At 55.3% G+C, this 45,650-nt stretch carries 33 protein-coding genes and 1 pseudogene (1 of these 34 cut by a window edge); 16 read left to right on the top strand and 18 right to left on the bottom strand.

What is annotated here, in order from left to right:
• Nucleotides 1-419: 419 nt before the first annotated feature.
• Nucleotides 420-923 carry a hypothetical protein gene (locus tag OSO_RS0104915; RefSeq protein ID WP_193378327.1) on the bottom strand — a complete coding sequence of 168 codons (504 nt, stop codon included), beginning with the start codon at nt 921-923 and terminating at the stop codon, nt 420-422.
• Between the two features lie 407 nt (nt 924-1,330).
• Nucleotides 1,331-1,426, bottom strand: a pseudogene (locus tag OSO_RS50600) (integrase core domain-containing protein); the annotation flags it as partial.
• Nucleotides 1,427-1,556: 130 nt separating this feature from the next.
• Between OSO_RS50600 and OSO_RS0104905 the strand changes: the two are divergent.
• Nucleotides 1,557-2,117: a GNAT family N-acetyltransferase gene (locus OSO_RS0104905; RefSeq protein ID WP_010582379.1), complete on the top strand. Its 561-nt coding sequence runs from the start codon at nt 1,557-1,559 to the stop codon at nt 2,115-2,117.
• A gap of 130 nt (nt 2,118-2,247) precedes the next feature.
• Here OSO_RS0104905 and OSO_RS49655 read toward each other — a convergent pair whose 3' ends face one another.
• From OSO_RS49655 to OSO_RS42160, 3 genes are all read right to left on the bottom strand, one after another.
• Nucleotides 2,248-3,111, bottom strand: a complete 864-nt coding sequence (locus tag OSO_RS49655) for a DinB family protein (protein WP_157605032.1) — start codon at nt 3,109-3,111, stop codon at nt 2,248-2,250.
• 96 nt (nt 3,112-3,207) lie between these two features.
• The gene (locus OSO_RS0104890; protein ID WP_010582377.1) at nt 3,208-4,158 is read right to left on the bottom strand and encodes an ATP-binding response regulator; all 951 of its coding nucleotides are present in this window, start codon (nt 4,156-4,158) and stop codon (nt 3,208-3,210) included.
• A gap of 42 nt (nt 4,159-4,200) precedes the next feature.
• Nucleotides 4,201-7,536 carry a response regulator gene (locus OSO_RS42160; RefSeq protein ID WP_162130510.1) on the bottom strand — a complete coding sequence of 1,112 codons (3,336 nt, stop codon included), beginning with the start codon at nt 7,534-7,536 and terminating at the stop codon, nt 4,201-4,203.
• A 388-nt stretch (nt 7,537-7,924) separates the two neighbouring features.
• On the opposite strand from OSO_RS42160, the gene OSO_RS0104875 reads away from it, so the two are divergent.
• Nucleotides 7,925-8,341 carry a hypothetical protein gene (locus tag OSO_RS0104875; protein WP_010582374.1) on the top strand — a complete coding sequence of 139 codons (417 nt, stop codon included), beginning with the start codon at nt 7,925-7,927 and terminating at the stop codon, nt 8,339-8,341.
• A gap of 146 nt (nt 8,342-8,487) precedes the next feature.
• Here OSO_RS0104875 and OSO_RS0104870 read toward each other — a convergent pair whose 3' ends face one another.
• Entirely contained in the window at nt 8,488-9,963 is a 1,476-nt protein-coding gene (locus tag OSO_RS0104870; RefSeq protein ID WP_010582373.1) for a DUF1501 domain-containing protein, read from the bottom strand.
• 287 nt (nt 9,964-10,250) lie between these two features.
• Here OSO_RS0104870 and OSO_RS0104865 point away from each other — a divergent pair, with 287 nt between their 5' ends.
• Nucleotides 10,251-10,586 carry a hypothetical protein gene (locus OSO_RS0104865; RefSeq protein WP_010582372.1) on the top strand — a complete coding sequence of 112 codons (336 nt, stop codon included), beginning with the start codon at nt 10,251-10,253 and terminating at the stop codon, nt 10,584-10,586.
• Nucleotides 10,587-10,838: 252 nt separating this feature from the next.
• Here the strand turns inward: OSO_RS0104865 and OSO_RS0104860 are convergent, their stop codons facing one another.
• On the bottom strand, nt 10,839-11,753 hold the full coding sequence (locus OSO_RS0104860) for a leucine-rich repeat domain-containing protein (RefSeq protein WP_010582371.1): 915 nt from the start codon (nt 11,751-11,753) through the stop codon (nt 10,839-10,841).
• A 390-nt stretch (nt 11,754-12,143) separates the two neighbouring features.
• On the opposite strand from OSO_RS0104860, the gene OSO_RS0104855 reads away from it, so the two are divergent.
• The 5 genes from OSO_RS0104855 to OSO_RS0104830 all read left to right on the top strand — a co-directional run bounded on the left by OSO_RS0104855 (nt 12,144) and on the right by OSO_RS0104830 (nt 15,780).
• Nucleotides 12,144-12,926 (top strand): DUF4114 domain-containing protein, encoded by a 783-nt coding sequence (locus OSO_RS0104855; RefSeq protein WP_010582370.1) that lies wholly within the window; start codon nt 12,144-12,146, stop codon nt 12,924-12,926.
• A 171-nt stretch (nt 12,927-13,097) separates the two neighbouring features.
• Nucleotides 13,098-13,532, top strand: a complete 435-nt coding sequence (locus OSO_RS0104850; RefSeq protein WP_010582369.1) for a TadE/TadG family type IV pilus assembly protein — start codon at nt 13,098-13,100, stop codon at nt 13,530-13,532.
• Between the two features lie 41 nt (nt 13,533-13,573).
• Entirely contained in the window at nt 13,574-14,704 is a 1,131-nt protein-coding gene (locus OSO_RS0104845; protein ID WP_029246651.1) for a vWA domain-containing protein, read from the top strand.
• 11 nt (nt 14,705-14,715) lie between these two features.
• The gene (locus OSO_RS47460; protein WP_010582367.1) at nt 14,716-15,153 is read left to right on the top strand and encodes a TadE/TadG family type IV pilus assembly protein; all 438 of its coding nucleotides are present in this window, start codon (nt 14,716-14,718) and stop codon (nt 15,151-15,153) included.
• Between the two features lie 294 nt (nt 15,154-15,447).
• The gene (locus OSO_RS0104830) at nt 15,448-15,780 is read left to right on the top strand and encodes a HesB/IscA family protein (RefSeq protein ID WP_010582366.1); all 333 of its coding nucleotides are present in this window, start codon (nt 15,448-15,450) and stop codon (nt 15,778-15,780) included.
• Nucleotides 15,781-15,999: 219 nt separating this feature from the next.
• On the opposite strand, the gene OSO_RS0104825 is transcribed toward OSO_RS0104830, so the two are convergent.
• Both OSO_RS0104825 and OSO_RS0104815 read right to left on the bottom strand, forming a co-directional pair.
• Nucleotides 16,000-17,571: a hypothetical protein gene (locus OSO_RS0104825; RefSeq protein WP_010582365.1), complete on the bottom strand. Its 1,572-nt coding sequence runs from the start codon at nt 17,569-17,571 to the stop codon at nt 16,000-16,002.
• A 173-nt stretch (nt 17,572-17,744) separates the two neighbouring features.
• The gene (locus OSO_RS0104815) at nt 17,745-18,134 is read right to left on the bottom strand and encodes an ArsR/SmtB family transcription factor (RefSeq protein ID WP_010582364.1); all 390 of its coding nucleotides are present in this window, start codon (nt 18,132-18,134) and stop codon (nt 17,745-17,747) included.
• A gap of 833 nt (nt 18,135-18,967) precedes the next feature.
• Here OSO_RS0104815 and OSO_RS0104805 point away from each other — a divergent pair.
• From OSO_RS0104805 to OSO_RS0104795, 3 genes are all read left to right on the top strand, one after another.
• Entirely contained in the window at nt 18,968-19,732 is a 765-nt protein-coding gene (locus OSO_RS0104805) for an SDR family NAD(P)-dependent oxidoreductase (RefSeq protein WP_010582363.1), read from the top strand.
• A 138-nt stretch (nt 19,733-19,870) separates the two neighbouring features.
• Complete coding sequence (locus tag OSO_RS0104800; protein ID WP_010582362.1) at nt 19,871-21,103, top strand: LL-diaminopimelate aminotransferase; 1,233 nt, start codon at nt 19,871-19,873, stop codon at nt 21,101-21,103.
• 66 nt (nt 21,104-21,169) lie between these two features.
• Nucleotides 21,170-22,351: an N-acetylglucosamine-6-phosphate deacetylase gene (locus OSO_RS0104795; RefSeq protein WP_010582361.1), complete on the top strand. Its 1,182-nt coding sequence runs from the start codon at nt 21,170-21,172 to the stop codon at nt 22,349-22,351.
• Nucleotides 22,352-22,474: 123 nt separating this feature from the next.
• Here OSO_RS0104795 and zwf read toward each other — a convergent pair whose 3' ends face one another.
• Nucleotides 22,475-24,058 carry a glucose-6-phosphate dehydrogenase gene (zwf, locus tag OSO_RS0104790; RefSeq protein ID WP_010582360.1) on the bottom strand — a complete coding sequence of 528 codons (1,584 nt, stop codon included), beginning with the start codon at nt 24,056-24,058 and terminating at the stop codon, nt 22,475-22,477.
• A gap of 355 nt (nt 24,059-24,413) precedes the next feature.
• Between zwf and OSO_RS0104780 the strand changes: the two genes are divergently transcribed.
• The 3 genes from OSO_RS0104780 (at nt 24,414) to OSO_RS0104770 (ending at nt 28,722) form a co-directional block, all read left to right on the top strand.
• Nucleotides 24,414-25,379, top strand: a complete 966-nt coding sequence (locus OSO_RS0104780) for an efflux RND transporter periplasmic adaptor subunit (protein ID WP_010582359.1) — start codon at nt 24,414-24,416, stop codon at nt 25,377-25,379.
• A 116-nt stretch (nt 25,380-25,495) separates the two neighbouring features.
• The gene (locus OSO_RS0104775; protein ID WP_010582358.1) at nt 25,496-27,721 is read left to right on the top strand and encodes a PqqD family peptide modification chaperone; all 2,226 of its coding nucleotides are present in this window, start codon (nt 25,496-25,498) and stop codon (nt 27,719-27,721) included.
• A 206-nt stretch (nt 27,722-27,927) separates the two neighbouring features.
• On the top strand, nt 27,928-28,722 hold the full coding sequence (locus OSO_RS0104770; protein WP_010582357.1) for an HpcH/HpaI aldolase family protein: 795 nt from the start codon (nt 27,928-27,930) through the stop codon (nt 28,720-28,722).
• A 161-nt stretch (nt 28,723-28,883) separates the two neighbouring features.
• On the opposite strand, the gene OSO_RS0104765 is transcribed toward OSO_RS0104770, so the two are convergent.
• Nucleotides 28,884-32,804: an FHA domain-containing protein gene (locus OSO_RS0104765; protein WP_010582356.1), complete on the bottom strand. Its 3,921-nt coding sequence runs from the start codon at nt 32,802-32,804 to the stop codon at nt 28,884-28,886.
• 654 nt (nt 32,805-33,458) lie between these two features.
• On the opposite strand from OSO_RS0104765, the gene OSO_RS42150 reads away from it, so the two are divergent.
• Together OSO_RS42150 and OSO_RS0104750 are read left to right on the top strand one after the other, a co-directional pair.
• Nucleotides 33,459-34,547: a dienelactone hydrolase family protein gene (locus OSO_RS42150; protein ID WP_010582354.1), complete on the top strand. Its 1,089-nt coding sequence runs from the start codon at nt 33,459-33,461 to the stop codon at nt 34,545-34,547.
• Nucleotides 34,548-34,606: 59 nt separating this feature from the next.
• Nucleotides 34,607-35,932 (top strand): sulfatase family protein, encoded by a 1,326-nt coding sequence (locus OSO_RS0104750; protein WP_050986001.1) that lies wholly within the window; start codon nt 34,607-34,609, stop codon nt 35,930-35,932.
• Between the two features lie 101 nt (nt 35,933-36,033).
• Here OSO_RS0104750 and OSO_RS0104745 read toward each other — a convergent pair whose 3' ends face one another.
• From OSO_RS0104745 to gltB, 7 genes are all read right to left on the bottom strand, one after another.
• Nucleotides 36,034-36,975 carry a cysteine hydrolase family protein gene (locus OSO_RS0104745; protein ID WP_010582352.1) on the bottom strand — a complete coding sequence of 314 codons (942 nt, stop codon included), beginning with the start codon at nt 36,973-36,975 and terminating at the stop codon, nt 36,034-36,036.
• Between the two features lie 92 nt (nt 36,976-37,067).
• A complete protein-coding gene (locus OSO_RS0104740) occupies nt 37,068-37,901 on the bottom strand; it encodes an alpha/beta hydrolase family protein (protein ID WP_010582351.1) in 834 nt (277 codons plus the stop codon).
• A 256-nt stretch (nt 37,902-38,157) separates the two neighbouring features.
• Nucleotides 38,158-38,949, bottom strand: coding sequence for a type II toxin-antitoxin system RelE family toxin (locus OSO_RS0104735; RefSeq protein ID WP_010582350.1), 792 nt, complete (start codon nt 38,947-38,949; stop codon nt 38,158-38,160).
• Nucleotides 38,950-39,101: 152 nt separating this feature from the next.
• Nucleotides 39,102-39,707: a GNAT family N-acetyltransferase gene (locus OSO_RS0104730; RefSeq protein WP_010582349.1), complete on the bottom strand. Its 606-nt coding sequence runs from the start codon at nt 39,705-39,707 to the stop codon at nt 39,102-39,104.
• An 11-nt stretch (nt 39,708-39,718) separates the two neighbouring features.
• Nucleotides 39,719-40,210 (bottom strand): ribose 5-phosphate isomerase B, encoded by a 492-nt coding sequence (rpiB, locus tag OSO_RS42145; protein WP_010582348.1) that lies wholly within the window; start codon nt 40,208-40,210, stop codon nt 39,719-39,721.
• A gap of 266 nt (nt 40,211-40,476) precedes the next feature.
• The gene (locus tag OSO_RS0104715) at nt 40,477-41,943 is read right to left on the bottom strand and encodes a glutamate synthase subunit beta (RefSeq protein ID WP_010582347.1); all 1,467 of its coding nucleotides are present in this window, start codon (nt 41,941-41,943) and stop codon (nt 40,477-40,479) included.
• A 171-nt stretch (nt 41,944-42,114) separates the two neighbouring features.
• Nucleotides 42,115-45,650: the 3' portion of a glutamate synthase large subunit gene (gltB, locus tag OSO_RS0104710; RefSeq protein ID WP_010582346.1), read on the bottom strand. 1,039 nt of this gene lie beyond the right edge of the window; only the last 3,536 of its 4,575 coding nucleotides appear in the window; its start codon lies beyond the right edge, outside the window — the gene reads right to left on this strand; it ends in the stop codon at nt 42,115-42,117.

Genomic DNA, 45,650 nt, shown 5'->3' with positions numbered 1-45,650 from the left:
CCGGAATGCGAAGCTGGTATACGCGACTCCACTGCCGCCTGAGAATGATGCCGGATTGACATATCCCTGGCTGTAGACGACTCCATTGCTCTAGGTGAACGACGACTGACTGTGAGAGTCTGAGGTGCTTTGGGTGTCACAGCACCGCAATTACACAAGATCAAATCTAGCCAACCCGGCCGAGTGAGGGCTTCTCGAAAAGTGGAATGCCTCCTTTGCCATTGCCTGTATCATCTTCAATGTACATCGTAACTGTTTCAACAAATAATGAGGACACGAGTTGACTCCGCTGGAAGAGATCAGAGAAATCAAAGCCCCAAATCCGAGGGCTTTCCTGACCGCTTCCTCATGCAATAATCAATCCTTGACTTCGACGCTCGATTGCCCTGCGAGTTGAAAGGGTAACAACGCGGTGTCAGTTATGAAGTCCGAGCTTCATACCATTTCTCGTATTCTCGGATAATTTCAATCGGCGATGATCGCACAATGTCAAGATACTGTCGAAGCTTCTCACCTAGCAAAGCCATCTTGCTTGAGATGCCATCTCTGAAGGCCTCGTTTCGTTGCCGCATCACGGACTCGATTGCCTTCATGGACATCCGAGGAAACAGTTGAGGCGCGATTGGCAATAATTCATCTTTCGACAAGAACTCAACGAACGGCTCGAAGTATACGTAGCGCTCCTTTCGTCCTAACTCATTGTTAGATAGGCGAATGAGAATGCTCAACGACTTCGCCATTTCATTCCAAGCAATGTCAATTCTCTCATCATCTCTTGAGAATCGAGCAAGTAGGTATGCATCACGAGGATCATCATTGATGTTTTGAATTTCACGTCTATCAAAGCCATATTTCGTTTTCAGAAAGCCAAAGTTATTCTCGATCGACGCTTCGAATTCACTTATTGTCATTTCTATCATCACTATCTACTCCAAGTCCTAAAACGGCGTATAAATATGCCAGTAGCGGAGCGAGCGATTCTCCATGCCGCAGAACGGACTTGGACCATCAGGGCGAATCGTTGGCTGGCGCCCGATATCAATAGTTGGACTTTCTTTCGACTTAGCCTAATATCGAATCTAGCTACGATTTGCTTCCATTGTATTCTTGCTTAACCCGTTAAAGCTCCGTGGCGCGTACGTGATAGCTTTTCCGCCTGTCCTTTCAACGATCCTCGCAACGGCCTGAACTCTCGCCATTTTCTCACTGACATTCAGGATTTGCTCGCCGTTCGCAATCGACTTCATGATCCTGGCCTGCTGGTGGTTTCTGTACCAGTTGGAATAAGAGTCACGATTGTAGGGGGAACGTGTGGGTCTGGAGCCGGAGCGGAAGGACCACACGTTCGCGCGAATTCCGCCGGGGTTCGATACCCAAGCGAGCTATGAGGACGGACCTCGTTGTATTCCCATCCTCTTGACTTGAGAGAATACAAAAGTTGAAATTGCCATTCGATCCCGACACGGTTTCCATGATCCAGTCTGGGGCTTCCGATTTCAAACGCGGTCTTCGATAGGCCAAGTGGAAACAGGGATTTCGACTATGGTCAGGCTCATATGATGGCCGCGCAAATCGAACTTCACACCGAACGGCTGGTACTTCGGCCATTCCAGGCGGGCGATGTCGCTGACGCAAATGCGTATCGAAATGATGAGGAGTTCGCTCGCTTTCTGCCGCATATTCCGCTGCCATTCACCATGCAGGACTCGGAGGTGTTTGTCAGGCGAAACATGTCCCTTTCGTGGGACAAGTCTCCGACGTTCGCGGTGGTGCTCGATGACAATCTTATTGGAACGGTGAACCTGGAAGTTAACGCCGGGACGCGGACCGCGATGCTAGGTTATGCGATCGGACGCGTATGGTGGGGCCGAGGCATTGCGACTGAAGCGGCCCGAGCGGCGTTGACGTGGGGTATCCAGGCATTCGGCCTCTCGCGAATCTGGGCGTCAACGGACGTTCGGAATGTCAACTCGCAACGGGTGATGGTCAAGCTGGGAATGAAACGCGAATCGTTCTATGTTGCTTGCCAAAAGGGGCGTTACGGAGAATCGATCCATGAAGTTGTTTACGGTCTCGACCTCCATCATCCCTCAGCACATCCCCTACCGGCCTGTTGAAGTCAGGGGGACGCGCACTTTGGCATTCACTTGGTCATGGCGTTGTTTAATCCGATCGGAGCCAGTCCCGCTACTTCAACAGCCTTCGTGGTGCGCAGCTTCTTTGCCATTTCTCGTTATGAAATGGGCGCTAATTCGATTGACGGCTCGTGAAGGTTTGGCGCTTTCCTTCGATTAGTTTTAAATGATGGGGAATATGGCCCGCAATGCGGCCCAGCAGAACCTGAAGTGTCAATGGACCGTCGACGGAATGGATTCCCGTGCGTTCAAAGTCATGGGCAACTAGCGTTTTCAAGAACCTTGACGTCTGACGTCGCACCGCCGTGATGACGTCGAGTTCTTCCTCAAGGTGACGCTGTGCATAAGCGAGTTTCTCGGCGAAGACATCCGGATCACCTCCGAACATCGTCGGCTGGTCTTCTGCCACGACGCGTTTCATCCGATCGGCGTACACCAACTCAAAATCGGCAATATGACACACGATTTGATGCACGCTCCAAACGCCTGGCGGCGCCGGTGTCCGCAATTCGATCGCGGAAAATCCCTTCAGTGCTTGTCGCAGTTCCTCGGGCCCTCGCTCGTATTTTGTCAGAGATTCCTGCAGCTCTGTGGGCCAGCTAGCAACATTGGGGCCAGACCCCAACATGGCAAGCGCCTCGGCACGCGTTTCGAGCAACGGCCAGATCAGATGAAATTTGGCGATCTCGAGAATCTCGCGGCCGAACGGCGAGGGGTTGCAAAGGACGAGTTTTCCTTTCAGGGCCGTCAAATCGTTCCAAACGACACGAATCAATTCGAGCAGCGTGGAACCGAAATACTGGGCCTTTCCAAGGTCGAAGATCAGTTTCGTGGCACCAATCTCACGCCGCTGACGTCGAATCTCTTCGAGTTCGTTCAGAATCGTATGGTCGGGCATATTGCTGATATTGTCTTGCAGTTCCAGCACCATGACATCGTCAATGGCGTCGGCGCTGAGGAAGTGATGAGTCGTCATCTTCAATTGTCCTCGATCTAGATCAATCGCGATTAATGAAAGAATGAGATCCAGACGATCCGCCACCGATTTCGGTTCGGACGCCGTGATCAGAAATCAATTTGGGGACGAATCGGGCAAGCCGCCTGGGAACGGTTCGTCGACGAGCGTGAGATCGCTGGTCTCTTTTCGTCGCTTCACCAATGTCACTTCATTCCCCAGCTCATTGTGTCGCACTTCATCCATGAAGTTGTGAATGAGCAGCAGTCCGCGTCCACAAGGACGTTCGAGATTGGCTGAATCCGTCGGATCTGGCAAACAGGTCGGATCAAATCCCGGCCCTTCGTCGCGAATCGTAAATTCGACCTGTTCTGCCGTGAATCGAGCAATCACATGGATTCGTCGATTCGACCAGGGTGGAAGCCGGGCACGTTGAGCGGCCAAGTCATAATACGTTCGGTGATCGCCTTCACGCAGTGACGAACTCAGTTCCAGGTTTCCATGAAAGCTGGCATTCGTGAGCGCCTCTTGCAACGCGACACCGATTCGAACTCGATCCGACTCATCGACGATTCCCATGGCGTACGACGTATCTTGCAAATACTGAACGAGCGACATCAGCAATTCTTCGTCATTTTCGAGCACGAACTCAAGTTCTTGACGAATCAATCGTCGCATCAGTCGAAGATGGGCTCGGTCCACTCGGGCGGCCTGAAGCACCTGCTGAACGGTTTGACTCAAATGATGATGAAGCTGTCGCTTGGGAACATAGCTTGATGCCCCCGCTTTCAGGGCCTTAACAGCGATTTCTTCGCTGCCTTGTGCCGTCATCAGGATCACAGGCGTCACGGGATAGGCCTTGCGAATCACATTGACCAATTCGAGTCCGTTGATGGAAGGCATGTCGAGGTCGGTAATGACCACATCGGGAACATGGAGTTCCATTTTGATCAGGGCATCGCCGCCGTCAATCGCATATTCGACGGTCGCATCGCCGATGGAACCAACCAAGCCGCCAGCGAGCCGCCGGTCGGTTGCGGAATCGTCAACGATCAAGATCGTGGGCATGCAATTAACCTGACTGATGCATCAAGAAAAACGTTCTTCACATCATCCGATACTGGCATTGCCGCTTGCCGACTGCAAGTATGTCGACATTTCCTCCAGAATTCCTCGTACGCGTTGAACGACGACACTTAAGACGGTTCCGAGATCCTCTTGAAGCTGTCCCGTTTTCGCCGCAAGTTCCAAGCGTTCGACGTCATCGGCCAAGTTCGACACGCCAAACATTCGAAGCGCGCTTTTCATGGTATGGGCGGCGCGCTGAAAGCGTTTCCAATCCTGGGCCGGCACGGACTCGTCCAATGTGACAATCAGTTGCGGACACTCTTCAAGAAACGCTTCAATCACATGGTTCAGTAACGACACATCGTGATTGACGGCCTGATGGGCCAAATCCCAGTCGACATGATCCAATCCCATCGGTGTCGATTCCATTGTCGGGCCACCAGGGAGCTCGCCCTGGCCTTTCGATTCCGTCGCGACGCCAACTCGTTCGATCGCCTGGAAAAGTTGCTCTGCACGAATCGGCTTCATTAAATAGTCGTCCATCCCCGCTGCCAGGCATCGTTCGCGGTCACCCTTCATCGCATGGGCTGTCATGGCGAGAATCGGAAGGTGTACTCCCGTCAAGATCTCGCGTCGGCGAATGGCACGTGTCGCATCCAATCCATCCATCTCTGGCATTTGAACATCCATCAGGGCGAGATCGAATATGTATTGCCCAGACAAGTTCACCGCCTCTTGTCCGTCGTTCGCCACTGTCACGCGATGCCCCCATTTTTCCAGCAGCCCAATCGCCAGCTTTTGATTAATCAAACTGTCTTCGGCCAGGAGGACGGATTTGGACTGCGTCGCCTTGCGTGCAGAGCTGAGCGACTTGTCGAGACAGCCGGTGAGCGAAGACTGGCCGCCCACCGCGACAAGAATGGCATCGAGCAGTTCCGATTGCTTGATCGGTTTGACCAGATAGGCTGACACTCCCAATTGCCCGCATCGGCTGATGTCGCCCGGTCGATCGCCCGAAGTCAGCATCATGACCATCGAGCGACAGAGAATCGGATTTTCGTGGATCTGCCGTGCCAGTTCGAATCCGTCGACATCGGGCATGTTCGCATCTGTCAGCACCATGGCGTACGGCTGCCCGTCCGTCGACATCGTTCGCAACTCGGAAATGGCATCTGTCACGCATGAAACGGCGACGGGATTCATCTGCCAGTTCGTCAAGATTTCGATCAGAATTCGACGGTTTGTGGCGTTGTCGTCCACAATCAGAACGCGCAGCCCATGCAGCATCGGCGGATAGATCGTTGATTCCCGGGCTTCGGCTTCGGGCGAGGACATCGAGAACTTCGCGAGAAAATGAAACGTGCTTCCGCAGTTCAGTTCGCTTTCAACCCAAATCCGCCCTTGCATCAATTCGACGAGCCGAGACGAGATGGCCAATCCGAGTCCGGTCCCGCCATACCGGCGTGTTGTCGAGGTGTCAGCCTGTTCGAATGCCTCGAAAATTGTGTGCAACTGATCGGCGGAAATGCCGATTCCGGTATCCGTCACGCGGAAATGCAGGATTAACTCGTCACCTGACGTGTATTCGGCTTCGACATCCAGCACAACTTCACCGCGTTCGGTGAATTTGATGGCGTTTCCGACCAGGTTGACAACAATTTGCCGAAGGCGGTGCGGATCGCCTTCAACGGCGGCCGGCACACCATGGGCCACGTGACACGCCAGTTCTAAACGCTTGCGGTGCGCGCGGAGTGCCAGCGATTTCATCGTATCGCCCAGCATCTCGCGAAGATTGAAGCTCACCCGTTCCAGGCTGAGCTTTCCGGCTTCGATCTTCGAGAAATCAAGAATGTCGTTAATCACAGATAACAGGGACTCACCAGATTCCTGCACCATGGCGAGATATTCGCGCTGTGTTGTATTGAGATCTGTATCCCGGACCAGTTCCGTCATCCCGATGATCGCATTGAGCGGGGTGCGGATTTCATGACTCATATTGGCCAGAAAGTCGCTCTTCGCGCGGTTCGCTGCTTCGGCCGCTTCTTTGGCCTTAAGAAGTTCGGCTTCGGCACGATGGCGGGCCGAGATGTCGGTCGCGATCCCCAGGAAGCCGTTCGCGTGCCCGTCAGCGTCACGTTTTGAAGTGACAGACAACATCACGCGGATATGGCTGCCATCCTTGCGAACATACGTCCATTCGCGTTCATCATGATCGCCGCGGCGGGCGTACGCCACGAACACATCGAATCCGCGGATCTGATGTCCAAATTCACGCGAAAGCTCGTCACTGCGGGCCTGGATTTCCTCTGGTAAATGGAAGACTTCCGGGCTGCGGCCCAGCATTTCTTCGGTGGTGTACCCCAACATCCGTTCGGCACCGGTATTGAATAGACTGATCGCGCCGTCCACGTCCGTCGAAATGATGGCAACCTGTGTTGCCGCATCGAGGACGGCCTGCAATCGGGCTTTCGTTTGCACCAGTTCTCGTTCCGCGCGCTCTTTCTCGGTGACGTCGGAAAAAATTCCCTGAATACCGACCAGGTTTCCGGCCGTGTCGTAAACCGGACTCTTGACGACATGGGTGTATCGCTGTTCGCCCGTCGGTGTTTGAAATTCTTCAGTGGTTTCGAAATTGCAGCGAGTCTCGATGACTCGACGATCGTCGGCGCGATACTTTTCCGCCAATTCTCGAGGAAAGAAATCGTGATCACTTTTCCCCATGATTTCTTCGGCCGGCCGCTTGAAGGCATCGGACAGCAGTCGATTAGCGAACGTAAACCGGCCGTCGAGATCCTTGCGAAGCATCGCCAGTGGCAGTGTCTCCACCAGTGATTGATAAAACGCTTCCGACTCCATCAAGGCTTGTTCGACCTTGCGGCGATGGCTTAGTTCAAGCTCATACTGTTCCTGAAGTCGAACAATGTCCTCGCACCCGGCATCGAGTGCCGCGATTAGATCCGCCTGTCGATATTCCGTCTCGTGATTTCGCTCGGGATAGCCCGTACAGCATTCCTGGTTCGACGCTGCATTACCCAGAACGGGTTGAACCAGTGATCTGACTTTGTCCACGATTTCGAGACTGGTTCGCTGCCGTGAAAAGACGCCGGCTACCCCCGCGGCCAGACATGCGAGAATTCCCTCGCAATTACCGGGATTAATCAGAGCCAGGATCGGGATCGTCAACTTCCCGTTCACTCGCGGCACTTCTTCGAGCAGCGACAAGTCACCATCGCCGATGATCAGCAGATCAGAGTCTGCTGCAAATTCGATCACATCGCCCTTTGAGGCGCTGCGTACGTCGTTGCCAGCCTGCGAAAGAACGTAGATGAGTGAATCGCGTCTGGCCGCGTCGCGTTCCACCACCAACAGTCGTGGCATCTCAACGCCCTTCGTCATCGGTTGAACATCAATGAACCTGTTTCGGAAACACGAACAAATTGGGGATCAAATGTCGACTACGAGTGAGCCATCAACACAAGCTGGGGTGCTTGAGTAAGAGCGGAGACACGAACGTCAGTTGATGGGGCGGTGACCAGTCTACGGCATCTCACGAATTTCGACCATCCTTTCTCGTGCATTTCGTCGGGTTCGTACTGACTGACGTCTGCGCTCGCCACCGCCCTTCGATCTGCGCCGAAATCCGCCAATCTTGTACGAGCAAAATGGGATTCGGAATTCGGCAATTTGACCTCCAGTGGACGGCTCCGAACAATCCCACTGTCGGGCATCGCAGAAACGCTCCAAGTCCCCCGCGCAGGAGACCGCTATGACTTCCTCATCAAATGATCGAACGATTGCAGACAACGAACAAGACGATCGGTTTCCGTCTGGCCCTTGGGAAGGTTATTTTCTGCAACCGGGCGCAAAAAATCGGAACAACATGGAACTCGTTTTGACGTTCCGCGATGGGGCGTTTTCTGGCGAAGGCCGAGATTTTGTCGGTGCGTTTGCGATCACGGGACACTATGACTGCGAATCGGGGCGCTGCTCGTGGACGAAGCAGTACCTGGGGATGCATGCCGTCGCGTATCAGGGCTACAACGAAGGTCGTGGGATCTGGGGTGTGTGGGAAGTGAACTCCGCCTGGAAAGGGGGATTCCACATCTGGCCACAAGGGCAGGGATATGGCGAAGCAGATATGGCGCGCGAGAGCGTCGATGTTCCAGCGACGGCGGGCACGTAGTCCCCGAGTACGAGATTGATGCCCGACCAGGCAACGCCGTGAAGGATGTTGGGGTTCGTAATTTTGTGCCCCTGGCGATCGCGGAATCGCCAGGGGCACAAAACGGATCTTGAAAGCGGCGCCCCATCAAACCGACGCGCTCGCGGTCAACTGAGAATTTCATTCACAACGCGGCCATGGACATCCGTCAGGCGGAAATCGCGTCCCTGAAATCGATAGGTGAGCCGTGTGTGATCAATGCCTAACTGGTGCAGAATTGTCGCCTGCAGATCATGAACGTGTACGGGATCGCGGACGATGTTGTACGAGTAATCGTCGGTCTCGCCGAATGTCAGACCGCCTTTGACGCCCCCGCCCGCCATCCAGAGCGAGAAGCAACGCGGATGATGGTCGCGACCGTAAGTGGTATCGGTGATGGCCCCCTGGCAGTACACCGTGCGTCCGAACTCGCCCGACCAAATCACAAGCGTTTCATCGAGCAACCCGCGCTGTTTCAAATCCTGAACGAGTGCCGCCGAGGCTTGATCGGTCTCCTTGCATTGCTGAACCATGCGTTCTGGCAGTCCGCCATGGTGGTCCCAATCGCGGTGATAGAGCTGAATGAAGCGAACTCCGCGTTCAACAAGTCGCCGGGCCAAAAGGCAATTGGCGGCGTATGATCCCGGCTTACGGGCGTCCTCGCCATACATTTCAAACGTCTTTTCAGATTCTTGCGACAGGTCCATCAGTTCTGGTACAGATGACTGCATCCGGAACGCCAGTTCATACTGGGCGATGCGGGCCTTGATTTCGGGATCACCGACGTCCGCGAACTCCAGTTGATTCAGTTCCGCCAAGCCATCCAGCATTTGACGGCGACCTTCGCGGTCCATTCCCTGAGGATCAGACAAATACAGTACGGGGTCGCCCACGCCGCGCAGTTTCACACCCTGATGTTCCGATGGAAGGAATCCGCTGCCCCACAATCGGGCCAACAGCCCCTGCCCTTTGGTTCCGGACTTGGAGATCATGACGACGAACGCCGGCAAATTTTCATTCATGGTCCCCAACCCGTAGTCGACCCACGATCCAAAACTGGGCCGGCCCGGAAGTTGGCTGCCGGTTTGTATAAATGTGATCGCCGGATCGTGATTGATCGCCTCGGTGTGCATCGATCGAATCAGACAAAGGTCGTCGACAATTTTGGAGGTGTAAGGCAGCAGTTCGCTCATCCACATTCCGGATTGTCCGTGCTGTGCGAACTGGAACTTCGACGCGACCACCGGAAAACTCGACTGCCCCGATGTCATGCCCGTCAAACGCTGGCCCATTCGGATCGATGCGGGCAGTTCTTGCTTGTGGAATTCGGCCAAGCGCGGTTTGTGATCAAATAATTCCATTTGGGACGGAGCCCCCGACTGGAACATCCAGATCACACGTTTGACCTTCGCAGGAAAGTGATCGCGACCTGCTGGGCCAGCGACTGCATCGCGTTGCAACAGCGAAGCCAGCGCGGTCGCGCCGAGTCCGGTTCCCACTCTGCCCAGGAAATGACGACGAGTCAATTCGTTCAATCGATCAAACACGCTCTTCTCCGCTTGGCAATGTCGCTCTTCGAAGCCGAAAATGGTTGGCGTCACCATTCACGCGCCAGAGTTTAGTGGTAGATCCATTTTCATTGGCAACGAGTGACTGGCTCGCAAATGCCTCGCACTCTGTCTCACGTATTCTGCAAAGAAAATGCGTCCGTCTCCAACTCAATGAACACGTTACATCATGGGCGTCAGTGTGCCCAATTGTAGTCAGTTCCACAGCATGTTGCAGCGATATCTTATTGCTGGTCGCCAAATTCACTTGTACGATACCGAACCTATTTCCGAAACTGTCGGGTGTCGTTGCGGCCCGCTTCCTCAAGAAATGGCCCCGATCCATGCCACGTGTCGTCATTGCGGCCTTTAAACCGAAGCTCGGGAAACGCAACGAGTTGGCCGCGGTCATCAAAAAGCACTGGGGAATTCTTTCTGACCAGGGGCTCGTCACAGACCGGCAATGCTACGTGATGGAAGCGGCCGATGGGACAATTCTGGAAGTCTTCGAATGGAAGTCGTCGGAGGCGATCGAGCAGGCACACCACAATCCTGTCATTCTTGCGCTTTGGCAGGAATTCGAGGCAGCGTGCGAGTACGTACCTCTTTCGTCGCTGAAGGAGTCGCAACATCTCTTTTCTGAATTTCAGCCAATCACGTTCCCACAAGACGCCACATGAGGGGGCAATCCCGCTCACGGCGGGTACCGCTTTAAACCGTCGTGCCAATGTTGAGTTCGTATTTGCGTGAGACGGCCTTGCCAGAGTGGCAACCGTTCACAGCGCGAAGAGAGAGGGGCAGGCACATGTTCCCGGTTCAATTGGAATCCACAGTGCATCGACGAAGATCATCCTGCCCTTTATCGCGGGAAAATGAGCCAGTCCCCGCCGTGTGAACGATTGCCAGCGAGTGACGGAAATCAGACCTGAATCTCAATTTCGAGGAATCGAATCGTAGGCGATCTTGCAGTTTGGAAGAGCACGTTCAAGCTGTCCGATGCCGGCTTTCGACAGTTTGGCATCGGCGATATCGAGACGTTTCAGTTCCGACAATTCGGAGAGAAACGGGACTGCCTCGTCAGTCACCTTCGCGGCGCTCACCAGTCGTAGGCCTTTCAAACCTTTGAATTTTCGTAAAGACTTCAGCTCTTTGTCGGTGACGTTCAAATAGGTGATATCAAGATCTGCCAGATCCAGCTCCGATAAATGCCGGACACCTTCTTCCGTCACCTTGGGGCCCAGCAAAATCCGCAGATTTCGCAAGCTTTTGACCTGTCGCAATGAAGCCAGTCCCGCGTCGGACACAAAGACACTGCGAACGGTCAGCGTCTTCAGGTAGGGCATTCTGCGCAGCTCTTCCATGGCAGGGTCGTCCGCGAGACGATCCGACAATGTCAATTCTTTCAAACTAGTGAGATTAAAGACCTCGCCCAAGACCTTTGGGTGGATCTCAACCTGTGCTCGAAGCTCCAACACCTCGAGACTTCTGAGTGTGCCGAGTAGCTTAGCGCTGTCGTCGCTGATTTTTGCGAACGAAATTGAGAGGCGTTTCAGGGAGCGCTTGCCTTGTAGGGCGCGCAGGGTGGCTGGTTGAAGCTCGGTGTCACCTGTTCCCAGGAATTCGATGGCCGGAAGCTCGAACAGTTCTTTCAGTGCCCGATTTCCTTCGTCCGTCACTTGCCGCAAATTGTACGTCACGACCGAGACTGGCCCATCCGGCAGCGAATCCACGCGCTGCACAATGGCCCCTTCCCGTTCGAGAATTTCGATCGCGGGACCGTCTTGTCCAACGGCAACCGTCACCGTGGACAGACATAAGATCGTTGCCAGCACGCGTGGGAAATACATCTTCTGCCTCCTGCAACAGCCGAATCCGTTCAATTCCGTTTCGGGCCAACTGCAGAGAACGCATCTGTTCAGGCGAACTTGGCCACGCACCGTCTAATATCGCTCCCACGACCAAGTCCGTCAATTCGCCTCTGGCAAGGGTGCCACAACGTCGAAAGGTTGCGAATCCATTCCGGACGCACGTCTTTTCCGATTCTGCGGAAAAACCTTCGCTCACAATTTGACAGTGGTCAAACGTGACCTAGGTTGCATGGCATCGAGTCATTTTTTAATTCCTCGAATTCTCGACCCCAACACAAACGGTCTGTCGTCCGCGAGTGCGAGAGTGATCAATAGCCGCTTGATGGATTTGCGGCAGGTCGGACGATCTCAACGTTTTAGGGCACAAACATGAAATCGAAACACTGGAGATTGCTGTTAGGACTTTTCGCGGTCGTCGGATTCTCGGCCACCGTGATCGCGGGGACTTATACTTCGATCCAGTCGACCTACCGACCATTGGGTCTCTCTGTGATCGATCGGGCGCAGACCTACGGAAGTGATTCGACGGCGCAAAGCTTCGAGGCAAAAAAGTCCACCTACACCAACTACTGCAATCAGATGCTACCGGAAGGTGTCGCCTTCACGGGAGCCGGACTGTACCAGTTGGACCCTCAGCGACTGTATTTCTTGTTTGACTACGCCCCACGCGTCTACTTCCTGAAAGATGGGGCCTGTTACAAGAACGGCCTCGGAGCAACGATTGCCACGTTGAGTGCGCCGTCCACGTCCGTTCTCAGCGGAAATACCTTCACAATCCTGCCGAACGCCAGTTCGCCAGCAGGCATGTGCGGCGCTGGAGGTTCGACTCGTACGCAGGCAGAGCCCCTGCTGTATGGTGACTTCGTTCAGTTGCCGACCGTCAAAGCCGGGCAGCAGCTCGCCTTTTTTCTGATGGGCAATTTGAGTTCGAGTGCGGTCCCCGAGTCGGTCTACTACAACGGAACGAACAACAATGCGGACAACTTCCAGCACATGATCGCGTTCTTTCCTGACAACAGTCAGTACATCGTCATCGGTTTCGAAGACATGTACGGCGGGGGTGATAAAGACTGTAACGACGTGATCTTCGTCGTTGACGTGGGCCCCATGAATGCGTTGATCTGGCGAAATCCGAATTCGCTGCCCAAATAGCAATCGTCAGTCGTCCGAGGCGCGACGTCACGATGGCCTCGGGTGTTGTGGGTGGTGCGTGTCGCCAAGACTGTCTCCATCCGATGTGCTGTTTCTGCATTCTGACCCATCGCATCGCTCACGAGGACGAACCCATCAGGGGACTCGTCGAGCGACGGGAATACGTTGATCATGCTGGCCAAGACTCAAACCCGCCGCGTTCCGACGCGATCCAGACGTGGTGCTGCATCGGTCGAACTTGCCGTCAGCTTGCCATTCCTGTTGGCACTCACGTTTGGGATGCTGGAATACAACAACAAAATCATGCTGCGGACACGGATGGTTGCTGCCGCGTATGAATCCGCGCGGTTGGCGACCCGGCCCACGACCTCGCAAACGAGCGCCGCATCGGCCAGTTCCGTCGTCGCCTATTGCAATAACATGCTGACCCAACTGGGGGTGAACGGAGCGACCGTGACGGTGAGCCCATCGAACCTCAGCAGCGTCTCTCCTCAAACGGCAGTGACCGTCACCGTAAACGCTCCGCTTAGTCAGAATTCGTTGACCTCTGTGGTGATCAACTCATCCAGTTCGGTCACGGTCAATGCAACGCTGGTCGTTGAATGAGGGGATTTCGCATGAAACGTCAAAGAACGACAGCTGGCAAAATGGCTGAACGCCGTGGCGCCATGATGCCCGTGGTGGCCTTCATGATGCCGCTGATCATGATTTTCGTCGGTTACTCAATCAATATCGCGTGCATCGAACTGGCGCAGACGGAACTTCGGCTGAGTTGCGATTCCGCCGCCAAGGCGGCACTCGTCAACTTTGGGGTGACGCAAGCAAAAACGACCGCAACAAACTTCGGCAAGTCGGTCGCTGCGAGTAACACGGTCTATGGACAGACGATTTCAATTCCCAGCGGGAATTTCCAATACGGGAATGCCACCAAACAGGCCAACGGATCGTACCTGTTCACTCTGAATGGCACACCGATGAATAGCGTGCAAGTCACCGGGACGGCGACGATTGCACTTCCATTCGGAGCCATGATTCCCACCGGGAACTACACCTGCTCGGAAGTCTCATTCGCGACCCGAATCAGCCACGACATCGTACTTGTGCTGGATCGATCCGCATCCATGTCGTTTGACCTCAGTGGCAATCAGTTCGTCTATCCGACTGATCGCACTCAGTATTCACCGTTGCAAAGTTACTTTACCTCGCCAAGCCCGACCGCCAGCCGCTGGGCGGCACTGAATTCCGCAGTCAATTCGTTCATCGCGGTGCTCCAGGCACGCAATCTCGATGTGAAGCTGGGACTAGTGACGTACGCTGAAGCGTACACGCTTGGAAATTACAGTGCGACACAAGCGTCACTCGACGTGCAAATGTCTACCAATTTCACGGGTGTCCAGTCGCGTATGACAGCATGGGGGGCGACGCCGTTACTCGGCGACACGAATATTGCCGCAGGTTTGACGCTGGCGCAAGGTGAATTGACGAGTTCGCGAGCTCGCCTCACGGCAGATCGGACGATCATTCTGCTTACAGATGGCGTGGTGACGACGGGCAATACTGACATCCCTGGTATGACATCGACGTATCGAACGGGTTCGTCCATTGTCACACATGTGATCACATTTGGTGGTGAAGCGGCGACGGGCTCGGTCCAGACGTCGATGGTGAATGCGGCACAGAACGGAAATGGCATGTTTTTTAACGCCGCCACGGCGGCTCAGTTGCAGACGGCTTTTCAGAAAATCGCCGACAGCCTGCCAGCAGTGCTGGTTAAGTAGGATTGCGTGCCATGGTTCAGTTTCGAAAACAGTCCGGCCGACGAAGCCTCAACGATAAACGACGCGGCGCGACGACCGTCGAGTTCTCGTTGTGCTTGCCGATCTTGCTGCTGTTTGTGTTCGGGATCATGGAATTTTCTCGGATCACACAACTGCAGCAATCGGTTCGGCTCGCCACGTTTGAGGGAGCCCGGGCGGGAATTCCCCTGAACGCTACGACCGCCGACGTTCAGAACGCCGTGAACGGGGTGATGTCCGCGCTAAGTATCTCGAACTTTCAAACCACCATCAGTCCAAGTCCGCTCACTTACACGAGTTCTTCGGTGACGGTGACTGTGGCGCTTGATCCGACACAAAATGCGTGGATTACATGGTTTGCCCGTAGCAGCAATACGATCGATGCGTCCGTGACACTCCTCCGAGAAGTGCAATCCGTCTCAGTTCCATAAACGTTTATGCATGTGTTCGCGAGGCCCTGACGAGTGGCGTTGTGATCGAGTTTCTTGCTGGGGATCGCGGATCTGGCGATGTGAATGTTGGATGACCATCTTTCCAGAAACGGATTTTCGATCCTGCGTTCTGTTTGGCTGCATTCTAAAGATGGCGGCTTTACCGACAATTCAGGGTGACGCGACCGCGATTTGTGGCCTCGCGACGGCAAGACCCACTTGCCCCTGGTTGCTGATCTCCTATAATTTGTGGCGAGACCAATCGGTTTTCCATCCCTAGGAGAGAGAGTAATTATGGCCGTGACCCTCACTGAAAAGGCCGCTGGCGAAATCAAGCGCATCCGTACCGAAAGCAAGATTCCCGAAGACTATGTCTTGCGAGTGGGCGTTCGCGCTGGTGGGTGTTCGGGGTGGGACTACCAGTTCAACTTCGACGACAAAGCGGACACCTCGAAGGATTTCGTGACCGAGCAATTCGGCGTCAAGATGGCCGTTGATAAACGATTTGATTTGCACCTTGACGGAACAGAAATCGATTTCATCGATGATCTGAACCGCCGTGGATTCAAATTCAACAATCCCAATGCTCAGAAGACTTGCGGTTGCGGAAGCAGCTTCGCGATGTGATTCGAGCCTCAATCTGCGATCCGCGTGATGGCAGTGCGATCAGAATGAACAGCAGGGCGACCGATTCCATTTGGATTTGGTCGCCCTGCTTTTTTTGCCGCTGCGGCGGCAGTCCTTCGGGGGCGGCTGTTTTCGGAAAGTCTCGCGGATCATGCTGTGGCGGCCATGGTTGTTCACCGCCAATGTACCGTTCTCAGTGGCGATGCGGAGTTCCATCCCTTATTGGGGACTGGCGATTTCCACCTGCTTGATCCAATCGCGGCCAATCAACCGTACGAAACCTTCTTCCGCCTCGATTCGAAGGCGAACTCCATTCTCCACCGGCTCAATGGTCAAGCTAAAGGCATCCTGCCCATCGGCAAAGGCCGCTCGAGTCGATTCTTGATCGATCTTCGGCAGCAATAGGTCGGACGCCACCAGTTCGGGTAACTTCTTGGCTTGAAAGCGCGCACGAAGCATCGGCACGGCCGATCTTTTTCCCCCCTCGACCACGACGTTCTCTCCAATCGAATCAATCGCATCACACAGACGATCCGCCACTGTTTCCGCACGTCCGATTGCCAGCCAAACGACACCTTTTCCTTGTCCAACGATCAACTCAGGCTCGGGTCCCACGAGCCGTGTGACCGTCTCGGGGAGTACGCGCGGGGTCATCCCATGTAGCACAACGCCCACGTGCGTCTCGAATCCTTCGCGGATCTCAACAAGCCATCCTGATTTTTCAAGCTTCAGCAGGAGGTCGGGAATGGCGTCATTCAGTTTGGTGACATCGGTGCCATGCAAGGCTGCAATCAGCGACAAGTCACCCACACCGTTACCAGCGACTTGCAGGGCTGCTTCCAGCCGCGATCCCTGAGCTGGCTCGACGTCGCCTCCTAAAATCTGGTCGACGATCCCCCCGAGTGGCAGATTGATGGCAAGCCCCGCCGGAACGTCGGGACTCACCAGTGACACCAATTCACTACGAGTCGTTCCCCAGCGGTTCATCCCGATTGCCATCGCGGTCCCAGGTTTCGCGGTGATCGCGAGGTCGAGCCGAAAATGACGTGTCTTGGGGTCAAGATGCGCTCCGATGGTACCCATCTCGGTGTCGAGCACGACTCGCTCAAGGGTGTCGAGCGCCAGTTTCCCAATCGATTTTCGGAGACGCGCCGATTCGGGTTCTTCATCGTCAAGCGGCTGCAGCCATGGTTCGACTTGCTCGCGCCATCCGAGCACGTATCGCTTCTTGACCGCGGTCGGGATCTGTTTTAGATCCACCAGAACCGCGGCTTCATACTGCTCGCGAAATCCACGAGTCAGTTGCTCGGGTGTGATTTGCAGTGCCTGAACAGCCTCGGTGCTGTCTGCGAGAAACGCATAGTCTTTTCGAATGACGCAGTGATACGGCGTTCCAGGGCGTTCAATTTCGAAGTGATTTAAGGTGACCTGATGGTAACCGACCACGCCGAAGGTCGCCGTCTTCAAGAATTCATCCAGGTCTTCGACGGGAAAAAAGAGGATCTCCGCCGGCTCCACTTCATTCCAGGTTGTCATTAGGCCCAACGGCTTCGACCGTTCAATTCCTGCGAGATGGCGGACGCCACTGAGGCGGTCGTCCAACGATTCCGCCAAATCAGGGCGATCAACGGCGTCAAAAACGACTTCGCAAAGGTCGAGAACGCGATCGATGCTGGCAATGAAAATCGTCGAGTACGGTCGGGTCGCAATGGGATCTGCGGCGGTCGCAACCTGGTCGATGAAGCAGGCGAATATGGCAAGGGCTCGCCCGAATCCATTGTGGCGTTTCATGATTCCAATGATCCCTCAGACAACGTCTCGGACACGATTGATAGCGGCGTCCGCTTGAGGGGAGGAATCGAGGGTGAAAATCAGGGTATCAAGGCAAAGAGCATTCCCCCGTTCACAAGGAACAGACAGGAATGCTCTCACAAACTCTGACAAGTGCCAAGAGGAATCGTCGGTCACTCTTGGGTCAGCACGAAATTCTGGAACCGAAGTTCATCGCGACCGGGATCGCTCATGGTCTTGAACAGTTCGGCGATCAGCTTGTGGAAATGCTTCTCGCGAACGGAGTAGAAATTGTGCTTGCCGTCGCGTCGGGGTTCGATCAGGCCGGCAACACGCAACAGCGCCAGGTGGTGGCTGACGGCGGGCTGACTCTGATTCAAACGATCACACAAAGCGGAAACATGCAGTTCCCGTTCGCGTAGCAGATACATCAAAATCTTAAGCCGCGTCTCGTCGGCCAGCAATTTAAAAACTTGCACCAGGTCGCGTTCAAGTTGCTCTGACAATTCGGGGATGGGGGACCCAGCCTGAACCGCTTCTAGGGCACCAAACGTTGCGATCATATCCTTCTCACTCTCTAGTTGTGAGTCCGGCTTCAAGCTCGAAGCAGACTCGTGGTTCGTGTCACGGTGAGACACTCTGATTATCCTTTGGCTATTGTCCGTAATAGGCCATACGAGTGAGCAAGAACCGCTCACTTGCTGCCAGCAAGCCACACTTTTGAAATGGCAAAATTGGCGATTATCTGAGCTCAATCCTGAGCTTTGATGAAATGCGGATCCGGAACCAGCGCTCCAAATGGAGACTACGGTCCTGTGAAGGGTACCTGGTGAATAAGTTCGAAGTCCCCGAAATGGGGTAACGACAAATTCTCAAATTCGATTGATAGGCAAATTTCCTGGCTGACCGGAACCGGCGAAGAATGCGATGTGCAAAAGAAAACAATAACTCCAAATTTGAACAGGCGACCTCCCCATTGCAGGGGGCTGCCAGAACGATACCGTGTAGTATGTCGGCCTATCCGCTGCGCGTCAACAGGCTTCATTGAAGAATTCGAAATGAAAAACCCCTTTCTTTCAGGGCTGTTACGTCATGGATCAAGAATAATTCATACAAAATTAAGACATTCCAAGGTCAATTATCGAATCCGCCCCACACTTAGCACGTGCCGTACCAATCAACTTTAAATCCATGCCATTTGCAGCCGCCGCTGCCGAAAAGACGCATAACATCTCAACGATATTTACCGCAAAAACGTGGGATTCTTTCACGGCTGATTGTTGAATTGATCGAATTCGACAGAATTTGTCCTGGCGACTGACAGACCCGAGCGGACGATTTTTGTTCGATGTCGGCAAGAACTTTTCCCATTCCTACATTTGTTTGAGACAATTTCGTGACAGATTTTGCCAGTCTTACCAATCAGATTGCTGTCGTTACCGGATCATCGAGCGGAATTGGGCGTGCCATAGCACTGGAGTTCGCGCGAGCGGGGGCCGACATTGTCATCCATTGCGCGAGGTCTATTGACGCCGCCCATGAGCTGGCCCTGGAGATTGAATCGCTGGGCCGATCTGCAAAAGTGGTTCAGGCGGACTTTCGGGGCGGTCCTTTATTCGACGATTTTGTCGACAGGGCGTGGTCGGCGTTTGGTCAGGTCGATATTTGGGTTAACAACGCCGGAGCGGATGTGCTAACGGGCCCCGCCGCAGATTGGAGCTACGAACGGAAGCTTTCGGAGCTGTTCGATGTCGATGTACGGGCCGGAATGCTGATCGCAAAAGCCGCTGGTCAGAAGATGTTCGAGCAGCGACGGGGAGCCATTCTGATGATCGGCTGGGATCAGGCAGACCGTGGAATGGAGGGGAATAGTGGTGAACTTTTCGCCGCATCGAAGAATGCGGTGATGGGATTCAGCCGGTCCCTGGCACTCAGCCTGGCTCCACATGTGCGTGTAAACTGCATCTCTCCCGGCTGGATCAAGACCGCCTGGGGCGAAATCGCGAGCGATGCCTGGCATCAGCGCGTCATAAAAGAAACCCCCTTGCACCGGTGGGGGCTTCCAGAAGATATTGCGAATGCCGCACGATTTTTATGCAGCGATGCCGCCTCGTTCGTGACGGGGCAGGTTTTTAATGTCAACGGCGGAGCAGTACGTTGATCGGGCGAACGGTTGAATTCGCTCACTGCGAGTTTTACAACTCGATCGCTGCGCCAAAAACTCCTGGTGAGTTTCAGGCCCTCATATCGACCTTATGCAGCCCCCAAGATTGGCTTCTGACGCGACGGAGAATTCGACATGGCACTTGTGAATGACAACTACCTGAAGCTCAAGGCGGGGTATCTGTTTCCTGAAATCGGACGGCGCGTCACGAAATTCGCCGGTGAAAATCCGTCCGCGAAAATCATTCGGTTAGGGATCGGGGACGTCACCGAACCGCTGCCAAGTGCCATTATTGACGCGATGCATCGTGCGACCGATGAAATGGCCAAACGCGAGACTTTTCGCGGATACGGCCCCGAACAAGGCTACGACTTTCTGCGTGACGCCATCGCCAAGCATGACTTCGCGGCCCGCGGCGCAAACGTCGCCGCGGATGAAATCTTTGTTTCCGATGGCTCCAAGTGTGATACAGGAAACATTCTCGACATTTTCGGAGCAGGAAACGTCGTCGGTGTGACGGACCCCGTCTATCCGGTCTATGTCGATACGAACGTCATGGCGGGGCGAACAGGGGCCGCCGACGATTCCGGACGCTATGCCGGTCTGGTCTACCTGCCCGTCACCGCCGAGAATCAGTTCACACCGTCCTTGCCGGATCGCAAAGTCGACTTGTTGTATTTGTGCTATCCCAACAACCCGACGGGGACCGTGGCGACAAAAGAGACGCTGACGAAGTTCGTCGACTATGCCAAGGCCAATGACACGATCATCTTCTTTGACGCAGCTTACGAAGCGTACATCACCGATTCGTCGATTCCGCATTCGATTTACGAGATCGAAGGGGCGCGAGATGTCGCGATCGAGTTCCGTAGTTTCAGCAAGACGGCGGGTTTTACAGGCACGCGATGTGCCTTCACGGTTGTTCCCAAAGGGCTGAAGGCGAAGACGGCCTCGGGTGAATCCGTTGAACTGCATTCGCTTTGGAACCGACGGCACACCACGAAATTCAACGGTGTCAGCTACATCATCCAGCGCGGTGCCGAAGCCGTTTACTCGGACGCTGGACACAAGCAAGTTCGCGCGCTGATCGACTTCTATCTCGAGAATGCGGCGATCCTTTGCCGTGGATTGCGCGAGGCGGGCCTGACGGTTTATGGGGGAACCAACGCTCCTTACGTCTGGCTGAAGACGCCCGGTGCCATGACGAGCTGGCAGTTCTTTGATCATCTGCTGTCGAAAGCCAATCTTGTCGGAACGCCCGGAAGTGGATTCGGGGCAGCGGGCGAAGGCTATTTCCGCCTGAGTGCCTTCAACAATCGGGCCAACATCGAAGAAGCGGTCGCGAGGATCAAGCAGGTACTTGCATAGGTCTGTGCACAATCGCCTGCCCGACGACGCGACGCCCCTATCCTTCGTTAACGGATCGGTTCGGTGATGGATCAACACGGCATCTCACTGTACGGTCGGCACTACGCGAACGGCGAACCCGTTCGCGTACAACTCCGCGGCGACCGGATTCAATCGGTCGAACCGGCCTGGCCGAAAGGAGATGTCCGTGACTGGCCCTACGTCGCGCCGGCGCTCCTGGATCTTCAGATTAATGGGTTCGGTGGGGTGTGGTTCAGTGACGACAGCCTGACTCCCGATGCCGTGCTGAAGACTCTTGAACCCTACTATCAATTCGGGGTCACGCGACTGTGCCCGACGCTCATTACCAACTCATTCGAAGGGCTGGAGACGGGATTTTCGGCAATTCGACGGGCGTGCGAGCAAGCTCCCTGGGCAAATCGAATGGTTTGCGGCTGCCACCTTGAGGGACCGTATATTTCGGCCGAGGATGGTGCCCGGGGCGCTCACCCGAAACAACATGTGCGTCCGGCAAGCTGGGAGGAATTCGAGAAGTTGCAGCGGGCGTCTGGAAATCGAATTCGACTGGTCACGCTGGCGCCCGAAGCTGGCAATGCAATTGAATTCATCCGTCGGGCGGTTGCCGATGGGATCGTGATTTCGATCGGACATACCGCGGCAACCCCCGAACAGATTCGCGCCGCGGCCGACGCCGGAGCAACACTCAGTACGCACTTGGGGAATGGCGCCGTTTCCATGATGCACCGCCATCGCAACGTGATCTATGAACAGCTCGGCGATCCGAGACTGAACGCCAGTCTGATTGTCGATGGGCACCATTTGCCTGCGAATCTGGTTCAGATCTTTATCCGAGCCAAAACGATTCAAAAGACGATCATGACGTGTGACGCCGCAGGATGGGCGGGTTGTCCGCCAGGCATCTATGAGAACAAGCTGGGACGGAGTGAAATCCTGCCAAGTGGCAAGCTGGTCGTCGCGGGACAACACGAATTGCTGGCGGGTTCGGCTCAAGGGACCGACACGTGCGTCGTCAATGCCATCAAGTTTGCCGGTGTGACCCTGAAAGAGGCGGTTGACATGGCGAGCGAAAACCCAGCTCGCCTATTGGGGCAGGAAGTCGTCCGACTGCGTGCGGGATCGCGCGCCGACCTAATGTTATTTCGACGCTCAGAGACCAGAGATCGACTCGACATCGAGGCGACCATCGCCTCGGGGGAACTGAAGTTCGGCACCCTAGTCGCCTACTGACGCTGCCTACTGAATCGAACGCTCTAATCCGACGTGTCGCATCCGTCGATCAGGGCGTTCGAAATTCCTCTCGTTTCCGGCAACCGCGGCCCTGTTGGCGACCCACGGGAACGACACGAAGTGTCAGCTCGCTGGCTTTTGTCCTGGTGAACGCCAGTTGCGACCATCGTTGTGCAGCAGTTCGTCGGCAGCGCGAGGGCCCCAGGTCCCACAACGATACGGCTCGGGCATAGTTTTCGCTTTTTGCCAGAAGTCGAGAATGGGCGTGACAAACTGCCAGGCCGCTTCCAGTTCATCACTTCTCATGAACAGAGTCGAGTCACCCCTGAGGACGTCGAGCAGCAATCGCTCGTACGCTTCGGGAAGGGCTTCGGTAAACGTCTTGTAGTTGAAATCCATCGTGACCGGATGAATCTGGTACTGCATCCCTGGCCGTTTGGTTGAGAACGACAACTTGATCGATTCACTGGGCTGAATTCGAAAGACCAGTTGATTGGGTTGAGCTCCCACCAATGCACAAATATCGCCATCACATTCCACTGTGTTGAACAGGTTTAGCGGTGGCAGTTTGAATTGGATCGCGATTTCTGAAACGCGCGACGGCAATCGCTTACCTGTTCTCAGATAGAACGGAACTCCGGCCCAGCGCCAGTTATCCACTTGCACTTTCATTGCAACGTAGGTTTCTGTTCGCGAATCGGCGGGAATCCGTTCTTCGCTCAGGTAACTGACTGCGGGATGCCCGTCGACAACTCCGGCCGAATACTGTCCGGGCACGACCCACTTGGTGATGTCCCCCTTGTTTCCGCCGCTCAGCGCCTTCAGGACCTTCAGTTTTTCATCGTGCAAATCGCGAGCATGAAACAGCGCTGGCGGTTCCATCGCGATCAAACAGAGCAGCTGCAGAACATGATTCTGGAGCACGTCGCGCAGTGCGCCCGAGTTGTCGTAGTAACCCCCACGTCCCCGTTCCAACCCTTGTGATTCCGCGACAGTGATCTGAACGTGGTCGACGTGGTTTCGATTCAGCAACGGTTCAAAAATCGAGTTACCGAATCGGAACAGCAAAATGTTCTGTACGGTTTCTTTGCCCAAATAGTGATCAATTCGATAGATCTGATCTTCGCGCAGCAGGCGTCGCAAGTTGCCGCTCAGTTCCTGGGCCGATGCCAGATCGTGACCGAACGGTTTCTCGAACACGACGCGCAGCCAGTGGCTGGCGTCGCGATCAGGAATCATGTTCCCAAAGCCCATATGTTCGACAGCTGGCAGAAACAGATCGGGTGAAGTCGCCATATAGACGATTCGATTTCGGCCTGTTCCCTGTTGATCTTCGATGGCATTCAGGTCGGCATGAAACTGCGGATAGTGTTCAGCCGAAGCGATATCAAGCTGGCGATAGAACAATCGTCGCGCAAACCGCTCCCACTGTTCGGGTGTGACAGCACCATTGCGAACGCTGCCATTCACGGCCTCATAGATTTCCGCACGAAAGCTTTCATCGGATTTCTCACGCCGGGCGACCCCAATGATCGGCGCTTCATCAGACAGGTAGCCGTCGTTCCAAAGGTCAAACAAGGCGGGCAACAGTTTTCTCGCGGTCAGATCGCCGGATGCGCCGAAGATCAAGATGCTCGCCGTTTCCGGATTTGGGCGAAGATGAGGGGCTTCCGCGGCGTTTTGTGTTGTGTTTGTCGATGTTGACATCAGAACTTCCTAATCCGACAGTCAAAAACCAGTCATTGGCGGCCCACGATCTGTTCGTGATTCACCTCATGTGCATGTCATACAAAAACGAACGATCGTTGTCTTGTCCCACGCGAATCTGATTCGCATTCCGAATTTGCGAGAAACCACGCATATCCATCAGAGAACTGGTATGTTTCGTTGCGTCTGTTTCACAATTTGTGATCGGTACGGGTGAAAATATTCCGCCAAGTGCACATTCATTTCGGTTCGCGAAGTTTTGACCGGCGAATTCCTTCTTGCGGGGTTCGGAGATTACTCATAAAAACAAATCAGAATCTTCATTCATCCTGCGACAAGTGGAGGCGATTTCGAGATGCGAAAAATAGCAGGCGGACTCTGCCTGATGCTCGTAGCAGCCATTTCAGGTGGTGACGAAACGGCGCCGCGTGTCGAATCAACACGACTGGTTCCTGTCGAAGAATGTCGAATCACGCTGCTCGATCATGTCACGCTGGCATCAGATCGAGCGGGAATCATCAAAAGTCTGGAATTCAAAGAAGGGCAAACGGTCACGGTTGGAAGTCGAATCGCATTGATTGCCGACGAGGTGGCTCGCGCCAATCTGGCGGTTGCCGAAAAAAAAGCGAAGAACGAAGTCGAAGTCAAATTTGCGAAGGTGGCACGGGACGCCGCCGAAAAAGAATTTCGAATGATGGAGAAGATGGCCGAAGAATCGAGCAAGGACTCGGTTGATCGACTGCAGGCCGTCGCCCAGGCGGAAGTCGACAAGGCCAAGCTAGCCCGCGACAAGGCAGTCCTGTCGATCGATCACGCCGTACATGAACTGGAGCTGGCGAAGCTGAACTACGAAGTCACCGCCGCCGAACTGAAAACCTATTCGATCATTTCCGATTTCGATGGCGTCGTGACTCGCATCTTCAAAAAGAAGGGTGAAGCGGTCCGTCAAGGTGATCCTGTGGCCGAGATCATCAACACGAATCGTGTACGAATCGAAGGTCGTGTCCGTCTGGCCGCATTGCCGTATGCCACACAGGGAGCCAAAGTCCTGGTGAAGCTGTCTGTCGAAGACATTGACTTGCCCGGCGAAGACGTCGAATTCGAAGGGCGGATCACGTTCGTTGACCCCGTCTCTGATCCCGTTGATCTGACCACGCGTGTCTATGCCGAAGTGCAAAACCGCGACAACATTTTGCGGCCCGGATTGGAAGCTCAAATGGAAATTGAGCTCGACGAGCAGACGGCGTTGAAACGATCCCGATTGCTTGAGCAGGGTAAGGTCCCCAAACGTGTGTCCAGCAGAACAGCGGAACGCCCTTGATTCGCCTGGACGCAATGCAACACGGTTTGATGTGATCAAGCCAGAGTTCAATATCCGACGCAGGCGAACGTCGGATCGGCGCGTTCGATACCCTGAAACGACAAGGCCACGTTCGCATGTCGATGGCGGCGCCCACCCAACAGATGCGATCGTCTCAGCGGCCTGTTCCGCTCCGAGGTCGGAATGATCTTGTTGTCAGAAAAATCGAATTCCAGGGTGTTTCCCATTTCGTCATCAAAGATCCGGTCGGTCTGACCTATCACCGTCTTCGATCAGACCAATATCGCGTTTTGATGCTGCTGGACGGAAAACGAAGCCTGGAATCGATTCGCGACGAATTGGTTCGTGAATTTCCGGCGGTCAGCCCCACCTTGAATGATGCACAGGCGCTGTGCGCGGACTTGCATTCGAAAGGGCTGGCGTACGGTATTCGACCAGGTCAGGCCACGGCTCGAATTCGTCAAAAGCGAAAGAGCCAACGACAAAAAATGCTTTCCGGACTGATGAACATTCTCTCACTTCGGTTGCCGGGATGGGACCCCGATTCGCTGTTGGGGGCGATGGTGCCCTGGACGCGATGGATGTATCACCCCATTACTGCCGCGATCGCGACACTCGTCGTTCTCTGTTCTTGGCTGATGCTGGCCATTCAGTTTCAAGCGTTTCAGGCGGGGCTTCCGGCCTTCAACCAATTCTTCGGTTGGCCCAATCTGATCTTCCTTTGGCTGACACTTGCCTGCTCCAAGGTGATTCATGAATTCGGGCATGGTTTGTCATGCAAGATGATGGGTAGTGAGTGTCACGAGATGGGGGTCATGCTGCTGGTTGGCAGCCCCTGTCTCTATTGCGATGTGTCAGATTCGTGGATGCTGCGTAACAAGTGGGCGCGCATTCTGATCGGAGCCGCCGGGATGCTCATTGAAATCGTGATCTCGGCCTTCGCGATTTTTTTCTGGTGGATCACATCGCCAGGGCTCTTCCACTACCTCTGTCTGAATCTGTTCTTTGTGACGACCGTCACGACGGTGATCTTCAATGCCAACCCGCTGATGCGGCTGGATGGCTATTATATGCTTAGCGATTTCCTCGAAATCCCCAACATGCGCAACAAGGCGGATCAGTTGACGCGTGATTGGTTCGCGCACTTATGCCTGGGAATCGAGCCGCGTCACGATCCGTTCATGCCTCAAACAAATCAGCACTGGTTCATTCTCTATGCGATTGCCTCGAAGCTTTACAGTTGGATCATCCTCGGCAGTATCCTGATCTTTCTTTACACCGTCCTGAAGCCATACGGACTACAAAGCATCGGTCAATCGCTGGCAGTCTTCTCTCTCGTGGGGATCGTGGTGCAAATGTCCGTGAACGCCTACAAAATCCTTTCCGCACCCCGCGAGCAGCCGATTCGCAAGTGGCGATTGGCGCTGACGACGCTGTTCCTGGCGGGACTGGTCGCCTGTCTGGGCATGATCGAAATTCCATTCATTCAATGGGCGGCCTTCGTCATCGAACCAAAAGACGTTCGACATGTCTTCACCAAAGTGCCCGGCGAATTGGTCGAAATGAAAGTGAAACCAGGCGACCGAGTTGAAGAGGGCCAGACACTTGCCGTCTTGCATGATCCACTGTTGGAAGATCGCGAACGACAACTGAAGCTCCATTTGGAACTGAAAACAAAAAACTTGCGAAATGCTTCGATTGTCGATGATCGCAGCGAACGTGCTTTGGCTGAAGAGAGCATCGTTTCACTTCGTGAACAACTGAACGAGCTCGAAGAACGGAAAAAGCACCTTGTTGTGATCGCCCCAATCTCGGGCACAGTCGTGGAACCACAGCGAGAAGCGGGGCCCTCGTTGCAACAGCAGAGAGCTCATTTATCCGGTTGGACCGGGACACCGCTTGATATCAAGAATGCCGGTGCCTTCTTTGCCGAACGAACCAAGTTGCTGAGTATCGCGCCCGATCAGCGAATGCACGCCATCCTGTATCTCGATCAAGCGGATCGGCAAGATGTCACGATTGGGCTTCCGGTGGGGCTCAAGTTCGACCACCAGTCCGAAAAAGTGTACCGCGGTACCATCTCGCAAATTGCCACTGCGCATTCCGACTATGCCCCAGAGACGATGTCGGTCAGAAATGGCGGACTGCTTGCAACGACGGGTGATCGTGAAGGTCGTCAGCAACTGCAAGAATCGGCCTATCAGGCGACGATTGAACTCGATGAAACGCCCGAGCTTTTGAAGTCGAACTTGCGAGGAACGGCAAGGTTCATGGCCGTCAAACGATCGGCATTCGGCTGGCTATGGCGTTACGTTCGGCGGACGTTCCATTTCAAGATGTGAGATTGGCTACCATACAGGGCTGGGCCGTCAAGTTGTTCGAGTGCCACGCGTTTGAATGACGCCTGCAGAAGGAGCGGCAGCGACCTGGAGCAATTTGAAGCGCCGCTTCATCCGTCCACACGTGCTCACTTGCTTCCGCTTCCCGTCGCGAGGACACTCATCGCAATCTGTGTTTGCGGTCTTTTTTGTCTCGCACGGGAGCAGTCATGCGGAAGAATTCGGTCAAAGCGGCACTCAAAGCCGGATTGCCACAAGTTGGAACATGGTTGTCGCTGGGCAACGTATTTGCCGCGCGATTGATGGCGCGCGTTGGTTTTCCCTGGCTGACGGTTGACCTTGAACACTCTCCGATCGGCTGGGACAACGCGGGGCAATTGTTCGGCGCCGTCGCGGATGCAGGTTGCATTTGCCTGTGTCGCGTGCCGCGCGGCGACCATGACTATATTAAACGTGTTCTCGACGCTGGGGCACATGGGATCGTGGTTCCGATGGTCAATACCGTCGAAGAAGCCAAGATCGCGATTGCCGCGGCCAAGTATCCCCCCATCGGCAACCGTTCGGTTGGCGGCGGGATGCACGCGATGAATTTCAATGCAACCGCTGGCGACTACTACAAGTACGCGAACGATGAAGTTCTGGTCGTCTTGCAAACCGAATCCCCGGAAGGCGTCAGAAATGCGGAAGCGATCTACAGCCTGCCCGGCGTCGACGCCATTTTCGTCGGTCCTCACGACTTAACATTTCAGATGCGTGGACCGGATGGCAAAGATCCCTCTCCTGAAGCGTTTGAAGCCGAACTGCAAAAGGTCCTGGCCATCGGCAAGAAATGCGGAACTCCTGTCGGAATCCACGTGCAAACCGTTGAAGCCGTTCAGAAGCGAATCGCCGAAGGCTGGCAATTCATTGCCTTGGGAAGCGAACTGAAGTTCATGGTTACCGAGGCCCAAAAAATGGTTCAGGGTCTGTCGCTGAAAGACGCTGAAGATCTCGCCAGGTATTAACGGCTGGGAAATGCCGCGACCTCTGCTGACCTGACCGACAACTTTCCAAGGTCTTTACTTTGCCGCATGGCTCGCCAATCGTAAGCGAGCCATGCAGCGAAACTCGATTTTCTCGCGTGACATCTGGGGCGCTATTTGCACCCTGTGGTCTCGCGCGGGCCTTAATTGTCGCTGGAAATTTCCTTCGAAGCGTCAGACAAACCCGCGTCTGACACGGCTGCATCGACAACCAATGAGAGCGGCGGGGCAGGTGCCTTCTTCGTGGAAGTTCGCAGCAGGTTTTTTCTACGCCATTGACTGAGTTGCTTCGAGGCCCGGATCAACCTTTGTGACGCCAAAAGCGTGGCGAGTCCGCAGGCGAGTCCCTTCCACGATTCGGTCTCGTTTCCAACGACAAATGAGCCGAGATACCAAGCCGTTGCGACGGCTGAAATCGACGTCAGCGTCGACGTCAAGTAGAACTCGTTCCGCAGATTGTCCCAAGTATGCTTGGCAAGTGCCGTACGAGCGGACATCTGTGCGACGGCGCGAAATGACTGCACTTCCTCTCGGATCGCGTTCTTATTCTGACGATGCCGTGGCTCAGCCAGCAGATGGGACCGGTCCTCGGCGTTGAACTCTGGCGCCGATTCAACGGGAGGCACATAGACCGCAAATGGTTTCGGTTCCTCTGGTGCAGATTCTGATGGCGTCGCACCGGAAGCGGTATCGGGAAAACGCCGCGGCTTACCCAGCAATCGGGCCAACTGTGCTTCGACCGAATACTCATCAACTTCGGAGGATTCCGTCACGATCTCGGGGGCAGGCAATTCAGGAGGCACCGCGACAACGGGGGAAGTTGGAGCAGGTGCGGGCGATGGTTCTGGTGCCGCCAACTGCGAAAGTTCGCGCAATCGACGAGTCCATGCATTGTCTTCTTCAGACTCGTCGGTCGTCACTACGGCGGTCCCTGCTGAATCTGGCGAGTCCCCGGATGCTATTTCGGCCGTCGTTGTGAGAACGTCAGATTGTGCTCGACCCGCGTCGCAGGAGATTGTTGACTGAGAGAGACTCTCTAACAATTCCTCCGATTGAATCGGGGCGGTCTCTGACAGACGCTGATCCTCGGAGGACCGTTCGAAAGTCGAGGACGGTGATTCGGGAAGATCAAACATCTGTGCCAATTGCGCACGCAAATTTGGTAGCGACAGATCCTCGCCATCGCCACTTGCACGTCGGAACGCGGATTCGATTCCGAGCGATGGCTCAGTTGCGTCAAATCTCGTTCCGCCAACCTGATCGAGCGAGTTGCGTTCGAACGATTCCACATCGTGCTGACTTGCTTCGTGTGTTAGGGCATTCGTTCCGAAGAGTTGAGACATGCCTGACAACGTTGAGTCGATTGTCTCAATGACACGACGTGCAACTTCGTCTTCCTGGTGTTGCGGCGGCAGCGGTTCGTCGGCGAATGCTTCATGGTACGCCATCGCAGTGGTCTGAATCGACGACGGGGACTCTGATTCGAGTGTCGGCTCAGTCCCTCGTGCCGAACTCCACACATTTTCATCCCGACAATTGATCACCTCGTCAGAGTGACATAACCCCGATTGGTGTGCAGGGGGCACCTCGTCAACCGGATTGTCGCCAATCGACTGTCCACTCCAAGCCACGCTGCTTGTCGAGGACAGTCCGTCAGCCGGAATTGGTGGCGGTAGCATTGTCATTGAGCCGGTCAGTGATTCGTATGACGACTCAGGACCAAGAAGTGAGGTCATTTCGCTTGTCGACGTGGGAACGGACTCATGGCGCCAATGACCGGCGGTCCCTGGCCCCGTTGGGGAGTCATCATCAGAGGACGGTTCGACAAACCGGTATTGGGCGGCGTGCGATGCCGTGAGGGCCACACTCATTTCTTCGCGTGTCGCCAAAAATGATTCACGTTCGAGTTGACGCTGGTGTCGTTCGGCATCGAGTTGCAACCGAAGCGCATTGTCCGATTGACGCAACTCTTCGACTTCCGCTTGCAATCGATGTACTTCGGAATCGACGGAGTCTTTTCCCTGAGCGTGGCCCAGGAAGATTCGCTCGTGTTCGACAAGCTGGGCCCGCGCCAGGTTCAAATCGGCTTGCAGCTGTTCCACGTCCGCGCGTTCGAAGTCATAAGCGTTCCGTTCACGTTGAAGGTCGCGCCGCTCGGATTCCAGTTCAGATTCGAGGACGATCTTACGCTGTCTTAAACGGTCGAGTTCGGCCTGCAGTCCGCCCACATCGGCGCGTTCGAATTCATATCCGTTTCGCTCGCGCTGAAGTTCGCGGCGTTCTGCCTCAAGCTTCATTTCAAGATCGCTTCTGGATTGTCTGACTCTCTCGATTTCTGCCTGCAATTGCGCGAGTTGCTCATCGGCGGTCCGTTTCGCTCGGAGATGTTCATCGAGCGACTGGCGGTGCAAATCGAGTTCGCACTTCACCTGGCTCAACTCAGTTCGAAGGCCGTCGACATCGGACCGCGTGGCGTCGAACCGTTCACGCTCGCGTCGCAGGGATTCACGTTCCTGTTCGAACGATTGGCGATCAGATTCGAGTTCAATCCGAAGAGAATGCAGCGAAGTCTCTTCATCGTTCAGCCGCATTCGCGCCTGAGTGAGTTCGCGCACTTCTTGCTCGCGTTGTCGCGATTCGGCAGATCTCTCGGCTGCGAATGAGGTTCGATCATGTTCCATTCGCTGCTGCGCTGCCAGCAACTCATCCTGCAGCATTGCCAGTGCGTGGCGTTCGTTCGTCAGTTGCGTTTCGCGTTCTTGGGTTTCAACCGAATGTTGGCGCCGCGTCGTTTCGAATGCGGCACGCGTCGAATGCAATTCGCCCAACTCTTGCGCGGCTTGAACTCGTTCTGTCGCGGCGACACGACGATCACGTTCAATGTCCTCTCGCAATCGTTGGAGCTCGATGCGGCTTTCCGCGATACGTTCTGCTTCCTGTTGAAACGCGCCTCGACGCTGCTCGACAAACTCCAGCTGATCCCTCAGTTCGTCAGCCGTGCGACGATACGCGGCGTCCCATTCTTGCCACAGGGCTTTCTGCCGCGCGTGCTCTTCGGCCAGATCGCGCCGTGTCGATTGAGCCGCCGCCACAAGGCGCTCTTGTTCTTGAGTCAGCAGCGACTGTTTTCGTTCATGTGCCGACTCGCGCTCAGACAATTGACCGTGTCGATCGCGCAGACGTTGAGCTTGTCGCGATAGCTCTTCCGCAAGCTGCGCGAGTTCTGCTTCCTTAACATTCAGCCGTTGCCGTTCTTCCTCAAGGCGTGCATCGTCGCGACCGCGATCAACAACCATTGGCAGATCATTCAACATGGCAATTTGCCGGTGAATTTCTCGCAATGCGAGTCCGTGCGTTGCCACAGGCGGTGCACACTCGACTCGCGAAATCGGTGTCGCAGGCTCGTCTAGCGCTATCCGTTCGATATCAACGGCTTCAGACGGTATGGCCGGCGAAGACACAATCGATGCGACGACGTTCTGGGGTTGGTTAAAACCAACTGGTGGAACATCTTCCGTCGCAGTCTTAATGACGGGGGCCGGGATCGACGATTCCGTATTCGGTAGAACGGCGACGAATCGCATGGCTTCCGCAAGCAACTCCGGTGGAATCGGAGGCGGCACCTGAGGTCTGATCTGCGATGGCAACATGACTTGAACAGGTTCGGGCGGGATCGCAGGAGCGTGCGTTTCGACTTCAGCGGCGTTGAAGTCGAGCAGTTCATCCGCCGTGGCGATACGCAATTTGTAAGTGATCGGTCCAATACTAATCCGATCGCCCGGTCGAAGTGTCGTTTCCGACACGACGCCGTCATTGACCCAAGTCCGCGGATCAAGGGCTTTGAGAAGAATCATCTGATCGCCAACCAGCAACATCGCGTGACGCGGTTGAACGCCTTCCGCCACAACGCGAATGGCACAGATGTCGCTCGTGCCGATCAAATGCTTGCCAGGAGGCAGATACGCCAACGGCAATTGCGTATGACGTGGCGGTTCCAGCACGAGCAGGCCGCTTGATCGAGCGGTGCGTGGATGACGGCTCTTGGTGCTGGCAACAGAGATCATTTTTCAGCTCTTTCCGCGACGAATGACTGAGAGGGCCGATCGAATACGACGAGCGGAATCCATGTTCGTGACGAGTGCAGCGACGAACCGCCTGTTGAAATCAAGGGGGCAGTCGCCTCGGCGTTCACGATGTCATGGCGTTGTCGAATCTGGGCGGAGCCAGTCCCTGTGATTTCCACTGGTGTCTAACGATTGAAGGGACCTTGTCGAATGTTCGCACTGAACAGAGTCACAACATCGAATGACAATGTCCCCGCCAGACACATCACTGACTTTTCGGCTCAGGTAAGGTTTAACTTGCGTCTTGTCCCACAAATCCTTGGACGGTCGCTCGACCTATGACAACCTGATCCAAGATTGACCATCGAATGAGATTGTCAGGCGGAACGGACTGTGCGGGAAACGACAGCTATCCAGCTTCTAACGAAACTGATGCGGAACGTTCAAAGGGGCGAATGTGGGGCTCCAGCCAATTCCTCGGCACAATCCTGCGTGACGGTGGAGAACATGGAAGGCCGGCTTCCCACAACGGAAACGTGACCTGATGTGGACCAATCTGCTAATCTCTCGGGTACCAAAAATGCCGTATGACTGCCAAATTGCATGCGCCACAGCGCTCACCCAGGCCGTTCGACTTTCAGGAGTACATCGAACATGCGGTTTGTGATTCCGTGGTTTGTGGCAAGCCTGTTCATTGCGGGGCAGGGACTGTTAAACGCTGACGAAGCAACGCGTCCACCTCGTCCAGTTCCCGGTGATCCCATGACACGAGGCCGGTTTCTCAAGCTGATTGATCGCCCCCGATCACCACTGGACCCGCGCGAGCAGCCTGAGTCACACGAGCAGAATCTGATCGAACAGCATTTCACCTTCAATTCAGAGGCGGGAGAAGTCGTACCGGGACGGCTGGTCAAACCCGTCTCGAGTCACGGTCTGTGTCCAACGGTGATCGTGTTGCATGGAACAGGCGGCAGCAAGGATGCGATGCGGCCTCTACTTCGCCGGCTGGCTTCGCGAGGCCTTACCGCAGTGGCGATCGACGCCCGCTATTCGGGTGAACGGCTGAATGGTGAGAAAGGGGCGGACTCATATCGTGCGGCCATCTTTGAAACGTGGAAATCGGGGAACAAGTTTCCCTTTCTTTACGACACGGTCTGGGACACGCTGCGATTGATCGATTACCTTGAGACGCGTCGTGATATCAACCCGAAGAAGATCGGAGGCATCGGTTTCTCCAAAGGAGGAACTGAGCTGTACCTCGCCGCGGCGACAGATACTCGATTGGCTGCCGTGGTTCCGTGCATTGGTGTGCAGAGTTTCGGCTGGGCGCTGAGTCACGACGCCTGGCATTCACGGATCGGGACGATTCAGTCTGCCGTGGATGCCGCTGCGCGCGATGCAGGTGTGACGACGCTCGATGCCAAGTTCATCCGTCGTTTCTACGATCGAGTTGTCCCGGGAATTTGTGATGTCTTCGATGGTCCCGCCATGCTGCCGGCAATTGCCCCGCGTCCGCTACTTGTCATTAACGGCGACCGAGATGACCGAACACCGCTCGGCGGGCTGAATCTCTGCATCGAGTCCGCGCGTGCTGCCTACGTCCAGGCGGGCGCGAGTGATCAGTTCGAATGCCTATTGCAACCGAATACAGGTCATGCTGTGACTCCCCAGTCTGAGAACTATGCAATCGACTGGTTGATACAGAAATTGGCGCCGGACGCAAACTCGAGTGTTCATCGGTGAATCTTGAGTTCAGACGGGTGACTCGTTTTTTCGAAAACATCGACTTTGAAAGTTCTATCATGTTTCTGCGCGGCGGTCCCCAGATTCTCATGCTGCTGATTCTCGTTTGTGCCCTTGCCGGCACGACACACCGCGTCGCCGCGGCCGACCGATTGAATGTCGTCCTCATCCTCGCCGACGATTTGGGCTACGAGTGCATCGGCGCAAACGGAGGAACGTCCTACAAAACTCCGCATCTCGATCAACTGGCCGCGACCGGTGCGAGGTTCGAACATTGCTATGCGCAGCCGCTGTGCACACCCACCCGCGTCCAAATGATGACTGGGCAATCGAATGTCCGTAACTACGTCCGGTTCGGTTTGCTTGACGCTCAGCAAAGGACGTTTGGTCACATCTTGAAAGAGGCGGGATTCGCCACGGGAATTGTCGGCAAATGGCAATTGGACAACGGACTCAATGGACCCCATCATTTCGGTTTCGACGACTACTGCCTTTGGCAACTGAACCGCCGGCCACCGCGATACGCCAACCCAGGACTTGAGATCAATGGAAGGCAGATCGATTTTTCGAATGGCGAGTACGGTCCCGATCTGGTGCAACAGCACGCTCTACGATTTATAGAGCAGCATCGCGATCAACCGTTTTTTCTCTACTATCCGATGATGCTTACGCATGCACCGTTCCAACCAACTCCCGACAGTTCCGACTGGGATCCCAATGCGATCGGTGAGACCATCAACCAGGATGGGCGTCATTTTGGGGAAATGCTGACATATCTGGACAAACTTGTCGGCCAGTTGGTGTCTCGCCTTGAGGATCTTCAAATACGAGAACGAACACTGATCCTGTTTGTAGGCGATAATGGTACCGCATTGAAGGTGTCGTCCGAGTGGAATGGTCAGACAATCATTGGAGGCAAGTCGAAGACGACAGACGCGGGAACGCGAGTTCCCTTGATTGCAAATTGCTCTGGGCTTGTCGCACCGCGCGTCATCTCGGACCTTGTTGACACCACCGACTTCCTTCCCACGATTTGTGATGCCGTTGGCATCGGCTTGCCCACGGATCGACCATTTGATGGTCGAAGTTTTCTGCCCCAACTCAAGGGGGAAACGGGAACACCACGTTCCTGGCTGTACTGCTGGTACGCACCTAATCAAGGGAATCGAATTGACGAGCCAGTCGAATTCGCCCGAAACCATCACTACAAACTGTATGGCGATGGACGACTGTCGAAGCTCGATGGCCGGTATGGTGAAGACGTCTTGGCACCGGAATCTTTTGATGCAGCCGCTCAGATGGCGAAGGAGCAGCTCAGTCAGGCTCTCGCGCAGTTTGCCGACGCGCGGCCTAAAGAACTGCGTCGACCGGCGCGGTCCAAGTGAATAACGCATCGAATGAGACGCGCGCGATTCCTGCGTGCCGCGTCGAGCTGACTTCCACGCCTTCGGGGGCCATGGGCGCCGAAGCGACATCGCTCACGTTTCTATCGGTTTGATTCGCTCGCGGTTCGCGTATCTTCGTGGAATCGAAACGGATTCCCGCCCATGAAATCCGTGCTGTCGATCGTCGGACACCAATACTTTTCCACATGGTTGACCATCAACTCCGTTCCCGAGAAATGGTCGACGAAGGGCTTCATCTTTGAATTGTACATCGTATCGGTCATGTCACGGATGAGGAGCACTTTCTTTCCCTGTGCCACGAGCTGGCGAATTGCAAATGGACGGCCCAGTACACACATATTCAAGTGCACGCCCATGATGATCACCTGATCGATGCCTCGCTCGGCAAGCAGATTAAATGTCTCTTGTCCGTTGTCGGTGATGGCATCCTGATCCGCGATCTCGATCGTCTTGATCTGACGCGTCCATGGTGGAACGATTTGGCATTTCTCGACGCAGTCGCACCCCATATCCGTGTCGTCGATGGGGATTGGCGGTTCATGGTTTTCGTTCGGATAGCACCATGCAGTGCCCCATCGTTCGACGGAAGCCAGTGGTGTGGACGTGGGAACCATCTTCGCTTGCTGAGCCCGTTTACGCGGGAGCGTCCCCTCGTAGAATTTCACGGTGGTACTTGGTGCGTGGATAATGAAGACACCGCGTTTGCGGGCTTCGCGAATCAATTCGTTCATCGGCCCGGCCAGTTCTTCCACACGACGAGCGGCCCCTCTGCACCAATGCTGATCCCACATATCACACACGATCATGGCCGTTTGCTGCGGATCCCACTTGACGATCGATTCCAGTTTGGCGAATCGGCCGGTCAGTGATTCATCCAATGGCACGAACGAACGGGTATGGAGCACTAACGGTTTCGAGGTGATGTCCGCCGGTGTGTCGGCCGCACGCAGGACTGAAGCCGTGGCGATCAAAGCCATCGGAACCATGATTGGGAGGAGTCTGCGTGACCAGTTCTGTCGCATACGAATTCTCCGTCAGATCCTGTTGTTGCCGCGGGCCGCCAGACAGGCTGAAGTGTCTGTCCCAAGAGCACGAATGAAACGAGCAACACGCGTTAAGGCTTGGCGCCTTCGCGTGACCGTTCGATGGCAAAATCGATAAGCGGCTGACAGCGAAAGAAGCCTTCCCAATAGTTGTGTCCCTGGCCTTCCGCCACAGAAACGGTGACTAGCTTCTCGGCGCCAGCCGTCTGATATCGAGCTGCGAACTCTCCCGAATTTTGCTTGAGAGGTACGACCTGATCGATGTCACCATGAATGAGGTAGACCGGAATCTTGGCCGCGGCCAGCTTCGAAACCTGATTTAGGGGATTGAACTCCTCAAGCCGTGACTCGAGTTCGTCCGGCGTCATCTCGTACGCGGGCGCGGCATTCTTGACGCCGGGATAGTTGCGCAAGTCGAAGACCGGGTAGATCCCCGCGATTCCCGCAACCTTGTCGGGATGCTCGCCGGCCCAACTCGTCACCCACAGGCCCCCTCGGCTGCGTCCCAACAAGCAGGGCTTCAAAGCGAAGCTTCGTTTTGTTGTCAGTTCGTCATAGAACGCGGTCATGAGCCGCCGACCGTTTGGACTGCCGTACGCTTCGCCGATATCGATTCCAGCGACGGCGACACCGGCGGCCAGAAACTGTTCATGCATCCATTTTTCGTGAATGTCCGGCAGGCCATTCAGTGTCGGGGCATAGAAAATCCAGGGAGTTCTTCCACCGGATTCGCTTGGTTTGGGCGTGAGAATGAACCCAGGACGCCCTTCAATCAGGAACGATTCCCCCGGCAAAATCAATGATTTCACGGGTTCATCAGCTATCGCACACGTTGCGGCGAACGACGCGACGATCAGGCACAGCGCTAGCCGAAGACACGGGACCACGTTGGATGCGATTCCCATCGATTTACTCCGTTACCAGAAAAATCACCCAGAAATATCCAACCTAAGACTGCGTCACAAAAAAAAGGCCGCGTCGATCCCGGTTGGACACTGTAACAGTCTTGTCCGCCGAGTTTCAGAGTTCAAGTCGCAGCCGTCATAGCCATTTTATTGAAGAGCCAGGCCAGCGAACGCAGCAGGAACTTTAAACGAACAGCACCGGCAACCCAAATCCGGCTGCCGGTGCTGTACACCAACCTTCATACTTCGCCGAAGCTTACTGCAGCGAAGTGATCTTTTCTGCGAGCTGCTCGGTCGCTTTCAGGAAACGCTTGCGAACCTTTTCTGGAAGCTCTGCGAAGTCGCGCAAGAAATCGTCCGTCAACAGGCTATGGCAGCGTTCGATTGTCGTCGTGAGCTTTTTCGCAATCTGTTCTGCGTTCAGCAAAGGGCGTTCACGCGAACCTTCGCCAGCTGGTGGCACCGTTGCGTCCGCTTTATACGGCGCATAGTCGCCAAATTCTGATGTCGGCCGCTCGGCGGCCGGCATGCCATCCGCCATGGCATCATCAGAGTTTCCATTGGCAGACACCGAGAACGACGATTCGTGATCGAAAGGAGCAGCTTCGCGAGCAATTGCGGGCTCTGTTGGAAGCCCATCGAATGCTTCGTCAATCGACTGTGTCGTGAGGTCTTCGCCACGTTGAGCGCGACGCCACGCCTTCATTTCTGCGACGCCCGCCTGAACATCCTGGGCCCACTGCAGACATTCCGCGGCATCGTCCCAATTGATGGCGGCGTAGTAGTGCGACCATCGCAGGGTGGGGTAGTTACGATAAACGTCGGCGAAGGTTTCCCAAACGCGACGACGTTGATAGATCTGATCAGGGCTGAGCGAGACAAGAGCTGCAAAATCCGCGTCTGTTCGGCCTCGAGCGAATCGCTTCGTCCAGAGCGCCGCGCATTCGCCGACTTCCCAATTGCAACGACTAACCGCCACCTGAGCTCGTGAAATCAGTGACGCTTCGGTTTCTTCTCGGACTGCTTCCAAGGATCCGGAATCTGACATGAGGGGTTCCCGAACGAGTTGAAAAATAGCGTGCTGCAGACCAGCACCAAGGTCACCCGTCCGTGGGAGGCGGAATGTTATCGCTCGGCATTTCATCCTGCCACTGAATTCGACCACATTCGCGAGGAATCGCAATCAGGGAGTTTGCCGATTCAAACGGGCGTTGGCGTGTCGATGAAAAATTCACGCGAAAGTCGATACAAAACATGTCGGCGCAACCGATGCCCTTCCGACAGCGCCGGGTGATCAAAGTCGTCGGCCGCGTCATACGACATGTTGAGCTTCTGCATGACTCGTTGTGACTTGAGATTGACGGTTGCTGTGAGCGACACAATTTCGGCCAGCTTCAATTGTTCGAATCCGAACTGCAAAACGGCGCGTGCTGCCTCGGGAGCATAGCCAAATCCCCAAGCCGATTTCTGCAGTCTCCAACCAATCTCCACACACGGTGTGAAATGCGCATCAAAACGGGGAATCGCCAGTCCGACGTATCCAATAAACGGTGTTCGTTCTGTCTGAATGGCATCATGAACGGACGTTGGGTTGACGACCTCAACCGCCCACAGTCCCCAACCACGCTCGTCAAACCCCGCCTGAATTCGATCGGCCATTGCATCACTCTCAGCGTGACTGAGCATTGCGGGAAAAAATTCCATCACCGCAGGATCGGCATTGAGCGCGGCGAACGGCTCGCGATCAGAATCCCGCCACGGTCGTAGAAGCAATCGATCTGTCGTGAGCTGAATGGGTTCAGGCATGTGTCTAAAGGTTAGGGATCTCGCGAGGTCGACGACGTCGAATCGAACTTGCCTTCGAGTGCTTCGCGTTCAATTTCAAGGACTTTATTGAGACGACGTACGTGACGTTCCTCGTTCGTAAACGACGCTGCAACGAACGCGCGGACCAGTTCGACCGCAAGTTCATCCCCGACGATTCGAGCACCGAGACACAAGACGTTCATATCATCATGCTCGACCCCCTGATGGGCCGAGTAGGTATCATGGCAGACCCCTGCTCGAATTCCGGGGATCTTGTTGGCGGCGACACTGATACCAACACCGCTTCCACATAGCAGGATTCCACGTTCTGCCTGACCAGCCAGGATGACCGCGGCAACTTTGCGGGCATAGTCTGGATAATCAACCGAACAATTGGAGTCCGTGCCGCAGTCGACGATCTCGGCCCCCACCGCCTGGAGTGTCGCCGCAATCCGTGCTTTCAGCGGAAAGCCGCCGTGATCGCAGCCGAGTGCAATACGCATGATGAACTCGCTAACAGCCAGTTGAAATTGGGGGGACAGGCGCCTGGGTCTTCACGAGGTCACAATGTACTGAAATCTGTGCGGGGCCAGTCCCCCCCGTGAATTCACCAGATTGATTGCGATTTCGTGACAAGGATCAGGCCCTGGTCGAATCCATCGATCGTGAACCTTCGATTCATCCCGGAAAGTGGATGGAAGCCGCTTTAATATGCCCCAACCGCGGACATCTGTGCAACCCTCTGTCCGATCCATCCGTCGTTGATTAATCAAGGAAGATCGCTCTTACCCATCAAATACTTATCGCATTCACGTGCCGCCCCGCGACCCTCGTTGATCGCCCAGACGATCAGGCTTTGGCCACGTCGACAATCACCTGCCGCGAAAACGCCTGGAACATTCGTGTTGAACGTTCCATGAGTTGCTTCGTAGTTCGTGCGAGCGTCCAGCTTCACGCCCAGTTGCTCAGACACGGGGGATTCGGGGCCGAGGAATCCGAGCGCCAGGAAGACCAGATCTGCCGGGATTTCTTTTTCGGTTCCCGGGATCGGCTTGAACGGAGGAGCGGCTTCCGCCTTGGCAATTTTAAGAGCGCGCACTTCGCCACGACTGTTGCCCAGGAACTCGATCGTCGTCGTGCTGAATAGCCGCGGATCTTCGCCGAATACTGCGGCCACTTCGGCATGACCATAGTCGACGCGGAAAATCCGGGGCCATTGCGGCCAAGGATTGTTCGCCGGCCGATTTTCCGTCGGCTCGGGTACGATTTCGAGGTTGATGACTCCCTTCGCGCCATGACGCATCGATGTGCCGATGCAGTCGTTGCCGGTGTCACCACCACCGATGACGACCACGTGCTTGTCTTTGGCGCTGATGTAGCAGCCGTCCGACAACTGCGAATCGAGCAGGCTTTTCGTGTTCTTGTGCAGGAACTCCATGGCCATGTGGATTCCCTTGAATTCCCGTCCGGGAATCGGCAGGTCACGTGGCTTGGTCGCACCTGTACACAACACGATCGCGTCGAATTGCTCGCGCAGGTCCATGGCACTGATGTCGCGGCCGATCTCTGTTCCCGTCCTGAACTGCACGCCTTCCGTCGCCAGCAGGTCGACACGACGCTGAACGAGGTGCTTTTCGAGTTTCATATTAGGAATACCGTACATCAGCAAGCCGCCGATCCGATCGGCTCGCTCAAACACGGTGACTTCGTGGCCGACACTATTCAGTTGGGCAGCGGCAGCCAGTCCGGCTGGCCCCGATCCGATGACGGCAACTCGTTTTCCCGTGCGGGTCGAAGGTGGATTCGGCTGCACCCAGCCCTGTTCGAATCCATGATCGATGATGGAACATTCAATGTTCTTGATCGTGACTGCGGGATTCGTGATTCCCAGAACGCAAGACCCTTCGCAGGGGGCCGGGCAGACGCGTCCGGTGAATTCCGGAAAGTTGTTGGTCTTATGAAGTCGATCGAGCGCTTCACGCCAGTGACCACGATAGACCAGATCGTTCCACTCAGGAATCAGATTGTTGACCGGACAGCCTGCGGCCATTCCCGCCATCAACGAACCGGTGTGACAGAATGGAACACCGCAATCCATGCAGCGAGCGCCCTGAACACGCAGTTCCTTTTCGGGCATGTGCTCGTGAAACTCGTTCCAGTTCAGAATCCTGAGACGCGGATCCTGTTCCTTGGGTGTCTCGCGTTGAAACTCTTTAAATCCAGTCGGCTTGCCCATGTGAATACCAAAGCTATTAAACCAGGAAATTGATCCAGTTGTATCGTCACGATTGCATCAAGAACGCGAAGGGCGGATTCGCATCAGGCGTCACGGCAGCCCCGGTTTCCCGGGCAGTTCAACGTTTCGTGCGTTTCTGATCAGAGTCTCGTCCCGCGCATCTTGTTTGCGTTACTTCGTAAGCAGTTCTTTTTGTTGTTCCGCCAAGGCGCGCTTGTAGTCAATCGGCATGACTTTCACGAACCGAGGCAATTCGTCATCCCAGTTTTGCAGGATGCTCGCGGCCACAGTTGAGCCAGTGTACTTGTAGTGCTTGGCGATCAGTTCCTTGAGCTCGGCGATATCGGCTGTCGCATCCACCTTCTCCAGCGCCACCATCTCGAGGTTGCAGTTGCCGAGCAGTTGGTTGTCTGCGTCATAGATATAAGCGACGCCGCCCGACATTCCGGCTGCCAGATTTCGCCCCGTGGGTCCGAGGATCACGGCGCGGCCGCCGGTCATGTATTCGAGGCCATGGTCACCCACTCCCTCGACGACGCATGACGCACCTGAGTTTCGGACGCAGAACCGCTCTGCCGCACGACCCCGGAAGAAGGCTTCCCCGCGGGTTGCGCCATACAGCGCCACGTTACCGATCACGATATTTTCTTCAGGTTTGAAATCCGAACCGGACGGCGGATAGACGATGATGCGTCCGCCGCACAGGCCCTTCCCGACGAAGTCGTTGGCGTCACCTTCGACTTCAAGCGTGATTCCGCCCGCGAGCCATCCGCCCAGCGTCTGTCCCGCCGAGCCCTTACAGCGAATGTGGATCGTGTCGTCCGGCAAGCCAAATTCACCCCACCGCTTCGACACCTCGTGGCTGAGGATCGTACCGAGTGCGCGGTCGATGTTCTGGACCTCGATATTCAGGCGGACAGGCTTCTTGTCCTGGATCGCGTCTTTCGATTCGCGGACCAGTTCATTGTCCAACTGGAACTCGATGCCATGTTCCTGCTTGATCCGGCAGTACGTTTCCACTTTGTCGTGCGGCTTGGTGGCGGGCGTCAGGATCTTGGAAAGATCCAGGTGCTTCAGCTTCCAGTGATTGATCGTGTTGTCGTATTCCAGCACTTCACTGTGTCCGACCATCTCATCAATCGTGCGGAAGCCCAGCGAAGCCATGATCTCACGAACTTCTTCAGCCACCATAAAGAAGTAGTTGATCAGATGCTCGGGCTGACCCGTAAACTTCTTTCGCAGTTCGACATCCTGCGTCGCGATTCCCACCGGACAGGTATTCAGATGACACTTTCGCATCATGATGCAGCCCAGCGTGATCAGCGGTGCCGTTGCGAATCCGAATTCTTCGGCACCCAGCAAACAGGCGATCACCACGTCACGGCCAGTTTTGAGCTGCCCGTCGGTTTCGAGGCGAACACGACTACGAAGGTCATTGAGGACCAATGTCTGGTGAGTCTCGGCGATCCCCAATTCCCATGGCATCCCGGCATGCTTGATACTGGTCAGCGGCGACGCTCCGGTTCCCCCGGAATCTCCAGCGATCAGAATCTTGTCTGCGTGCCCCTTGGCAACACCCGCCGCGACTGTACCAACCCCGACTTCCGAAACAAGCTTCACGCTGACACGTGCCGAGGGGTTCGAATTTTTGAGATCGAAGATGAGCTGCGACAGGTCTTCGATCGAATAGATATCATGATGCGGCGGAGGGCTAATCAATCCCACACCCGGAGTTGAATGCCGGGTGGCGGCGATTACCTTGTCCACCTTATGGCCGGGGAGTTCCCCCCCTTCACCGGGCTTGGCTCCCTGCGAGATCTTGATCTGGATTTCGTCTGCGTTGGTCAGATACCAACTGGTGACGCCAAATCGCCCCGATGCCACTTGCTTGATCGCCGATCGCTTGGAATCGCCATTGTCCATCGGCTTAAAGCGTCGGTAATCCTCGCCCCCTTCACCGGTGTTGCTCTTTCCGCCAATCCGGTTCATGGCAATCGCGATTGTCTCGTGCGCTTCGGCCGAAATCGATCCGTAGCTCATTGCTCCCGTGCAGAATCGTTTCACGATCGAGGCCGCCGAATCGACTTCTTCGATGGGTACCGCGGTGCGTTCCAGCTTGAACTTCAGCATGCCGCGCAGGTGGCACTCTCGCGTCGTCTGCTCATTCACCAGCTTGGCGAACTCTTTGTAGGCCGCCTTGTCACCTTGCCGAGCGGCCCGCTGAATGTTGGCGATGTTGTGCGGATTCCAGGCATGTTTTTCACCGGACGACCGCCACGAGAACAAGCCGAAATTCGGCAGGACTGGCAGGTTATGCGCTTCGCGGGTTGGGTAACCCAGTTCATGTCGACGGAAGGCTTCTTCACCCAGGATCTGGAAGCCGACCCCACTGATGCGGCTAGGAGTACCCCGGAAGCATTTATTGATAACTTCGTCGCTGATCCCCACGGCTTCGAAGATCTGGGCACCCTTGTAGCTGGCCAGGGTCGAAATCCCCATCTTGGCCATGACCTTCAGGATTCCCTGCTTGGTCGCTTTGCGATAAGCCGTGGTGATTTGCTCGTGCGTCCAATCGCCAGACAGTTCGCCATCATCCTGCAGTTGCCAGAGCGCTTCGAATGCCATGTATGGGTTAATCGCATCGGCACCGTAACCGGTGAGCAGGCAGAAGTGATGGACTTCTCGTGCTTCACCCGATTCGACGACGATTCCCAGGCGGGTTCGTTCTTCGTTGAAGACCAGATGATGATGCACGGCTCCGGTCGCGAGCAACGCGCTGACGGGTAGACGATGCGCGCTGGCCAATCGATCCGACAAAACAATCAGGCTGTAGCCGTCGGCAATCGCTTGCCGGGCCTCGCCACAAATCCTGTCCAATGCCCACTTCAATCCTGAAGGCCCCTGGGACTTGGGGTACGTGATATCGATGGTCTTGGTTTTCCAACCGCGATAGTTCAAATGCTTGATCGCAGCCAGCTCTTCGTTGGTCAGAATCGGATGCGGCACGGCGAGTCGATGACACTGGGCTTCGGTGGAATCCAGCAGATTGCCTTCGGGGCCGATGTAGCACTCCAGCGACATGATCACTTCTTCACGCGTGCTGTCGATCGCCGGATTGGTGACCTGCGCGAAGAGTTGCTTGAAGTAGTCATAGACCAGTCGCGGCTGATCGCTCATACATGCGAGTGCCGTGTCATCACCCATCGAACCGATCGGGTCTTTCTTGGTCGTGATCATCGGCACAAGCATGAACTGCAGTGTTTCGGTCGTGTAACCGAACGACTGCATATGCGAAAGCAATTCATCCCCGACCATGCGTTCCGGCGGTTCCGCGGCGGGCAGCTCATTCAGCATCAATCGCTGATTCTTCAGCCATTGCTGATAGGGACGGCGACTGGCAAAGTCTTTCTTGAGTTCTTCATCCGGGATCATGCGTCCCTGCTTGAAGTCGACCAGGAACATCTTGCCAGGTTGCAGACGCCCCTTGAGCTTCACGTTCTTGGGATCGATATCCAATACACCGACTTCGCTAGCCATAATGACGCGATCGTCGTGTGTGACGTAGTAGCGGCTGGGACGCAAACCGTTGCGGTCGAGCGTCGCGCCGATGACATTTCCATCTGTAAAAGAAATCGACGCGGGGCCATCCCACGGCTCTTGCAGTGCGGAATGATATTCGTAGAACGCCCGCTTGCTTTCGGGCATCG

This window comes from Schlesneria paludicola DSM 18645 (assembly GCF_000255655.1).
Lineage (GTDB): Bacteria > Planctomycetota > Planctomycetia > Planctomycetales > Planctomycetaceae > Schlesneria > Schlesneria paludicola.
This window is presented reverse-complemented; position numbering and strand designations above follow the sequence as displayed.

Bases quoted from the DNA above. Each gene is read 5' to 3' on its own strand.
- OSO_RS0104780 (WP_010582359.1), top strand. From the start codon at position 24,414: ATGCGAAAAATAGCAGGCGGACTCTGCCTGATGCTCGTAGCAGCCATT.
- OSO_RS0104730 (WP_010582349.1), bottom strand. From the start codon at position 39,707: ATGCCTGAACCCATTCAGCTCACGACAGATCGATTGCTTCTACGACCG.
- OSO_RS0104905 (WP_010582379.1), top strand. From the start codon at position 1,557: ATGATGGCCGCGCAAATCGAACTTCACACCGAACGGCTGGTACTTCGG.
- OSO_RS0104860 (WP_010582371.1), bottom strand. From the start codon at position 11,753: ATGTATTTCCCACGCGTGCTGGCAACGATCTTATGTCTGTCCACGGTG.
- OSO_RS49655 (WP_157605032.1), bottom strand. From the start codon at position 3,111: ATGACGACTCATCACTTCCTCAGCGCCGACGCCATTGACGATGTCATG.
- OSO_RS0104845 (WP_029246651.1), top strand. From the start codon at position 13,574: ATGGCTGAACGCCGTGGCGCCATGATGCCCGTGGTGGCCTTCATGATG.
- OSO_RS47460 (WP_010582367.1), top strand. From the start codon at position 14,716: ATGGTTCAGTTTCGAAAACAGTCCGGCCGACGAAGCCTCAACGATAAA.
- OSO_RS0104795 (WP_010582361.1), top strand. From the start codon at position 21,170: ATGGATCAACACGGCATCTCACTGTACGGTCGGCACTACGCGAACGGC.
- OSO_RS0104735 (WP_010582350.1), bottom strand. From the start codon at position 38,949: ATGTCAGATTCCGGATCCTTGGAAGCAGTCCGAGAAGAAACCGAAGCG.
- OSO_RS0104825 (WP_010582365.1), bottom strand. From the start codon at position 17,571: ATGAAACGCCACAATGGATTCGGGCGAGCCCTTGCCATATTCGCCTGC.
- OSO_RS0104875 (WP_010582374.1), top strand. From the start codon at position 7,925: ATGACTTCCTCATCAAATGATCGAACGATTGCAGACAACGAACAAGAC.
- OSO_RS0104745 (WP_010582352.1), bottom strand. From the start codon at position 36,975: ATGCGACAGAACTGGTCACGCAGACTCCTCCCAATCATGGTTCCGATG.
- OSO_RS0104865 (WP_010582372.1), top strand. From the start codon at position 10,251: ATGCCACGTGTCGTCATTGCGGCCTTTAAACCGAAGCTCGGGAAACGC.
- OSO_RS0104775 (WP_010582358.1), top strand. From the start codon at position 25,496: ATGTCGATGGCGGCGCCCACCCAACAGATGCGATCGTCTCAGCGGCCT.
- zwf (WP_010582360.1), bottom strand. From the start codon at position 24,058: ATGTCAACATCGACAAACACAACACAAAACGCCGCGGAAGCCCCTCAT.
- OSO_RS0104715 (WP_010582347.1), bottom strand. From the start codon at position 41,943: ATGGGCAAGCCGACTGGATTTAAAGAGTTTCAACGCGAGACACCCAAG.
- OSO_RS42160 (WP_162130510.1), bottom strand. From the start codon at position 7,536: ATGCCACGACTGTTGGTGGTGGAACGCGACGCGGCCAGACGCGATTCA.
- OSO_RS0104770 (WP_010582357.1), top strand. From the start codon at position 27,928: ATGCGGAAGAATTCGGTCAAAGCGGCACTCAAAGCCGGATTGCCACAA.
- rpiB (WP_010582348.1), bottom strand. From the start codon at position 40,210: ATGCGTATTGCACTCGGCTGCGATCACGGCGGCTTTCCGCTGAAAGCA.
- OSO_RS42150 (WP_010582354.1), top strand. From the start codon at position 33,459: ATGCGGTTTGTGATTCCGTGGTTTGTGGCAAGCCTGTTCATTGCGGGG.
- OSO_RS0104890 (WP_010582377.1), bottom strand. From the start codon at position 4,158: ATGCCCACGATCTTGATCGTTGACGATTCCGCAACCGACCGGCGGCTC.
- OSO_RS0104800 (WP_010582362.1), top strand. From the start codon at position 19,871: ATGGCACTTGTGAATGACAACTACCTGAAGCTCAAGGCGGGGTATCTG.
- OSO_RS0104830 (WP_010582366.1), top strand. From the start codon at position 15,448: ATGGCCGTGACCCTCACTGAAAAGGCCGCTGGCGAAATCAAGCGCATC.
- OSO_RS0104870 (WP_010582373.1), bottom strand. From the start codon at position 9,963: ATGGTGACGCCAACCATTTTCGGCTTCGAAGAGCGACATTGCCAAGCG.
- OSO_RS0104815 (WP_010582364.1), bottom strand. From the start codon at position 18,134: ATGATCGCAACGTTTGGTGCCCTAGAAGCGGTTCAGGCTGGGTCCCCC.
- OSO_RS0104765 (WP_010582356.1), bottom strand. From the start codon at position 32,804: ATGATCTCTGTTGCCAGCACCAAGAGCCGTCATCCACGCACCGCTCGA.
- OSO_RS0104850 (WP_010582369.1), top strand. From the start codon at position 13,098: ATGCTGGCCAAGACTCAAACCCGCCGCGTTCCGACGCGATCCAGACGT.
- OSO_RS0104750 (WP_050986001.1), top strand. From the start codon at position 34,607: ATGTTTCTGCGCGGCGGTCCCCAGATTCTCATGCTGCTGATTCTCGTT.
- OSO_RS0104740 (WP_010582351.1), bottom strand. From the start codon at position 37,901: ATGGGAATCGCATCCAACGTGGTCCCGTGTCTTCGGCTAGCGCTGTGC.
- OSO_RS0104855 (WP_010582370.1), top strand. From the start codon at position 12,144: ATGAAATCGAAACACTGGAGATTGCTGTTAGGACTTTTCGCGGTCGTC.